Consider the following 57671-nt stretch of genomic DNA (forward strand, 5'->3'; position numbering starts at 1 on the left):
CAATTAAATGATACGATACTATAGAAAAAAGTAGTGTCATTGTAATACATAAAGTAAGAAGGAAGAAGATAGGTATCTTTGTATACAAAAGTTTAAATAGTACCATCATGATTGGAAAATGACACAAATAGATACTATATGAAATTTCCCCTACGTATACAAATACACTCTTATTTAAAAATGCTTTTACTTTTAGGTTACTCATGGCCATGATAATAAATATACTAATACCAATTACGACACCCCAATCTTTTAATAAGAAAGTAGTATCATTACGGGAAAAACCATAAATTAAAATGGAGTATAAATATAGAATTATCCCTAATGCCATAAGAAATCCTTTTTTAAATTTTTTCATATTTTGATATAAATAAATAAGTTTTTCCTGATACTTAAAAAGTAACATTCCAACCATAAACATAGATGTGAAATGCAGTGTATCGGCATAACCATTATAAAATCCCTCTGCTTTCCCAATATGCAACATATTAAGAAAAACACTAATTAAAGAAAAGCTTAAAGCAAATAGTATCGTTTTCTTCCAACTCAGTTTATAAAAAAGAAGAAATAACAATGGAAACACAATAGATATACGCATTTCTTGAGCCAATGACCAAATAACTGGATTATAATTTTCCGTAAAAAAGTTATTAAGAAGCACAAAGTGGTTTATAATATCTAATTTTGTTATAGACCCTTGCCACCTATCATAGAACCAATCCCGTAGTCCTGCCACTTCATACGACGAAAACAAAATAAATAAAGCAAAGGTAATGATTATCCAAAAATAATAAGGGATATAGATTCTTACAAATCTCTTAATTAAATATCCCCAATAATTTGTTTTTGAATGATAAAGTGCCATAGATAACACAAAACCACTTAGTACATAAAAAACGATTACAGCTTCTCCACCCGCCCATAAAAACCTAAGCGGGGAAAATTTAATAGAATTGGGCAACGATGGTAGCATTAAACAAAAATGTCCAAATACCACTGTAAGTGCGGCTAACCCTCGTATGGAATCTAACTCTTTTATTCTCTTACTCATAAAATGTTCTCCTTGTAAATTGTAGATTTTGCTGTTTATAAAGGCCACTATACTAGTTTAGTGGGAGAATTATACATATTGTTTCTTTAAACTCCTAATACAAGCAGTACAAAGTCAATTTGGCCTCCATTTCTTTATATAAATAATTTAAAACAAAATATTAAATACAAAGAAAAGATTTTATTAAATTTTTATAAAACTTAATAACAGAAATAAGTTACCAAATATTTTTTGATTGTCAGATAATGGAATAATGAATGGTTTTTCATCATGTAACTTTATTAAACGAATCCCGCACCAAAATCCTTTGAATCGAAATATTCATAATAAACGCCATCCTTTCTGTATATTTCTACAAAAAGAATAGCGTTTTTTGGTTATATAGATACAAATTTAGTTTAGCTTGGTAACAATACGAAATTTAGTTTTATCCTATAAAGTTAGCTTTTTACTATATCAATCGCACTATCCCACATACTACTAAAGAAAGATCCTATTTCGCGCATAAAACGTGTAAACAAATTAGCTTGTTCTACATCAGATTTTGTTACAAGGTCTACTTGTAATGCTTTACCTGATAAAAACCCAGGATCTGTACTATCTTTAGGCGAGATAATCATTTTACTAATTGTTACACCTTTTTTAATAGGTGCTTCTTGTTCTTCATTCGATATTTTAAATTCTTTTTTATAAACGTCTTTGTTGCTCTTTGGTATTGGAAGTAAAATAGCTTGCTTCGTTTGAACTACTACATCTTTGTCTTTTGCATTTGCTACTCGCACTGTTTCATGCCCTTTTACTACTGAACCTTTTCCATAGACCTTCTTCATTTCAAAATTCGCAAATCCATAATCATATAATTTCTTTGTTTCATCAAAACGTGCTGTATGAGAGTTTGCTTTTATCACTACAGAGATTAGACGCATACCGTTTCTTTCTACTGTACCAGTAAAACAATCTCCGGCTTCTGGAGTTGTTCCTGTTTTTAACCCATCTACACCTTCGTATTGCTTAATTAAGCCTTTTAACATCCAGTTAAAGTTCGTCATATCAATCGGATACTTGCCACCATTTTGGAATGTTTTTTTAGGGATTTTTGCTGTATCTAATATTTTCGGGAAATCTTGAATAAGACGTTGTGCTAAAATCGCACAATCTCTTGCGGACATTTTATTTTTCTCGTCTGGAGTTGTCCCTTCTGGGTGTTGTCCTTTTAAATCATAGTTTGTTAAACCTGTAGAGTTTACAAATTTATAATTTTTCATTCCAAACTCTTTTGACTTATCGTTCATCATTTTCACGAAATTGACTTCTTTTCCAGCAATCTCTTCAGCTAAAGCAATTGTTGCACCGTTTGCAGAATAAATTACCATTGCCTCATATAAATCTTTAACCGTATAAGAGCCACCATTTTCTAATGGAACGTTTGATAATGAGCGATCTTGCGAAATCTTATATGCATATTCAGAAATTTTAACTTTTTGATCCCATTTGAGTTTTCCTTTATCCACCGCTTCATGAACTAAATATTCACTCATCATTTTTGTCATACTAGCAATTGCTAATAATTCATCTGCATTTTTTTCATATAAAATTTTCCCGGAATTTGCTTCTACTAAAATTGCTGATCCTGCTTCTACGTCTATAGCAGGAACTGTTTCCGCTGATGCTCTTCCAAATGTAACGACCATGCTACAAAATAGTGTAAGCACTGTTACTATTGCAATAAATCTCTTGCAAAACATACTTTTCACTTCTGTTACCTCCAATATCTTTGTACTCAAAAAAACGTTATTCTAACATAATCCCCCAAAAAATAGACAGCGTTATCAAATTCTATATACATATAAGACATTAGGACCACTTTCATATAGACCATCTCATCCCACCCTTTTAGGCACACTGACACTTAGTATTCCCACACATATCCCTCTTTTTAATACCTTTGTATTTTTCAAAATGATTCGTACTTTCATATCTTTTAGGATTACACTTAATAGACAATCTAAGTAATACATTTGTTCCACATTTATATAAAATAAAACCAGTGTGTCCCGATGAAATATCGAAACACACTGGTTGCTAAATTTACTATCGTCTTTTCCATTGTTCATATCAATGAACTTCCCCTTTATCCGATTAATTACTTTATAATAATAAATAAATTAACTTGTCAGCATCATGTCTACTATGAATGGCCTACTTGAATTATTAACTTAAGAAGTTTCTTAAGTTTTAAAAAAGCTTATGGAACCTTTCATTCCATAAGCCATTCTATTTGATCGGATGTTCAACAATAAAGGATATCCAACCTTCTTTATATTCTGCATGTATATTACCATTATGAAGTTCAACAATTCTTTTTGAGATAGCGAGTCCCAGTCCATTTCCTTGATTATCTTTTCTGGCCTTATCCCCCCTGAAAAATCTCTCAAACAATTTATTTGGATCGCTAACAGGTGGTTTCTCAGCTTTATTTGATACCTTCAAAATTGCTTTATTATCTATTACTTCAAGACATATTGATAATTTGGATGGCTTCATGCTGTACTTTATCGCATTCATAAACAGATTTTCATAAACACGTACCATTTTTTCTACATCCATGAAAATAGGTATTGATTCTTCCGTTATTGATTTTTGAACAATTAAACTTTCCTTTTCAAATATAGGAGTGTATTCCCCAACTACTTGCTCCAATAAACCCGATAAATCAACTTCATTAAGGTTTAACTTGGCATCGTTGTCTGATAAACGGGTGTACTCAAATAGTTCATCAATTAAATATTTCAATCTCTGTGATTTTAAATAAGTGGTTTCGAGATACTCCTGTAATTGTGCTTTACTGTCGTATTTTCCTCTTTTTAATAAATCTACATAGCCGATAATAGATGTCAATGGTGTACGTAAGTCATGAGATACGTTGGTTATGAGTTCATTTTTTGTACGTTCCAATCGTCTTTCGTGTTCAAATGTATTCTCCAATTCCTTGGACATGTAATTAATATTTTGAGCAAGTTGGGTCAATTCGTCTTTTCCCTCAATCTCAATTGTCAAACCCAGTTTTCCATTGGCAATATCATTCACATTATCAGAAATGAGCTTCAAATATACTATTTTCTTTCGAACCAATATTAAAAAAATGATTATAAAAGTAAAGATCGCTAACGCGAATATAAGAAATGTAAGCATATTATTTTCAAATGTACTAAGATCATCAAGATAGTGATTTAGAGTTAATGGTATTATAATATATATAAAAGTGAGGATTGTTAAACCAAACGAAACAAAAAAACTAACTGCAACAGCACCAAGAAGTTTTATAATTATCTTATTTCTAAAACTAACCTTCTTCATATTTTGTACCCAATTCCCCAAACAGTTTTAATATAAATTGGATGTTTAGAATCCTCTTCAATTTTGTCTCTTATTTTTGTAATATGCACCATGACGGTATTATCCGATTTATAAAAAGCATCTTTCCAAACTGCTTCATATATTTTTGCAACACTCAGGACAATCCCTTTGTTACGAGCAAGTAGTTCGAGTATATCAAACTCTTTTGGAGTTAGCCTTACTTCCGTGCCTCTTATCCATACTTGACGTGTATCTGTATTTACGGTCAAATCACCAATTTCTAGGACACTTTTATCATTATCTGTATTTGTATTATATTTTTTAAACCTTCTTAATTGGGATTTTACTCTAGCGATTAACTCCAACGGATTAAACGGTTTTGATAAATAATCATCGGCACCAGAGGCCAAACCCTGAATTTTGTCTATATCCTCTGATTTTGCAGAAAGCATGATAATAGGCATATTTCGTTCTTCCCTAATCTTCATACACGCTTCAATGCCATCCATATTAGGCATCATAACATCCAAAATAATAAGATCGAATCGCTTTTCTTCTAACAATTCTAACGCTTCAATAGCATCTTCTGCCTTTTGAGTTTTCAGACCCTCATTTTCCAAATATACAGAGATAAGATTTCTAATCTCTTTATCATCATCAACAATAAGAATTTTTGATTCCATATGATTCCTCCACATTTTTCTCATATTGAACAACTAAAAGCATAAGCAGGCGGTACATTTCTATCCTCTTTTTTGTAAACCTGCAATTGAATGACCAAAAGTAACATAATCGATATAAAAGATAACATCTTAAATATTGTTCAAAATTTTCATTAGATCCATTTACAATTAATAATTTTTCTTCTTCATTAAATTTAGCTTTTAATAAAAAATAATTTTTTTGAGATTCCTTCTTTTAATTAAATTTTTTTGATTACACCGGTAGTGTATATAACTTATAAAATGAAAAAAGAATCCTCTTCAATACGCTCTTTAAAGAAAATTCTTTTTCAAATCGTATTTTCTTTACTCGTTACTTATTTTCACCAGTTTTTCTCCTTGTTCTAAAAGTGTTTCATAGTCATTGTTCTCTTTAGTTTCTTTGATTTTATTTTCAATTGTGGGCGTATTATTTATATTAAAGTACGTATTTAATACTTCATATGGTGTCTTTCCTTGTTTGATTGCACTATCTTCAATAGCTTCTTTCCATGGAATATTTACTTTGTCTATGCTTAATTCAAGGGCTGAACCAGTCTCATATCTTATATTTCTCTCTAAAAAACTTGGAGATTCTGCCTGTCCATTAGCAATAAAATTGAATGCCTCCATATAACGGGGGCCAATTATGATGATACTTAGTATACATAACATTATTACATTAACCTTCTTTCGGAAGTACAATTCTTTTATACAATTGAACTGTAATCCAGTAGTAAATCGAGTAAACCACTATGAAAATAACAATTGGTAACCAAATTCGAAAATACGGATCGATTAAAAGAGGGCCAAACATATTCATACCAACTAATATGTGAGCAATACCAATAATTGCTGGGACTAAGAATACGAAGGATAACTCCTTATAAATCGATTGTGTTAATAATTCCCGGCGAACACCAATTTTACGAAGCATTTGATAACGTATACTATCTTTAGATGCACCAGATAGAATTTTAAACATTAAGCAACTTGCCATCATTGCTAAAAACGCAATTCCAACGAAGAACCCCATAAACATTAATCCGCTGGAAAAACTTTGATTCGCCTTATATGTTTGATACTTACTATCCAGTTCTTCCACTTTCACATTTTTATATTTAACTACCTGTAATTCATCAATTTTTTTCCATTCTTTTACGTATGCTCCAAAAACATCTGTTTTCCCAATAAACACCGTATTTTCTGTATCTTTCATACTATCGTATATGTTTTGATCTACAATTTTTATTTTATGATCAGGATGTATATAATTTGGCTGAATTGTTTCGAAAGCTTCGCTCCATTGTTTTGATTTTACATCCTCTTTACCCCATTGTCCCGACAATACAAATGCATCCATGGGAATCTCTTCTGAAACTTTCATTATCTTCTCATTTTTTCTATCTTTTACTAAAGGACGATTGTTCTCTAGCTCTTCTTTTATATAATAAACATACTTATCATCTACTTTGTAACGATATTCAAGTTTCTCTTGAAATAAAATACTACTCAAAATGTTCTTTTCTTCTGCTGTTGGATTATGAACTACCGAATCGTAAATTGTTCCTTTATCAGTCTGCTTTAAAACGTCGTTTTTAAATGCCATGCCACACGCGATTCCACCTGCTCCAAGAGCAACTAAGATTGCTACCGTCGCAAGCACATTTGTTAGGCCATTAATGCGGAAGTTTAATTGAGCAAATGTAAAAGCATTAAGCCCTTTTTCACTACGCTTTTTATTACTTTTTATTTTTTTTATCATAACTGGAAGAAGTGATCCAAACAACATGTAAGTACTAACAGTTGCTGCGATTAATCCAAGAGCCATTAATGTAGGAACTGTTCCTAGATTTTTTGCCTGTGGTATATAGAGCAATGATGCATAACCAATACCTAACAAAATCAGACCAAGTAATGCAACTACAATTGTCATTTTTCCTTTTACCGCGACACGCTCTGTTTGTGCATCTGCATGTACAAGCTGTAATACAGAAATACGTGACAATTTAATACTATTCATACTTGCTGATAGTACAAATAATGCAAAGAAGAAGATGCAAGTAACAACCATAGACGGAATGTAGAAAGCTTGGTAATCTTCTCCAGTTAACTCCAATTGTTTCATTAATAACTGCCCGATACCTTCTGCAAGTGCTACACCACTTGTAATCCCAATTACAAGTGACGCCGCACCTAATATGATTGTTTCAAGGAACATTAATAATGTAACTTTATACTTTTTTGCTCCTAACATCATATACATACCAAACTCTTTTTGGCGAAGAGATAATAAGAAAGAGTTTGCATACATAATGTAAAAAAATGTTACAATCGCTAATAAAGAGGAACCTATTTGAAATATTAATACAATAGGACCAACGTTTGCATTGGATTCAAGGAACGCTTTATTTAGTGATAGCGTTTGAAACATATAAAAAGTTGAAATAGATACAATAAGACCAATAAGTAATACAATATAATCTTGCAACTTACTTTTTAACCCTGACATGGAAAGTTTAAATAACATGCCCAAACCTCCTTTCTTACGCTTTTTGTGTGCCTAAATCTGCAAGCACGTCTAAAATTTCTTTATAAAACTCTTCACGTTTACCACCACGGTAAATTTCTTTATATAACTCACCATCTTGAATGAATAAAATACGCTGACAGTAACTTGCACTATATGGATCATGCGTAACCATCATAATCGATACGCCTTGTTCTTTATTTAAATTTGTCATTGCATTAAGTAAACTAGTTGCATTTTTAGAATCAAGAGCTCCTGTTGGCTCGTCCCCTAAAATAATTGCAGGCTCATGCACTAACGCACGTGCTGCTGCTGAACGCTGTTTCTGTCCACCAGATACTTCAGATGGGTACTTTTGAAGTATTGCTACAATCCCTAACATATCAGCTACCTTTTCTACTTTCGGCCCAATTTTTCGTGATGGGACACCTTGAAGAGATAATGGAAGTGCAATGTTTTCGTAAATAGATAAATTCTCTAATAAATTAAAGTCTTGGAAAATGAATCCTAACTTTTGCGAACGGAAATCAGAAAGCTCACCTTGCTTCATTTTCGTAATATCCGTTCCTGCAATTTCAATAACGCCACCTGTCGCTTTATCAAGAGTCGAAATTACATTTAATAATGTTGTTTTGCCAGAACCAGATGGCCCCATAATCCCAACAAACTCCCCATCTTGAATCGAGAATGAAACACCTTTTAATGCGTGTGATTGATTCTCACCTTTTTTACCGTACACTTTTTGAATGTTTTTTACGTCTACGACTGGTTTTATCATATATATCCTCCTACATCTCTATGATTGATAAGCTACTGTTTGGGTTGTTTCTTTTTCGTTTCCACTTGCAATGCCTCATCTGTAAAAGTATTAAACTTGTACCCCACCAATATATATCCTTTTATTTTTCAAAATAATAAGTCCTCTCATATTTTTGCAATACATAAAAATAGATATCAAACAGGATAAATTGTATTCAATTTGAACATCCATTTTTAGGAATACATGCAATAGACAATCTAAGTAATAAATTTGTTCCTTTTTAGATAAGAAAGCACTAGGTATTTTGTTAAGAAAACAAAATGAATTGCATAAAAAATCCCTTTTCGCTATCTCAAAAAAAAGAATCATTGCTGCAGGTTTTATAAACTGTATAATGTCCAGCTTATGCATAAGTACAAATGTTGCTGTCCACCAATACTTCAGGTGAATACTTTTGGAATATCGCTGAAACTTCTAATATATGAGCTACCTTTTTTCTACTTCCTGGCGAATATTTCGTGATGGAACACCTTGCAGGGAAAATGAAAAAACAATTTTGTGCAATCATTTGAATTATAAATAAAACATATTAAGAACTACTGGTTATATTTCTTAATTTTTCTTAAGATAGTTTATAAAAACTAAACCATAACGGGGAGATTATTTCATAATTATTTCTAGTACAAATAATAAAAAACTACACCCTATTTAGGATGTAGTTTCTCTAACTGATTTATTTCTTTTTTACTTCATTTTTATAAAAAGCAAATAATGGTTCGATGGCTGGACTAGATAAAAGAGGAATTGCCTTCTCAATCAACTCTCTATCCCAATCAAACCAACGCATCTCCATTAGCATATTCATTTCTGTATCAGTGAACCGCTTCTTTATTTCCTTAGCAGGATTTCCACCAACTATTGTATACGGCGGAACATCTTTACTTACGACAGATCCTGCTGCAACGATTGCACCTTCACCGATTGTAACGCCAGGCATTATAATAGCATTCATTCCAATCCAAGCATCACTTTTAATGACTGTATCACCCTTCGGTTCATATGATTGTTCAATTTGCTCAGCGAATGGATATACTGTAATCCATTCTGAGTGATGATTATGATTACCACCCATTAATATGACTACTCCACTGGCAATACAAACATAATTCCCAATTATGAGTTTATCAAGATGCCATCCCATCTGTTCAAGTGGATTGAAAAGTGCTCGGGACTTAGCGTCTCCCCACAAATACCTTACACAGCCATCTTCAAAATTTTGATGACTATAATACCCAGAATAATAGGAGTATTCTCCTACTTCTATGAGTGGATTTGTTACTATATCTTTTAAATACTTCGTTTCTGACCAATGATTAAATAATGGATGCTTCATAACTTTATTCCTCGCTTCTAAGTATTATAGATCTTTGTAATTCACTTAGAAGCTTAATACGACCGCTACATTTTTTAGCTTTCTCAAACGACGAATCATTATATTCAAGCCTTTCTTTTATAATAAAAAAATCATAACGTGATAAATTACATAAGTCAAATTGTAAAATTATGTGCTCAAACTTAAGGTGTGCATTGAAATTTCAGTTTTAAAATAATCATGGTTTCAAATAATATATCGCAATTACATATAATAATGATTTATTAGCCATATCTCTAACTTCTTTCTTATATTAGCCTTCACTCCCTCAATATAATTTTATTATTGATTGATTTGTCTGATAAATCAATAAGTGTTAATATGATTATAGAAGATATTATCAACCATTAGATTTCACAGCTAGTTTTTCACAAAAATGATTTCTGAATCCTTTATTAATTAGGAGGTCTAGATGATGAAACTTTTAAAGCAATCAACAATTATCGGTGCATTGACTGTTGGAGGATTTTTATTTTCAAATACAATTAGTACAATCCCACCTGTGTCTGCTGAATCGCAACTTATACAAAAAGAATCTCAATTTACAGATAATTGGCGGTGGCAAAGCTATTTTTTATTACATCATAATGCAGATTTTTTAGAAGAGTTAGCAGTTGGTGACTTAAAGCATGGAGATACATTCGATGTTAATATATATACTGGTGGTAAGGATACTGGTATTGTAAAAATATATCAATTGAGTGGAAATGAAAATGATGGAATAAACTTACATAGATATAAAACCATTTACGACTCAGGTATAACACATAATTATGGTAGATTTGTAACACCTATTACTACGGTTTATAATCCAGGAACATATGTAGCTGTTATGAAACTTGGAGAAAATTATTATTATGGGGGCAGCTTTAAAATCTCAAAATAATTAACGTTAATTCGCCATTAATTAAATGTTAAATACTATAGTTATTAGACAAAGACCATTTTAAAAGCCCCCTTATATAAGGGGGACTTTTTTGATTGTTTCTCCTTTTTAAGGCTAGAAGAAATCCTTACTTTCTTTATAAATTAGCATTTTTATTCACTAACCGTTTTCACTTCTCTATGTTCTACAATTCGATATGCAATATTGCATATTCTATATGTTCACTCTTTAAACATGCGATAATTTATTTATATAAAGGTTTAAAAGTGCTATTGAAAGGAGAATATTAAATGTCTTTCTTTTCTTGGTCTCCTCTTATTTTTTTAATAGGTGTTGCAATTATCATTTCTATTCAAAGGGCTAAGAAACAATAATTTATTATTTGGAGGTGTAATAATGTCATTCGCAGCATGGAGTGCAATTTTTATGACTTTAATTGGAGCAATATCCGGAGCAATCTTTGGTACAATTCCCTCTAGAAATAAGAACAAATCTATGAACTAAAAAGCGAATAATAAAAATTAGTATCTATACTTCTAATAAAATTCAATACAAAAAAGTAGCCTATACAGTTTTATAGGCTACTTTTCATTTCATCCATATTATTTAGCTAATTCTTTCGCACCCTTCATTACATCAACGAAGAATCCCCAGTTATTCACAACGGAAGAAATACTAATATGTTCATCCGGTGTATGAACGTTAAAAATGTCTGGACCAAATGAAATCGCATCTAAGTCCGGCATCTTTTGAACGAATGCACTACATTCAATACCTGCATGTACAGCGAAGATTTCAGCATCTTTATTGTATTTTTCTTGATGCACTTTTTCAAACAAATTACGAATTTGTGAATTCGGATTGTATGGCCATTCTGGATACTCTGACTCTATTTCAAATGTTGCACCAACTAATTCGGCAATACATTTAATTTCATTTGCAACATGTTGTTTTAAACTACTGACAGAACTTCTCACTTCGTTACGTAATTTAATTTCATCTTGCAACGTTTCAATAACGCCTAAATTTGTTGAGCTTTCTACTAGACCTTTAATATCCATGCTCATACTTTGAATGCCGTTCGGAATTAAGAATAATGATGAAATAAGCTGCTTTTGTGTCTCTTTAGCAAATACTTTTTCTCCTGCTTTATCCAATTTTGTAAGTGTTACATGAACATCTGGATCAACAGCACGCATTTCTTCTTGTAATACTCTTGTCCATGATACTAGTTTTTCTTCTACTTTCTCTACATCTTCTGTACGTAATACGAGTGTAGCTACACTTTCACGCGGAATTGCATTCGTTTTTAATCCGCCGTGAACCTCACTTATATCAAATTGAATAGTTGCTGATAAATCACGTAATACTCGTCCTAATACTTTGTTCGCATTACCGCGTTGTTTATCAATTTCCATACCAGAATGTCCGCCTTTTAGACCACCAACATATAGACGGTATGCATCCATATTCGCTGGCGCTTCATCCCAAATTACTGGAATTGTTTCAACTGCTTTCGCACCACCTGCGCTACTTACAAGTAATTTATGATCTTCTTCAGAATCAATATTAATAAAAATCTTTCCTTCAAAATGATTTGAATCAACAGCGAAAGCTCCGCCCATTGTCGTTTCTTCTTCAGTAGTAATAACTACTTCAAGTGCTGGATGCGGAATGTCTTTTGAATCTAATAGAGCTAATGCATACGCAACTGCAATACCATTATCAGCACCTAAAGTCGTTTGATTTGCATATAACATGTCCCCAATGATTCGTAATTCAATTGGATCTTTTTCAAAATCATGTACGGTTGCTTGATTTTTTTCACATACCATATCCATATGACCTTGAATGATAATAGCTGGTACATTTTCATAGCCAGTAGTTGCGTCTTTTTTAATAATGACATTCATTGCTTCATCTTGAATCACTTCTAAGTTACGCTCTTTTGCAAAGCCCACTAAATAATCACTAATTTCCTTTTCATTACCCGATCCTCTAGGAATCTTTGAAATTTCTGCAAAATGATAAAATACAGGGTGCTTTGTTAATTGTTCTAAAGTAGAATACATTTTTCAAGCTCCTCTCAAAATGACAAAATAATATGTAAGTCTTTAATCATTATACCATGATTCATTATTTTACCTTTCTTTTAACTTTTTAATATATTATTCATTTTATGTACAACACTCTTACAACATTGTAAGGGTGTTGTACGCTATATCGATTTTCCTCATTTCATAATAGCCGTATACTGTGTAAAGAAACAAATTGAAGGAGATAAAGAAAATGAAAAAGTTTTTATCAATTATTACACTATGTTTATTATTTTCTAGTATTACTATTGGGTGTGAGCGAGCATCACTAAATCGAATTGGTAAAGATGTGTATTATGTGCAGATAAAAGGCGAAGGAACTATCGAAAAAGTAGAAGGTAGAAACTTACGAAACTACACGCTGCCCGCATATGACGAAGACGGAGTAAAAAAACAAATTACATTTAGAAGTAAGAAAGCATCAAACGAACATAAATTAAATGAAAAAGCATTTTTATGTCTTTATGTAGATCAAGATGATAAGAGCAAAAATGAAATATCATCAATTGAAGTGAAGTCATATGAAGAGGTTCAGGAAGCTGACTTACCTGCAAAAGTAAAAGAAAAGTTAAATGCTAAATAAAAAACAAAAGAAAATGCACTATGCATTTTCTTTTGTTTTTTTCACTCGTATATATTTTGAACCGCTATTATTCATCAGTTTCTCTAAACGATTTATATTTTCCGTTAATGCACCTTTCACAAGAGAGAAATCTGTATTTGGTTCATCTTTTTTTTCTTTAAAAAATGAAGACTTTTGTACATTTACTTTAGCCATCTCTTCTCCCCCTTTTCAAAAAGATACAACCTTCTATTTATATTATATCGCAAATGTAGACAGTATGTACAAGTATCATTTTCTTTTTAATTCTTCTTCTAACTCTTCTACTTGCTGTAATGTATCTCCTTTTATTAAAGAGAAATCTGATATACCTTTAACTCCTACCTGGCATTCTCTCTTTCTTATTTTTGTTAATTATCATAAAATTACCAATATTAATCTACTATTTAATAATAATATTTGATATTATAAAAAAGTAGATTTTATAAACGAAACAACGATTACTGCTAACATTTATATTGATAACACTTCAAACGTTACATATCAGAGTTTAGATGGGATTGCACATAAAATCGAAGAAATTTCAGACGATAGATTATTTTTAGAATCTAAAAATTTATTACAGCTAGTATTTCAGCAAGAGGAAAAAGGAAGTAACATTGTAGGGACTCTTCCAAATCATATCGTACAAAATATCGAAAAGTTATTCCCTCTGTCTATTCAAGAAGGGAAAACAATATTAATAGAGAATGGATTTAATTCCTTATATGCTGAAAATTTTATAAAGGATTTAAAATCAACGCAGTCTATTTACACTATTATGCGTCTGGATATAACAGAAAAGAATGAGGTTATTTCTGACAATGGATTCTTTGTTATTGAATCACCAAACATCCAATGGCTATTAACTCGAAATATAATAAATGATTCCTTTGATATAACCTATTTAACCAAAAATCTTTTCGAAAATGAAATAGCAAAACTAGTAAAACATTAATCCTTTAAGACGGGAGTATATCTATATTGAATAAACAACAGCATTCTAGCAAAAAAAGGAAGGTTTTTTCGAAAATAGGATATTACCTATCCTCACTGTTCTTTCAGGTGTAATACTATTAGTATACAAAGTGTTAGAATTCATTTCAAAGTATGTATTACTTTTAATCTTATTTGCCCTAATTATTGCTTCGTTATACTTATTGTTTATGAAAGAAGTAGTTGGTGCTGCTATTGGATTCCTTTTTGCAGCCCTTGGGTATTATATGTATAAAATCATTTTTAAACAAAAAAAGAAATAGCAGATAAGCAAATCATAAAGAGTGTAATACAAAAGAGAATGCTTTTACGCATTCTCTTTTGTATACTTATATGGAGTCGCCTCTATAAATTTTTCTAATCGATCTACATTTTGAGTCAATGCACCTTTCACAAGAGAGAAATCTGTATTTGGTTCTTCTTTTTTTTCTTTAAAAAATGAAGACTTTTGTACATTTACTTCAGCCATCTCTTCTCCCCCTTTTCAAAAAGATACAATCTTCTATTTATATTATATCGCAAATGTAGACAGCGTGTACAAGTATCATTTTCTTTTTAATTCTTCTTCTAACTCTTCTACTTGCTGTAATGTATCTCCTTTTATTAAAGAGAAATCCGTTGTATCTTCATTATCTTCTTTAAAAAAATCATTGTCATAATCTTTTATCACTACAATCACCTCTACGTGCTAGTGTAGGGATGATTGTCCGATTTTATACAAGTTTGTCTAAATTTACTTTGTCTTTATGTATAAGTGAAAAGGACAGAAAAAAACTCTGTCCTTATTTACTAAAATAACTATGATGTATTGTTAAATTATATACATTTTCAAAATCCCGATCTTGCAGATTATTTTTCTTCCCATCAATAACAATAAAAACATCACTCACTATTTTTGCTGGTATAATTCCGACATTTTCTACTTGCACCGCTTTCTGCTCATTCAATTGCTCAATGTGTTCAAACGGAACGATAATACTAAATTGCGAGCGGATACCGCGAAAGTTTGTATTTAATTCCTTTGCCGCTTCAAATACAACAATCTTCGCCCCAATCTTTTCCCCATATGAATCTAAAAATGCGTTTAAACTTTTTGTATATTCTTCTTCCGTATGCCATTCCATTGTACCGAACATTGCTGGATTGACATTTTGAATAATTGTTGTGTATATTTCTCCTCTTGCTTTAGAAGCAATTAATGACCGTTTTATCGATTGAACAGTCTTGCCGATATCGCTAAATTTCGCTCCCCATATTTCTGAAATATTAGGTGTTAAAATAAAGGCAATATCAACGAAAATAACCATTGCAGTGAACATTAAAAGATTTTTCCAGAGGGTTAAATCAATTCCTTTTATCATGAAATACACGGTGACTGATACTATAAACAACCCATACCAAGTCTTTCTAATTCGTTGCTTCTTCTCCTCGTACAACTCTTCATTTCTCCAGTAAAAGAAAATAAGTACTAGAAAAACGATTGCTAAAATAAATAAGCCGATTCGAATGTTAGAGATCACCAATGACATCACCCTCCATTCAAAAACTACTCACGATATCATTACATGCACAAGCAGCTCTCTTTATGACAAAAGACGTGGACAAGCTTCTAAATTTAGCAATATCGCATATACATTAGAAGGTACCACGTCTTTTATCTTGAATCTACATTGTATATGTAGACAAGCATGCGTTTCAAATTTTCATGTTAAAAAGAAATATGTTTCGGAATTTCCCCTTCTGGTACTTCTCCGTCCATACTTAAGTAATAATGACGAATTGGACGTAAATTTTCGTCTAATTCATAAACAAGCGGAATGCTCGTTGGAATATTTAATGAAACTACACCATCATTTGAAAGGTTGTCTAAGTATTTCACTAGCGATCGAATTGTATTACCATGAGATGAAATAATTACTTTCTCACCATTTTTTAATGACGGTGCAATTTCTGAATGCCAATAATTAAGCACTCGTTTCTCCGTATCCTCTAAACATTCAGTTAATGGGAATTCACCTTTTGGAAGTGTTTTATATCTTGGATCGTTCGCTTCATATCTAGGGTCATCTTCAGTAAGTGCAGGTGGTCTTACATCAACACTCCTTCTCCAAATATGAACTTGTTCTTCTCCATATTTTTTTGCAGTTTCTTCTTTATTCAACCCTTGTAGTGCGCCATAATGTCTTTCATTTAGTTTCCACGATTTATGTACAGGCACCCAAGTAAGATCCATTTCATGCAGCACAATCCATAAAGTCCGGATTGCTCGTTTTAATACAGATGCATAAGCAACATCGAAAGTATAACCATTTTCCTTTAATATTGCTCCTGCTTCTCTTGCTTCACTTAATCCATTCTCTGATAAATCTACATCAGTCCATCCAGTAAAGCGATTTTCAAGATTCCATAAACTTTGTCCGTGACGAATAAGTACAAGTTTTATCATTATAATTCCCCTCTCGGAAATGTGAATTTTATTGTTCCATCGCGTACACGTATAAAGTATCTAGTAATGTAACTTTTTATCCATTCACTCTATGATTTATCCCTAGTTACCAAATCCATGGATAAAATTCATTCTTTTTCAAACTATAAAGAAAGGCATACTTCTCATTATTTTTGATCAACCGGTATTTCTCGTTTTGATATCCATGCATCAAAGCCTGAACGGCTATTCGCCATTTCATTCATAACTTGATGCCAATTTTCTTCACATGATTCACCAAATTTTGAAAAAATAGCATCCATTTGCATCCTTTGAACATCGCTCAGTTTTTTCTCTAAATCTGTACCTTCTTCTGTTAAAGATAACTGTTTCACACGGCGGTCATGTGTAGCTTCATTACTTTCAATAAGTCCCTTTTCCACAAGTTGACGAAGTGGTCCGTGAAGAGCTTGTTTACTTATTTCTAATAGCGATAGTAACTCATTTACACTTATCCCTGGAAAACGTGCAATAAAAAATAAAATTCGGTGATGTACTCGTTGTATACCGTACTCTTTTATAATTTCATCTGGCTTTTCAGTAAATGTTTTATATGCAAAGTAAAATAATGCTAATGCCTCATTCATCTGTTCTTCTTTATGTTGTGTCATCTACTTTCCCCCTGTATGTAAATTATACCACAATCCAGTAATCAATATTTTAATCAATGCACTGGAACTTCTTTAGTTAATTGAAATATTCATTGTACAGTTAGGAGATGATTCAATTGCAAACGCAATATACTGTAAGTACATATTTATTAGATCGACTAAACGAATTAGGAATTGAACATATATTTGGTGTTCCTGGTGATTATAATTTGGCTTTTTTAGATGATGTAGTAGCACATGAAAAGTTAGAGTGGGTTGGCAATTGTAATGAAGTGAACTACTCACCACTTAACGTCCTTACAGACTGTTTGAAGTGGGAGCTTCTTGGGAAGTAGATACTTTTATTAGCTACCTATATTTACCAAGCTATAAGGGTAGTACCTACCCCTAAAGAAAATACCAATTACATGGCTAATTTTAGTAAGTTTATACTTGCGTTTATATCTCTATCATGATGACTATTGCATTCAGGGCAAATCCACTCTCTAAGGTTTAGATTCTTGACTTCCTTATTTTTAAAACCACAACAAGAACATAATTGGCTACTCGCATAATTCTTAGGTGCGATTATCAAATCACGACCTTTCCATATTGCTTTATAGTCAAGGTACTCTCTGAATTTAGCCCAAGATACTTCACTGATTGCTTTTGTTAATTTGTGATTCTTTTGCATTTTCTTCACTTTCAAGTCCTCAATCACAATTACTTGGTTTTCGTTTGTGATTTCATTGCTTATCTTGTGAAGAAAATCATTGCGTTGATTCGCAATCTTCTCATGAAGTCTTGCAACTTGTAATCTGGCCTTGTTTCTATTGTTTGAACCTTTCTTTTTACGAGACAAAGAGCGCTGCAGAAAAGCTAATCTTCTTTCGGCTTTTCTCAACCATTTAGGGTTCTCATATTTCTTGCCATTAGACAATATTGCAAAGTCTTTTAGTCCAACATCAACACCAACTTTTGTATCAACTTTAGGAAACAATTGCTCATTTTCTTCTACTAAAACCGATACAAAGTATTTCCCAGTAGGTGTTTGAGACACTGTAGTAGACTTAATTAATCCAAAGAATTGTCTGTGCTGTTTAATCTTTACCAAGGTCTTTATTTTTGGCAGCTTGATATAACCACCCTCGATGTAAACCGTGCCTTTTTGGTTATTTGTTGTATAACTACGATGGTTATCTTTCTTACTTTTGAACTTCGGGAATCCAGCAGATTTATCCCGGAAAAAGTTAGCGTATGCTTTATTCAAATTCATTTGAGCATTCGCCAACGCAAGACTATCCACTTCCTTTAGGAATGGAAATTCAGCCTTATATTGTGCAGGCGTAGGATATTTAACAGATTTATCAAGTTTATCCTGTGATTCTTGATAAAATTTGATTCTATCTGCAAGCATCTTGTTGTATACAAACCTAACACATCCAAATGTTTTTAAGAAAAATATTTGTTGTTCTTTATTTGGATAGATACGATATTTGTATGATTTTAACATTTTCTACACCTCATCTTTCCCTTGATTTTCAATATATTTCTTACTACACCTATCGGCGAACTACCCGTAGTAATCAAGCAAAACCTTCTTGACCAAAACATTTCTTTCCAAAGTTTCTTTCTCACATGGGGAAAGTCTCTCTTGATTACACAAAACTAGTAAGCCTATTCGGATCAGAAAAAAAGCAAGCATTTAAAGCAGACAATGAAATAGAGTTAACATCAGTCTTAACAAAAATGAGTTTTAATAAGAATCAACTTACCTTTGTTGAAGTTGTAATGAGCCAAGGGGATCAGCCTGAATTGTTAGCTAAACTTGGGAAAAGATTTGGCAAGCAAAATTCTTAATAAGAAAAAGCGTAGCTATAAATGGACTACGCTTTTTCTTATTAAATTTTTATTCCGCAAGCGTTAACTGCCAAGACACACCATACTTATCATTTAACCAACCAAACTTTTTGCTAAATGGATAAGAACCTAAAGGCATTAGTACAGATCCATCCTGCGATAGTTTATGAAAAACCGTTTCAATTTCTTCTTCTGTCTCACAAGTTACATAAAGAGACATAGATGGTGTAAATGTAAAACCATGCTTTACATAACTATCAATGCACATGAATTCTTGGCCATTTAACGTAAAGGTTGCATGAATGACAGAACCCTCTTTACCAGGTCCATTTTCATCGTAACGAGAGATATTTACAATTTCTGATTGATCGAATAGCGACGTGTAAAAATTCATCGCCTCCTCAGCTTTACCTTCAAACATTAAAAACGTAGTGATTTTTTGATTTGTGTTACTCATATAGAGACAGCCCCTTGTTATGTATTTATGCGAAACATACATCAGCCAACAAAAACCGAACGTATATTCTTATAAATATATTGTCTATAAAAACGATGAGTTTGTCAATTATCTACTTATTTATTTCTTCTTAAATAATGCTGTCCAAAGAAATGATTCTCCAAACATAGTATTTGGTTGTTCAATCTGTTTCATTTTTCTAATTTCAATCACTTCAAATTCTTTAAATATTTCTTTTAATTTTTCTTCAGAATATGCAAGACCACCTTGTAGACTCCATCCTCTATATACGTCCCAATCTGTTATTTCTGATCCATTTCGCTCATCTAAATCGCCTGCTGCAAAACATGTTACCCCCAAATAACCACCCGCTTTCAATGAGTTTTTAATTAAATCCACATAATGTATCCTTCTATGTGGTGGAATATGATGTAAACAGCCCGAATCGTATACAAAATCAAAATCATTTTGACCCTCTAAATTAAAAATCGAATCACAAATAAAATCAATTTCTATTCCTTTTGCTAACGCCCTTTCTTTCGCCCAATTAATGCCCTCTATAGATAAATCCACTGCTGTTACTCCAAATCCTTCAATCGCTAAATAAATAGCATTTCTTCCTGGACCGCATCCAAGTTCCAACACTTTCCCTTTGGAAACCCATCCTGTTTCTATATATGAAACTAGATTTTCATCTGGAACATTTGCAAAAAACGGAACATCTTTTTCTCTATTCGCATAAAATTCATTCCAAAATGGTTCTGCCGGTCTTAATAATGAATCGAGCATTTTAATAATGTCTTCTTGCTTGTGCAACGTTTCATTTTTCATATGTACTCCTCCAAATTTTAATAGTCAGAAAATTATTATATATCTTTCAGAACTTTCATACAAAGAAAAACTCCTACATTTAATAGGAGTTCTTATCTTTAAAATCCAAGTACAGCTAACCATTTTAACAACTTCTCTTCTCGCACTTTCAAATCATCGTTTCTATACTTACCCATCTGTATTTCGCTAACAATTTCTCCGTCCACCATAAAAAGAACTCTTTCTGTTTTAGCTGCTACCTTTACATCATGAGTCACTAACATAATAGTAGTTCCATCACGATTAACATTTAGTAATATTTGCATTACCTCTTCTGTTGATTTTAAATTTAGAGCACCAGTTGGCTCATCAGCAAAAATAACATTTGGATTATTGATTAGCGCTCTACAAATAGAAACTCTTTGTAATTGGCCTCCAGATGCTTCGGTTATATAATGAGACGCTATATCACTTATCCCCATTTTCCTCATTAGCTCCAGAGCACGTTGATTTACTATTTTCTTACTCTCACATTTCGCTAAATATGCTGACAAGATGATATTATCAAATAGATTCAAGTTTCTTAGAAGGTTGCTCTGTTGAAAAATAAATCCTATTTCAGTTAGGCGCAATTTGGCTAACGCTTCTTCTTTCATACATGATATTTCTTTATTATCAACTTTCACACTTCCTGATGACATTTGATCCATTCCACTAATATTATATAGTAACGTCGATTTCCCAGAACCAGAAGGCCCCATGACCGATACAAATTCTCCCTCATAAATCTCTAAATCTATATTTTTTAGTACATGATAATTTGCATTTCCATCTATTGCATATTTTTTGTTTAATTGCTTTACTTCTAAAATTTTTTTCACGTTACAACCCCTACTCCCCATTTCGTTTTAAATCTTTTGTTTGTTTCATAGTAAAACTACTGAAAAGTGTTGTTGCTGTCACAGATATAAATAATATAGCTGGGCATATTACATAAGAAACGATAGGATTCACGACAAACTTTATATGAGCTGCTCCCATAAATGAACCTAACCAACTTACTAGCATTTCACCAAACGTAGCAGCTATAAATGTCCCTGTTAAAATGCCTACTAATACTATAGCAATAGAACGAGTAACATATTGTATACGAATATCTTTGTAAGAAAAACCGACACTTTTCATAATTAATATTTGTGAAGAATCTTTTGCCAATAACATTTTAAAAAACATTGCAGTAATTAAAACCGATATCAATATAGCCACCAAAATTGCCACTTGAGTCACGAGTCTTAATTGTTTAATTGTCTCTCCTAAAGTTTGAGATAAATAATTATCCGTATCTGTTATTTTTGCAGAATTAAAATTTTGTTTATACTCCTTCACTTTTTCTTGTAGATTCACTTTAGGTTTCATATCTATATTTACTACATACCATAATATATTTTCTTTATTGTAAGAAAAACTCGCTTTAGCTGTTTTGCCGCCATTTGTTACATCTTGATATATACCAGTAATAGTTAGCACTTTCTCTTTTCCTTCTACAAATAAAACGATCTCATCCCTTACATTCTTTTTTAATTCATTTGCGTTCATATAAGAGAGAGCGATCTCATTTTCATTTTTTGGTGCCATACCTTTAACATATTCTATTGGAAATTGAGTGAAATCTCCCACTTCTACATTTAAGTTTTCATGTGTACCATCAGCTTTCACCACTTTAAATGTACTCGTTACAAATGCTGCATATTTTTCTACCTCTTCATCGTTTCCGATATACGATATAACGTCATTAAACCGCTTTTCTATATTTTCAGATTGCTGTAAATCTATTCGTATATCACTCTTTCCTGTTCCCATATAATTAACAAATTGCGGTGACTGAATCGTGTACAAAAAGTTAACTGGTACAACAATCATGAACACTGCAATTATTAACACGATACTTAATACTCGATATAACTTAAATCGTTTCACTACATCTTGTATACCAATAAAGATATTTACATTTTTAATTTTAGTTTGAGAGAGAGAAAAAAATCTTCTACTCTTTCTTTTTCCTAGTTTATCTCTTGATCGTAAAGCGTCTATTGCTGTAATTCTCCTGAAATTCCGCAAAATGATGCGGCAAAAAAGGATAACGGCTAGAAATAACAATGTTGTGACTATCAATGGCACAACATAATGTAAAATACTTTTATTAGCTGTCCCCATATAAAGTGCGATGTTAGAGGTAAATATTTTTGTAACAAATAACGAAAGGATATATCCACATATACATCCGATAGCAGCAATAACAACATATTTTGTTACATATAATTTTTGGATCTCTTTGCTTGTAATGCCGATAGCTTTCATAACACCAATTTCCCGATAATCTTCTTCCATAGAAGTCATAATCGTAAATCTAATACATAAAATTGCGATTAACATTAATAATGCACTTATTATGATAAGTACTGCAGCTATTATTCCATCTGTTAATGAATTGAGTGTTTTAAAGAGTGAATACGTAATAGAGGGACCTTTTTGAGGTAAGTTCGATGACTGATATAGATTTTCAAATTCATTTATATTATTTAAATCTGCTAGCTGGAATTCAATAAGATATTCACTTTCTCCAAAATTCCCCTTTATTCTTTCGAAGTCTTCATCGCTTATTACAAATCGTTTTGAACTAACAAGTGATGGGTTCATTTGAACATCACGAACAAATGCCGAAATAGTATATTCTAGCTCATTATTATTTTTCACAAACCATATTTTATCTCCAATACGCAAATTATATTTTTGCATATAATAAATTGGTACACCTATTTCCCCTTTCCTAACATCGATCACTTCATTATTTAAATCTAATAAAAAGTCAAAAATAGTATTTTGCTTAACGAAGCTAATGTCCATTACACTATTATGTTCCGCTTGATTTTTCTTCTTTATAAAAATGTTAGATCCGCCTATTTGAACCATCTCTGCTGTTTGTTGTTTTTTTACAAAAGGAGTTTGCGCTACAAATGAATCAATTGACTTTTGGTTTATTTCTCCGGCATGCATTTGTACGAAGTGCGGTGCGTTTGATACTTTAAATAATTGATCCATTGAGTTCAATAGATTTATAACGTTACTTGAAGCACTTGCCATTAAAAGACTGGATAACATGATAAACATAAATAGAATGGTAATTATCATTTTATTTTGAGAGAAATCTCTTTTTAACATTCTCCTAATCATATGGAGCTAGTTCCCTTCATTCCATAATATTTTCTTCGTCACTATCGCTATTATTATCATTATGAAACTAATAGCTAATATAGGTAAATAAATTTTCATACTGAATTCTTCAAACATAAAACCATAAATGACTTGCCCAATTGGTGCCATACATTGAGATACCGCTGTTATAATTGCCATTACTTTTCCTAAGTTTTCATTTGGTGTTTTCTTTTGGACTACAGTAATCACATAGATGGATACAATTGTCATGATCATTGCAATTAGAATAGAAGAAAGTATAAAGAGGATAAATGGTGGATAGTATCCTAAATTAAGAATAACCGGCATAACTGAAAGTGCCATTGGTATTACTAATAACGCTATTAAAAGCATCCAGTAATGCAATGTTTTCATCTGTAGCTTTTTCGCAAAAAAACCTATTAATAATGCACCTAAAATAGTAGCAAAATCGATCAATCCCATTCCAATTCCGTATAACGTGTCGCTACTTTCCAATGTTACTCGTATAATAATTGGAGCACCAACAACAAATAGCGGTGTAAGTATTAAATTTAGCAATGCAGCTAAAAGCATAGATTTCAAAATAAATGGTTGTTTTAAAACGAATACGAAGCCATCTTTCATATCCTTTACAATTGTCGGTATAATATGGTTTCCTTGTGCTCTTTTTATAAAAGGTATTGTAATAAACATTTCTAAAATCGCAGATAAAAAGAAAGCAAGGCAACTTATTATTACAAGTATTTTCAAACCAATTATACCGTACAATATTCCTCCTAATACAGGAGCTACTATGTTAGATAATGCTTGCACACCATTTACGATACCGTTCGCTTGTTCTAACTTTTTCTCTGGAACTAATTGCGGAATACTCGCCATTACAACCGGTGAGTACATTGCACTAATGACTGCAAGTAAAAACATAATAGTTCCAATCAATATAATAGATACAGATCCAGTAAATAATAAAACTATAAAGCTTAATACAATCGCAGCGTTTATAAAATCAAAAATAACCATTAAATTACGGCGATTGAAACGATCTGCTATTGCTCCGCCGAGAGGGGATAGCAAAAAAGGAATACTCGTTACTGCATATAGTCCTGCGAATATATCAGCACGTCCTGTTATATCTAATACATATAAAGACAGGGCAAAACGTAAAAGTGTTGAACCTAAAATAGTAATAATCTGCCCACTTACCATTAAGTGAAAATCTTTCATAGAAGATTTTATACTTACTGGCATCCTCATCACATCCTTCATTTAATTTCGACCGACTGTCGGTCTATAATAATTAAACAGAAATCATTATTTCTGTTTAATTAAAACCTCGACCATATAATCAAAGGATCCTTCTTTCGCACCAACAGATACTTCCATCATTTTAATGTAAGCTTTAACTCTCCTCATCATTTCTTCCGGCTTCCACTGGAATAAACCCTCATCAAATATGACTTGTGCTGAAGAGAGTAATAATTCAATTGTTTCTTGTGGGTATGGAGTAGAAAATATGCCTTCAGCGATTCCTTGTTCTAAAATCTCTGCTAAAACAGGAGATAAATGAATAATTGATTGTACTATACTTTTTTGATGCATTTCCGCATTATTTGGCTGATGAAATTGTTCAATCATTTTATCTTTAACATCTCCTGATTTTGGTGATTGCTCCATCAAAACTCGAAATAACTTTTCTAAAACTGGGATATTAGGATTAGAGACAATTGCTTTCGCTTTAGTAACATCCGCTTTAATAATCCTCATAATAATTTCATCCATTACTTCTTCTTTCGACTTAAAATAATGATAAAACGTCCCCTTTGCTATCCCTATCTCTTTTAAAATATCATTTACTGTTGTTTTCGTATAACCTTTCGTAATAAATAAACGTTCAGCAGTTTCTAAAATTTCCTTTCTACGCTCCTCATACTCCTTTACAATTCGCATTCAAGTTCTCCTTCCCACCAGACCGACTGTCGGTCTACTTAAATTATATGTTTAGTTAGTAAAAAGTTTCCTATTATCGTACATATACACCATCTTACTTTCTATTTCCTTTATAAATTTTAAATTTTTTAATACGGTGAATGAAATTTTAAAGGTTATTTCTACGTAACCACTCTTGTACTTATATCGACTTCGTTGTATAAAAACAAAAAAGAGCCGCAACGATTTGCGACTCTTTTTGTATAATAACTATTTAACGGCCACGTCTTTGCTGACCTTGTTTTGTACTACTTTTCTTATTACTTGGCTTATTAAATGATCGATTGTTATCATTTCTCGAACTATTTCTTGAATCGTTTCTTGGGCCACCTTTTGAACCACTTCTTGAACCGTCACGGCTATCTCTTTGACGATATTGACCTGATTTCTTTGGAGCCGGCTTTTGTACCGGTTTTCCATTTTCATCTACATTTTTTATCATCGGTTGTTCGATTATTTGTCTTTGTATTGGTGCACCAAGCGTTTTTTCAATTTCTTCTAAATGTTTTTCATCTTTCGCTGCAACGAATGTAATTGCAAGACCTGATCCACCTGCACGTCCTGTTCGGCCAATGCGGTGAATATAACTTTCTACATCTTCAGGGATATCAAAATTAAATACGTGCGTTACACCATCTACATCAAGTCCACGAGCTGCTACATCCGTTGCGATTAAGTACTGAATTTTAGCTTCGCGGAAACTCTTCATAACTCTTTCACGTTTCGCTTGAGGTATATCACCATGAAGTTCAGCACAATTATAACCTAGCCCTTTTAAATTATCATAAAGCTTACTTGCTCTAACCTTTGTACGACAGAAAATAACTGCTAAAAATGGCTGATCACGATCCATAACAAAACGAAGTGCATCTGGCTTTGCACGATCTGTCGTCTCAATGACACGCTGCTCAATTGTATCTACCGTTACTTCTTCACTTTGTACTTGAATCATTTGCGGCTCATCCATATAACGCTTCGCCAATTTTTTAATATCTTTTGGCATCGTTGCTGAGAATAACATCGTTTGTTTACTAGCAGGTGTCTCATCTAAAATATCTTCAATATCATATAAGAAACCGAAATAAAGCATTTGATCCGCTTCATCTAGTACAATCGTTGAAAGATTACTTAAATCAATTGTTTCACGTCGTATATGATCTAATAATCGTCCTGGTGTCGCAACAACAATATGTGTATTACCTTTTAATTTTCTTAATTGTTGTGCTACATCTTGTCCGCCATATATCGCTAGTACATTAATATCTTCTCTTTGAACAAGCATTTTTTTAATTTCAGTTGTAATTTGCAGTGCTAGTTCCCTTGTTGGTGCAACAATTAAAGCCTGAACATCACTAGACTCTGGATCGATTTTTTCTAAAATCGGTAACACGAATGCTAACGTTTTACCCGTCCCTGTTTTCGCCTGACCAATAATGTCTTTACCTGACATAATAACAGGAATTGCCTTCTCTTGAATTGGTGTTGCTTCTGTAATTCCATTTTCACGTAATGTATGATTAAAAGTTTCACTAATTCCTAATTCTAAAAAGTTTTTCAAATAGACCACTTCTTTTCCTTATTTTTCACATTAGCTTTCATTGTACCATTTGTTTCGCCAAATATGAAAAATAAAAAAATTCTTACCTTCTTTTTTTATATTCATCCTGTACTAGATGAACAAATTCTTTTTGTTTTTTCTCGGATTTTATTAATGCTTCCATGTTAATAGAAGACAAAATAAACTTTTTAATTTTTCTATTACTCCAAATTAAACTTGTATACTTCGAATCTTCATGTAGATTTCGAAACCACTCTAATTCACTTAATTTTGCGATATGATGTTTTAATTTCATGTCATTTCGAGGGTAAAATAAAATTATATCTGCTATTACATCAAATAATGAGCCCAAGTTATTCCCTCCTATAACTTCTTTAATGAAGATATTAACCTAATTTTAAAAATCATTGTTTCACCAATTCAAAATAAATTACACCAATATGTACATCACGGAACTAAGTTCTATCATTTAATATGTAATACGAAAGCATTATATAACCTTCATTTTGATTTAGCATTTGAGCTTATCTTTCAGAAAGATGGTTTGCAATATAAAATGGAAAAATCCTAATAGTGCATTAGAGATATTTATTATTTTTCATTATAGTTTTTATAGCCTTACCATATCAATTTGGGAATTTAGTGCGTTTAGAAAACCATTTAGATACATTTAGCCATATATTGTACGCCAATAATATAGTAGTAAGAAATTTACAAATGAAGGATATAGAAAGAATAAGGGGTTATGGCTAATTAATCATGAATGTATAGTGCGGTTATATGAATAAATAGGCTTCATTTGCAGTAACATAGTATGTTTTCCCTTTACTGCTGCGTACTTTGTACTGTGGCGAACCATTGACACTCACCTTTGCATCAATCATAAATCCCTGCATCTACAGAACCAGCTCCATTTTTATACTTCTAAGATGGAGCATCCTAGAAACGTAGATTGTCCACTTTGAAAACAATGCGTTTTCAAAGTGGACAAATAAACTGTGCTTTTCTTATCGAGTAGCAACAGATACTTCTGAAAGAAATAGACTACATCGTAATAGGGGTTATATTCACAGCTGTAATTTTACAAGTTGAAATTGCAAACCTAACGGTTGTAGTTGGATTTATAGGTAATGTCCCTAGTACTATACCAAGTCCTGTTTGTTCCACGTTAAAATCTGCTGCAATAGAACCATTACTTGCTAAAAGACTTACTGTAGATCCGATAAACGCATCCAGTAATTGTCTAATTGGTCGTTCACGACATTCACACTCGCATCCTACATCGGTAGGTGGAAGCAATGTTATAGGTGGTCCTGGTGGTAAAAAACCTACCCCTGTTACATCAGATATATTGACCACAAAGGTTGTAGTGCCATCTGTAACTGTAACTAAAAAATCATTCACGGAAGTGATAGTAAATAGAAAGAAAAGCGGGGGCGTGTTGGGTGTGTCTGCAATAGTGCCAAGAATAACAGTTTCTCCAATAAGTTGTTGTAAAACGCTTTGCATAGGTAAAACACAGCAATCACAAAGACAACCTTCAGTTCCTCCTGTTGGACCTGTCTCTCCTGTTGGACCCGTTACTCCCGTTGGACCCGTTACTCCTGTTGGACCTGTCTCTCCTGTTGGACCCGTTACTCCCGTTGGACCCGTTACTCCTGTTGGACCCGTTACTCCTGTTGGACCCGTTACTCCTGTTGGACCCGTTACTCCCGTTGGACCCGTTACTCCTGTTGGACCTGTGGGTAAAGTAAATGGTGGGATTGGGGGAAGTGTAGGGCCAATTAAATTTGGATTTAATGCATTAGCTTGAAGTATCCCATTTATCTTTTGTATTTCATTTTTATCAAACACATAACTACCTCCTATGAGTGTACTATACTGTAGTAATACAGTTACATATACATAAACTTCATTGATCGTAATATAATATGTTTTTCCTATACTATTGTGTACCTTAAATTGTACTGAACCTTCCATATTTGACTTCCTAAAAATTGTAAACACCTCACCTACATCTACAAAACCATCCACCTCTTTATCCTGCCAAGATCGAGCATCATAGAAACCTAGAATGTTAACTTTAGAAACGAGATTCATACTTTTGAATATTTCAGAAGTCGCTGTACTATGAGCTACTACGCCCTCATAAACACCTACGCCATAACGATATGGTTGTTTTGGTAAATTAAGAATAATAAACGTTCTATCAGCAAAAACACTTGTAGCAAAAGAACCAGCAAGTACTAGAATCATAAGGAACGAGGTAATTAGCTATATTAAAACCAGCTAAAATTGAAATGAATGTAAGTGATTGATTATTTATATCCTTAATTCTTTTCAATATTATTGTTGTATTCGGATTCATATACGCTATAAACAATCTAATAATTATTGTCAAGATAGCTAGTATTAAGAAATCAAAAGTTTTTTCTGCCTTCGTTGCAGAACGCAAATAATTCATTGAAACCTCTATCAGAAACTTATTTGCTTTCCAAAACAGATTTTCTCTTCGTCCATCTCCATAATCGTATCCGCTTAACAAGCATTGTTTTATTTTGAACAGGTATTCTCTTATACATATCGAAATATACAATAAGAAAAAACAATAAAATTGATTATTCTTTCTCTACTTTGTCCATCCTTTTAAAAAATCTATGTTTTTTGTAAAAGGAGTGTTTTTATGGAGAAACAGACACTTTGGAAAAAATTCAAAAAAAGTTCAGTAAACCTCGGTAAATCCAGCGTATATGAAAGTATTATTTTATTCTACACAATGAAAAAGAAAGCGTTACCTACTAAAGCGAAACTCATAATATTAGCCGCTTTATCCTATTACGTATTAACAATCGATTTCATTCCAGATATTGCTGCTATTATTGGGATCGGCTTATTAGATGATGTTTTAGCAATCGCTATAGCGCATAAATTTGTAATGCGTCATGCAGATGCTGAAATTCGAGAGAAGAGCAAAGTAAAAATGGAGTCATTATTCACTTCAGCACAAGCATAATTAAAAAGAGCTAAGATAATTTCCCTTAGCTCTTCTTTCATAAAACTATATTATCCCTTAATACAATTAATAATCAGTGGGACATTTTCACTTTATTATAAATATCATTTCACTTCATTAGCTACAAAAAATTGCTCACAAACACTCGAAATGCGCTGCAAGTCTACGTTCCCACCAGATATAACCGCGACTACCTTTTTCCCTTTAATATACGTATCCACTTTCCCTGCAAGTAGTGCAGCAGTCGCTAATGCACCTGCACCTTCTACAACAGCTTTTCCACGCTGTAATAAGTCTTTCATCGCTACTTCTAATTCACCTTCTGATACTGTTACGATATCATCTACTAATTCTTTTACAACTTCAAAAGTTAAATTGCCTGGTATTTTAACCGCACAGCCATCTGCTATAGTAGGTGCCTCATAATGTTCTACAATTGTACCTTTGTCATAAGATGCCTTCATCCCATGAACATTGTTTGCTTGGACACCAATTATATTAATGGATGGATTAAATGATTTCAATGCAACAGCAATACCAGAAATAATGCCACCTCCGCCAATTGGTACAATGACAGTATCAACATCCCACATATCATCAAGGATATCTAAGCCAATTGTGCCTTGACCAGCCATTACCTCTACATCGTCATATGGATGTAAGTATGTTTCACCTGTTTCGCTTATAATCTCCTCACATTTTGCCTTCGCATCATCAAAAGTTTCACCGTATAAAACAACTTCTGAACCATATCCTCTAGTAGCCTCAACTTTCGCCTTCGGTGCAGAAATCGGCATCACAATTTTACTCTTAATACCAAGTAAATGAGCAGATAAAGCAACTCCTTGCGCATGATTACCAGCGGAACAAGCAATTACGCCTCGCTCTTTTTCTTGATCTGTCAACTGTGACATTTTATTAAACGCACCACGAAATTTAAAAGAACCCGTTAATTGCATATTTTCTAATTTCAAGTGAATTTCTCCGCCTGTTTTACTAGTCAAATAAAAAGATTTTACTAATGGAGTTTTACGCGCATTTCTGTCTAGAATGTTTTGAGCTTTTTTAATGTCTGCTATATGTAATGGTAGTTTTTTAGTTATCATACTAACACCTCTTCTAATGATTTATAATTTACTATTTGTCTCATTTCTAAGTTTTCGTAAATAATAACCCCTCTATACGCAACCAACTACGTTAAAAAATCATTCCTCATATATGTACGCCATTCTTTAAAGTACATATACGCAAACAATTTAGCATCCTCTTCATATCACGTGCTTTATAGTGATTCAGACATGCTATTTGGATCCAATTATTCTTTTGTAAATATGCTGATTCATAATGAACAATATATCCTTGTAACGCTAACTCATCACCTAGCGCCTTAGAAGACTTATCTTCATTTAATTGAATGGTAACTATAATTGGCGCGGCATGTTCTTTAGGTGAAACAAGATTTAAACCCATATTAGTAATAGCTTGTTCAATATAAGCATATGTCTCTTTTATTTTTATAAATGCCTTTTCATCTTCAAACCTTTTCAACGCTTCTTGCAATGCATAAATTAAATTCCATGAATGGGAGTATGGAATACTATCATTCATTTCATACATACCAATATCCATATACACAGGTATCGCTTCGTTTTTCTCTATCATGTGATTATGAAAAACGAAACATAATCCTGTAAATGATTTAATCGCTTTTCCGCTTACACCACTTGCAAAATATACATCCTTTAAATTTATTGGTATTGCACCAATTGAGCTTATACAATCTACACATAGTTTCATTTGATACTTTTTACAAAGAATGTTTAGTTCTTCTAAATTATTTAACATTCCAGTTGATGTTTCATGGTGAACAAACCAAAGCCATTCATAATTTCCAGTTGCCATTATTTCTTCTAATTCTGTATAAAGAAACGGCTCTGCCCTTTCTTTTTTATACGTATCAAAATTTAAATGTGCACGTCTTGACTGCTCAATTAATCTATTACCGAACTCCCCGTTCGCTAAAACTAGTCCTTTACCTTTTAATGAACGTAGCTGTAAAGCAATTGCATCATTCGCTAACGTCCCTGTTCCTAACATTACTTGTACACGTTTTGCTTTTGTCATTTGCAGTAATCGTTTTTTTACATTTTCCATCGACACTTGAAATGACTTAGAACGATGTGAAATAGGCTTAGTAGAAAATGCCTTTCGAACATTTTCTTCAATATCCACTGGTCCAGGTAAAAACGTATATTCTTTCGTCATAATGCCTCCAGCACTCGACTCTTCAAACATAGAAGGTGTAACATACATTGGCTGAAAAGCGGCTTCTTCTGTACCAACTAGCGTATGGAAAGGTTTGAATCCCATTTGCTCATATAAAGGTAGTTCACGTGTTGTAGCAGAAATGAGCGCCAATTCATATCCATTTAGAAGCAAATAACGATGTAAAAATCGAATTAGACCTAACAATGCTCTTCCATTTCGATATTCACGTTCTACTGAAAGTAAACGAATTTCATATACGTTTTCTCCATGTTCTTGCAAGTGAAAATCTAAATTTGAAATTTTATGATCTAATGAGAATGGTCGTTTTCCTCGCAACGCAACCATACCTACTAACTTATCCTCATCTAAACAAATTAAATATGTATTTTCTTCATGAAAACGATCTATACGAAAACGTTCTTTCGTTTCTTCATGCTGCGGAATCTCTTCTACAAATGTTTTATAGTTCAATTTATGTATACTTTCAAATTCCCAAGCTTGATCAGCAACTTTATAAATTAACCCCATGTCCTATCCCCTTCATCTCTCTATTTATCGCTCGCTTTTTAATAAAATTATAAGTGGAGATTCCTCCACTTATAAAAGATTCCTTTATTCTCGATTTACATATAAAATAAGTAGAATTATAAGTACACTTAAAATAGTCGTACCAATAGAGAAAGAATAAAAAATCATGCACATTGGTAAACAAGCGATTGTAATTAATCCTGGCTTAGTAAATCCTTTAAATATTAAATAAAACACTATAAAAACGCCTATTAGAGTAAGCGCTATCAAATAATCAAATGCGATTAACCCTCCAATAAATGTTGAAATACCTTTTCCACCCTTGCCTTTAAACAAAATCGGGTAAATATGTCCAAGTAAAACAGCCAGTAAAGCTAACATTACAAATGTAGAATCTTCAAAAAGGTATTTTGCAATAGAAACTACGATTGCCCCTTTGATTGCATCACCTAAAAATGTAGCGACGAAATACCCTTTTCCATATACGCGCCCCATATTTCTTGCGCCAGGATTACCGCTTCCTTCCTGCCGAATATCAACATTATGTTTCCATTTCGTCACTATATAAGCGGTCAATATGTTTCCAAATAAATAAGCAGCCACCAAATACAAAAATTGCATACTATTAATCATGTAATCATTCACTTTCTACATAGGAGTACTTATACAATATTCAATGACTATGTATATTGTACTTTTCTTGCTTTACATCCCTTTGTATATTTTAACATCATATTTTTACAAATCATACAAAAATTCTCATGCATCTATTTTTCAAAATACACACCCTTCATTAGATGATATGTTCCTTTCACTGCCATTTCTGATGGTGATACAAATATAACTTCTCCCATACTTTTCTCACAGCATTTCTTAAATTCAGCATATATTTCAGGTACTGAACACAATATACTACCACTAACTGCAATTGAAGTTAGTACATCAAACTGCATCTTATTATAATTATTTACTGTAATTCTCGCTAATTCCTTGCCAGCTTGCTGCATAATTTCATATGCATCAGCATTCCCATTTCTCGCCTCCCGAATAATTAATGGCGCAATTGCTGCAACCTTATCTTTTGAGGAAGTATATATTAGACCTTTTATGTGAGATGGCGTCAAAAGTTTAAACTCATTTTGAATGTTTAAGCTTAATGGACAAAGGCTTAATCCTTTATCAAATTGCAATGCCATTTTCTTTAAGGCTTGCAAGGCAATCCAATAACCGCTTCCCTCATCCCCTAAAATATGTCCCCATCCACCGCTATACTCGTACACTTCGTCTTTCTTTCCTATACAAATTGCACCTGTACCACCTATAGTTAATATTCCATTCTTACCTTTTAAAGCAGCTGCATGTGCAATCATTGCGTCATTAAAAACTTCAATTTGCGTTTTATATTTCTTTATTAATCGTAATGTTAATTCATTTGTATTCGCTCCACTTATACCCGCTAATCCTAAACAAATACAAACGCAGTGCCCATCTATTAAAGCTTCCTTGCATTGATCAATCGCCTCCATAATATGCGAAACTGCTTTTTCATAATCTATTAATATGTTTCCAAACCCACTCATACCTCTTACAACTTCGTTTCCGTCTTGATCAAATGCAATTGCTTCTGTCTTCGTTCCCCCGCCGTCTACTCCAATCATATACTTCATATGTCCGCCTCATTTTCATCTTCTTATTGGAGGGAATGTTGTATTCCCTAAAACTACAGATTTCTTTGCACCTGTTACGCTCGGCACATTATTCGGATTACGATGATGCGTTTCGTTTGCTAAAATCGCAAAGGCGATTGCTTCTTTCGCCTCTGAAGAATAGCCTATATCTTCTTGAATAAATATTGCGCATTTTTCTTCTTTCAATCCTTTCCGAATCATTTCAACAAGTGTATCATTATAACTTCCACCACCACCTAGAATTACCTCATCGATTTCATAATATGGAAGAATAAATTTCTTATAATGATGAACAATTGAACTTGCTGTAAACATCGTGACAGTCGTCAAAAGATTTTCTTTACCATGCTTTTCAAACCGCTTCAATAATTCACTTACAAACTCTTCTCCAAACTGTTCTCTACCAGTTGATTTCGGTGGATTCATTTTCAAAAATGGATGGTTCATACAATATGTCAAAATTTCATCTACAACTACTCCTTGTTTTGCAATCCAACCATTTTGATCATATGGCAACTGAAATAATCTTTGACATACATCATCGATTACCATATTTCCTGGGCCAGTATCAAAAGCGATAACTCTCTTATTACTTACTTCACTTGGAATCACTGTAACATTACCGATCCCGCCAATATTTTGTAGTAGTCTATTTTTAGTTTGATGACGATACAAAATGACCTCTGAATATGGCACAAGTGGTGCACCTTGTCCCCCTGCTGCCATATCCATCGTTCGAAAATTAGAGATAACCGTAGTGTTCGTTTCATATGCTATAACTGCTGGCTCTCCAATTTGTAATGTTGAGGGCATCATATTACCATCTTGTTTTGGTTGATGATAAATCGTTTGTCCGTGAGAACCTATTAAATCTAATTTTTCCAATGAAATATTTGACTCTTTACAAACTTCCTTTACAGCGTTGGCAAAACATAAACCGAGCTTAAAATTCAAACTGCATATGAGTTGGACATTTGAATTTTCTAATGATAACGATTGTTGTATTTCATTTTTTATATCATTACAAAATGGAACAGTAGTAAAATGTATAAGTTCGACTTTAGAATCTACACCGCTTCCTTCTATATGAACGAGCGCTACATCTATTCCATCTAATGAAGTACCTGACATTATTCCTGCAATATACATAACATGTATGACCTCCTATTTATTAAAAAACAATCATGTAAGTTACAAACGTACACCCGATCGAAAACAATATAAATCTAAAAAATAACTGAGCTTTTGATACAAATGATCCATCAATGAAAGAAACAACAATCGTAAGCAAAACACTCGCCGCAAAGCTTGTAACGAGCCATATACTATGCATTTGTGATAGATTTAGCATTCTTAATAAAGGCACGAAAAGTAAATTCGCACATATCACTCCAAATAACAATAAAAACACACCTTTATAACTAAATTTTATATTCATTCCATTTCACCCTCTCTGGACTTAATGTGAAAGAAGTGATAGACAAAATGCCTATCACTTAAAAATAAAATATAAAACTTACGGATTAATAGATTCCCCATCACCATTTTTCTCAATTTCAAGCATGTTTTTATCGTACATTTTAAAGAATGGTAAATAAATAAGGAATGATATTGTTATGTTTATAAATACGAGTACAATCGCTCGCCAATCCCCACCTGTTGCTAAATACGCGCCAATTGGAGCTGGTAATGTCCACGGCGGCATAATATGTGTTGGCGTTACAAATCCCATCGCAGTTGCTGAATATGCAATAGTTGCTGTTACTAGTGGTGTAATGATAAATGGGATAATTAAAATTGGATTCAATACAATCGGCAAACCGAATATAACTGGTTCATTAATATTAAAAATCCCAGGTACAATACAAGTTCTCGATAATGCCTTCGAATATTTTGATCGACCAAATACGATCATTGCTAATACAAGTCCTAGCGTTGCGCCCGAACCACCAATCCATATAAACCATTGGTATAATGGTTCTGGTGAAATGAATGGCAACTGATCTGCTCCACTAGCAACCGCTTCACCATTTTTCCCTAAGTAAACTTCCCATAATGGCCGAGCAACAGTTCCAACAACCGACACACCATGGATTCCGAATGACCAAAAAAATGTAATTAAAAACACTGGAATGATTACACCGAAGTAACTATCACCAGCTTTTACTAACGGTGCCGCTAATTTATCAACTACATGATGTAAATCAATACTAAAAACGACAGTTACTAAACTCATTAAAATAATTACGAATGCAGCAGGTATAAGTGCTTCAAACGAACGTGAAACAGACGGCGGTACTTGTTCTGGCATTTTAATCATTACATTTTTCGTCTTACAAAATCTTAAAATCTCTACTGATAAAATAGAAACGATCATCGTCACGAATAATCCATGCCCCCCGAGATTTGTCATCGGAAGCATAAATCCTTTTTTATCAATTAATTCAGGGGTTAACGTTAATAGCAGTGAACATACCGCAAGCTGTGCCCCTGATAAAGCGTCTAACTTATAACTTTTCGCTAAATTGTATCCTATACCAAATGCTATATATAAAGACATAATAAACATCGTTAAACGATATGGTATTAATATACTTGTTTGATTTTTCAATGCCCAAACTGATATGAAACTATCTTTCGGTAATGGTGGAAATGCTACTATTAAAAAGAAACTCCCTACGATAATAAATGGTAACGCCGAAATAACTCCATCACGGATTGCTTGTAAATGCCTCTGTTCAGAAAGCCTTGCCATCGGTCCAGATAAGTTTTTATCAAGAAACGTGACAAACTTATTCATAACGCTTCCCCCTAACTAACTAATTAATTCATTTACAGTTTTTAATAAAGTCGGTCCACCAAGCGGCGTGTATGCTTGCGGTGGAATAATACCGCACGGAATGGATTCCTGTTCTGTAAGTTTTTTTACAGCGTCAAATCTATGTCTAACTTGAGGTGCAACCATTACAACATCCCAACCATTCTTTACTTCTTCCTCCACCTCACTTGTTCCAATAGCATGCACTTCCATGTTCATACCTTTTTTCTCTGCTTCTTTTTTTAAAGCGTTTACAACAATTGCGCTGGACATTCCTCCAGAACAAACGAATAAAACTTTCATTATTGAATCCTCCTATACTTATAAATTATTTCCTTCAAATGAAAGAAAGTTTCACTTTACTAACAAGCATATGAAGAAATGAAACGATTTAGTTATACTGAAAGTAAATTTCACTAAAAATATTTTTCCTATTAAATTAATGTTTCAATATTTATTTTTCTCAATTGCAGGGCCAACCTCACATCATATATTATTTTAAATAATCGTATAATAGGGAGGCGTATAAATGATTATGAAACGTTTATTAATGATGTGCTGTATCGTCATCTTGTTTACTCCTTTCTCTTTCATTTCCCCTCACTCTACTTATGCTGAAGTAAATACTACTTACAAAAAACATGAATTACGCGCTGTATGGATCGCATCTGTTCTTAATATTGATTGGCCCTCAAAAACTGGCTTACCCATCGAAAAGCAGAAACAAGAATTTATAAGACTATTAGACGATGTAAAAAACACTGGTATGAATGCAGTCGTTGTACAAATTAAACCGACTGCCGATGCTTTCTATCCTTCAAATTACGGTCCTTGGTCTGAATACATTACGGGTACACAAGGAAAAGACCCTGGATACGACCCACTCGCATTTATGATTGAAGAAGCACATAAAAGAAATATAGAATTCCATGCATGGATTAATCCATACCGAATAACGATGAATCACACTGATATAAACCGATTATCGGATAATCACCCTGCCAAACAGCATCCGGATTGGGTTGTGTCTTATGGCGGAAAATTATATTACAACCCTGGTATTCCAGATGTGAAAAACTTTATAACGGAAGGCGCTTTAGAAATTGTAAAAAATTATGATGTTGATGCAATTCATATGGACGATTATTTTTATCCTTATAAAGTAGTTGGTGAAGAATTCCCTGATCAAAAGACGTACGAAACTTATAATAATGGTAAATTTATAAATATAGAAGATTGGCGACGTAACAATGTTAATGAACTTGTCAAAGGTTTAAATACTGCTATAAAACAAGAAAAATCATACGTAAAGTTTGGCATTAGCCCATTTGGCGTATGGCGAAATATAGCTGACGATCCAACTGGCTCTAACACAACTGCAGGTCAAAGAAACTACGATGACCTTTACGCTGACACACGTGAGTGGATACAAAAAGGATATATAGACTACATTACACCTCAAATATATTGGAATATAGGTTTCACACCTGCCGCATATGATATATTAGTAGATTGGTGGGTAAAAGAAACAAATAACAAACCGATTCACCTATACATCGGTCAGGCGACTTATAAAATTAATAACAACTCTGTCCCTGCTTGGTCTGAGCCAGAAGAATATCCAAAGCAAATCGCTTTAAACCATCAATATCCACAAATAAAAGGTAGTATGCATTTCAGTTTAAAAGATATTAATAACAATCCACTTGGAATTAAAGATAAACTCTCAAAAGACATATATAAACACCCTGCATTAATCCCGCCTATGCCTTGGCTTGATCACAATCCACCCAAACAACCAACTTTAAAAGGTGCCATTCCAAGAAATGAAGGTATTGCTATAGGTATCATTGATGATAGAGAAAATGACTCTGCTTATTACGCCATTTACCGTGTAAATGGCAAAAATCAAGTGGATATACAAAACCCAAAAAATTTACTTACAACTGTAAGAAAAACAAAGCTTGGAGAAATTTATGTAGATAAAACGGCTATTTCTGGAGAAACGTATACGTATGCGGTAACTGCAGTTGATCGATTGCATAATGAGAGTGTTGCTTCTAGTTATACTACCGTAAAGGCAAAATAAAATCTCATAAAAAAACGCCTTAAAGCTGTAATACTTAGCTTTTAAGGCGTTTTTTTTATTTATTCTTAAACTTCTCAGTCGCTGCTCTCATCTTCACATTCAAATCATGATCAATGGAGTCGCGAATATCACGCTCGACTACTTCCATTTCTTTTTGGAAATTTTGCAAGTAGACTTTTAACTCTTCTTCTTTTTCTGGTCGTTGTGACGGAGGTAATTGCACCACTAAAGATAACATCGCAGTTAAATCTTTCATTAAGAACGTTTCAAGTTTATGTTGTTGTTCAAACATACGCTGCTCCTGATAATACGGCAAGGCATTTAATACTGAAATTGTAATATCATCAACCGTTCGTTGTAATGAAGGATTTATTGAGCGTTTATACGCTTGAATTGTATTTAATGCATCTGGATATCGATCATAGAAATACAATTTATAAAACGATAAGTCTGTCGGTTTTACAGTTTGTTGTGATTCTTGTCTCAAGAAATCTTTCACTTTCATTGTTGCGATATCAATATCTTCATTCGTAAGCTTTTTCGTTGTTTTTGCCATTACATGCACTTTTTTCTGCTTTTCTTTCGGTAACATTGAGAAAACTTGCTCTCTCGTACGTTGACCTGAAGTACAGAAAAGAGTGTTTAAAGTATTTTTTTCTTTTTTCCCTTCTGTACGAACCCAGCGATAAAAGAGTGGGTGCTGCGTAAATTCTTGTAAAAACGGTGTTGATTTGTTTGATAATTTCTCAATGGAATCTTGTGCTCTCTTATATGGTTTCGTCCATGAAAAATAAAGTTTACGTCCGAAGTATACAACTAAAACAACGACAGTAAATGCGATTAAAAGTAATGACCCTAGTAGTAATAATACTCCTTGAATGAAACTCATTTTTTCACCTCCTCTAAAAGTCTGTTATTTCCTTGGACGCTGAATGAGTTTCTGCTTCATCTCATCATTAAATGTATCTAGTTCAATTACAAATTTCTTACTAGACTCAATAATACGTTCTGACGATTTCTCAGATGCTTCAATAGCGGCGAATACATTTTGGAATGATTCACGTAATTTATCCATACTAATAGCAGGATTTTCAAGAAGTTTTGTTGTTTCTTCTGTATTTTGTTTTAATGCTTGAGAATTGCTTAATACCATTGATTCGATCGCTTCATTTGTCGCATTAACTGCATCGATTGTTTTACGTTGATTTGTTAATGCTAACTGGATTGCAGCTGAAACCGTTACAACATTTTGCGTCATCGTAATTGCATTACGAATTGCCTCTGATAGCTTTTCATTATTTTTCTTAATGATGTCTACAGATGCGATAGATTGTAATAATACACTTTTCGCTTGCTGCATATTACGTGTACGTACAAGTATCTTTTCTAATGCATCATTTATTAATGGAATATCCCTTTGACGTTCTGGGTTTTGTTTCTCGGCTTCAAGCATGCCTGCCAGTTTTCTTCCTAAGTATACTTGTTTATCAAGAGCGTGAATTTTATCGTGCGATTGTTCTTTAAGCATTTCAAGACCAACTGTATCTTCTTGTAAGTTATCACGACCAATTAGAAGGGATCTTATAATCTCCTCAATTTGCTTATCTATAGATTGATATTTATGCACGTATGTTTCAAGTGGATTTTTTTTGAATACTTTAAACATAATTTTCTTCATACCACTTGCTTTTAATGAATTCGGATCAAGCTCTGATACCACTTTTCGTAATTCTAACAATGTATTTGGAATTTCTTCATTCTTTCCATTCATCATCGCTGTCACAGGACGTTTTAAAGCTGATAGCGTTTGTCCTGCCGCTTGCTGCTCTTTATCTCCTAAGTCTCCAAGCTGCGACAATACTTTTGATAAATCTGTATTTTGCTCGCTATTTAACTTTTGTACATACAGATCAGCTTCTTTATTTAATTGTTCAAGTTCTGCATCTTTTATTACTGTATCCACTACTACTTCTACATTATTATCTTTCACAATCGATACAGGTTCTTTTTTCTCGAGTTCAGTCAACAAAATCGCTCCTTTATTTATATGTGCGAATTTATATGCACTATATTTCATCTAATATATCGTATTTCATACACATTTTGCTTGCTTGAAATCGATTTTTCAAGAAATACCTGCTTATGCAGTCATTCCCTGTTTCATAGTATAAGTATACCTGTTCTCTTCTTTATTTTCCTCAGACTTAAGACCTAGAGAGGAACATGCTGAAGGCGGATTCTTTACGGATCCCATTATTTATTACCTCTCCATTCTAATTTGAAATTCGATTGGTCAATCTCCTTCAAATCATACAGCACTCAATCTTTTGACATTTGTTATCTTTCAATGTGATAATTATGTCATGCTCGCTTCTACTTATTTTTTCGAGCAACGAATGCTCCCTTTTGAAAAGCTAATAACGCCGTTTCGTACGTATCATCTTCTTCAATCATCTTGATAAACTCCGCTAATTCTTCTGTATGTGAAGTTGCATTATCAATAACAAGCAAACCTTTTGGCTCTAAAATACGTTTTATATGTTCCCACCACCACAAGTATTGTGTACGTTCTGAATCTAGGAAAATAAAATCAAATGAATGATCTAATTGCGAATCTAAAAACGCCCCAGCTTCTTGATTATGGACATCAATTCTCTGTACAAGGTTTACCTTTTCAAAATTTACAATTGCCTCTCCAACCCGTTCTGAAGAAAGCTCTACAGTTGTTACATTTCCATTTGTTTCTTCTACCGCATTAGCTAACCACAATGTAGAATAACCATTAGAAGTTCCAATTTCTAAAATGTTTTTTGCATTACACCCTTTTACTAAAATTGATAAAAATTGCCCCATCTCACGAGAAATATTCCGTAATTTTTCTTCCCGCGTTTTTTTATTTCGATCATGCTCTACTCCATATTGTTCAAGTTGAGATAATAATGAATCTACAGTATCCATCCTTTTCATCGCCTTTCAAAAAGCAATATGATGAAAAAGCTCTTGCTGCCCGTCTACTTTTCATTATATGCGAAACGAAACCCTTTTTCTCGTTATATGACAAAGTTTTAAATTTTTTTATAGCATATTGTTTCGTTTTTTGGTAAAGTTAATTTCTACGTGCAATTATTCCATTCATACTATTTTTAATTAAATTGCAGTTATTAAATAATATAAACCCCATTTAAATGAATCGGTATTTCAAATTCAATTAAGCGCCCTTTCCGGACGCATTTTCTTTTGTTTATATATTTCTAGAAGAAAGGATGCTTACAATGAACGTGATTAGCTTAGATGCCGCTAGAAAGCGAAAACAGCATAAAAAATTAATGATTACTATACCGATTATTTCACGTATTTATGAAGAAGACGGGGAAATTAAATTTGAGGTAGCCGGCGAAAAAGATGTACCTCTTGAAATGTTAGAAAAATAAAAAAAAGACGCACTTCTAAAGAAATGCGTCTTTTTTATACTATTACATTTAAATGCATAAGTTTTTCAGGATTAACCATCATATAAATGTTTGAAATTTTCTCATCCTCAAATGCGAATGAAAGTACATACGTCACTTTATTATTTATTGTAACTATAACGCCCGGTGCACCATTTACTATTTTGAAATCAACACTATACTTTTCTGGCAACCGTTTTGTAATTCCATAGAACAAACGTATAATTTTATCTGCAGAATAAATCGGATTAATAGCAGTTGTAACTTTACCACCACCATCTGCTTTAAATATCGCATCTGTTTTTAATACTTCTAACATGCCTTCTGCATCCCCACACTGTAATGATGATACAAACTTTTCCACATAGGCAGCCATTTTCTTCGTACTTAGTGTTGATTGCTTCGGCTTATCTAAAATACTTTTTCGTGCGCGTTGAAAGATCTTCCGGCAATTCACACTACTCTTATCAACAATTGAAGCTATTTCCTCGTAGTCATAACTCAAAACCTCTCTTAATATGAAAACAACCCTTTCTACCTCAGACAGTTGTTGTAAAAGTAATAAATATGCCGTAGAAATTGATTCTTTCATTACGAATGACTCTGCTGGCTCATCAGTCTCTTCCACAAATGGCTCTGGTAACCACATCCCTACATATAAATTACGTTTATGCGCTGCCGAACGTAATTTATCAATTGAACGATTTGTCGCCATTTTACACAAATATGCTTTCATATTTTCTATAGATTGAACATCCTCTATATTATTTACCGCGATAAATACGTCATGAACGATATCTTCAGCGTCCATAACACTCCCAAGGATTCTATATGCTAATGAAAATAATAATGGTTGATACGCTTCATATAATTGCTCCGTTTCCATGATGAACTGCCTCACTTTCTAATTGCTTTAAAATGTGTAACGCTGCACGTTTCCCGCTTGCTACCGCAGCATCAGCTAATATTTCATCATGCCCAGCCCAATCTCCTGCAACGTAAACACCTGGCATTTCAGGTATATTAGGGCCCGTTTTTTCAACACGGTCAATATGAGGAAAATCATGTACTACCGTTATTTTCGGTAAATATTGCTTTGCAACAACTTCTCTTTTCCAATTCGGATGTAGCAACTCCATCGTATTTTCTAACTGTTCTTGATCATCATGAAAATGATTTATCTCTAGCATAGGATTATGGTACTTAATTAAGCTCACTACTATTGAGCCATCTTCACTTAATTTAGCTGCTCTTGATTGATTCGTGAAAAATATAGGTTGATCTAACCCTAATGCAAATTGATGTGTAGGGTTGGTTAAGCGTCTTAAACCAATATCTAATGCAGCGACGGTAACCGGTACCGATTCTTTACTCCATCTATACAAACTTGTTCTTTCTGCACCTTTTATTATTTTACAAGCCTCTTTTGGTGAAGTCGTCACGATGACTGTACCTACTTCAAATAACTCATCGTCAAAACAATGTATTCTTTGTTTACCTTCGTAATGCTCTATTTCCAAAACATGTTTATTAGCCGAAAATTGCACCCCGACATTATTCGCCATATCTCTTAATTTTGTTATTATCGTCTCCCAACCACCATCTACATAAAGTACCCCTTCTTTCATAGACAGCTGTATTTGCTTTAGTACAGATGATGCTAATTGTATCGTAGGAGCAAACGTATATGTTGTTGTTCGGCATAACGCATAAAATATATTTCGAACCATTGGATCTTTTATTTCATTTTCTGCCCATGTAGATAAACTCATTTTTTGAACTTTTCCTACATCTAATTTCCCTAAATGAATCATAAGACGAGAGAATTGTACTTTTGCAGACCATGAAAGTAACGGTGTTGATAAAATGGAGCGAAAATCTGTTGGAATGGTAAATACATCCCCTTTCCATATTCCATGTGCTTTTGTAGATGGCATTCCACCTGGGAGATTCAAACCTAACTCATTAAAAGTTAAAAATGCTGCTCCTCCTCTGTATAAAGCATGTGCACCAAGATTCATGCAAATGCCATTTTTATTTATAGTCATCCCTCGACCACCAAAGCGACTTGATTTTTCCAATACAATAACTTTCCTTCCAGCTTTCGCTAAATATATAGATGCTGTTAATCCAGCAAGCCCACCGCCAACAATTGCTACATCAAATTTTCTCATAATAAAATCCCTCCTTATCGTTCTACATACAAGACGAACGAACTAGGAGGGATGTGACATTCAGTTACACATAATTTATTTCTCCTAACCACTCCATTGCAGAATCAACTGTCAAACAGTGGCTTAATACTAATTTATATTCCAGAAAGTGTTGGTGAACATTTTTAAAATAATAACAGTTACAACTTCTACAAACAAACTTGTTTACATAATAATATTATTTTCTAAACACTTACATGCTGGTACCAAACTTCACTTTCTTCTTCACTCATTTCTCCTATTATTTTTGAAAAATCTATTTTTCTATCAAATAAGTCTTTTAACATATGAAATTGTTCAAACGAGCCTGTAAATGTTTCTAATGACTTAGAACAACAAACCATTTCAATGTTTTCAATTGTTGCTCCATCTAATTCTAATTCCTTTAGTCCTCTCATTCTACCTAATGCCGATCCATCCGTTACCTTTGTATCTTTCAACTTTATATTTTGAATTGACGCATTATGTTGAAAGCAATCTAAATTATCAATGGTACTATTTTCAAATTCAATTGTTATTAAGTCATTTAAATTTTGTAAAACAAGTAAATCCAATTCACTAACATTCTCTAAACCTAAAATATACAAATGCTTTAAAGTATCTACTTTTGAAATTGCATAGAGCTGCTCACGATTTGAAATATGTACAGAAAGCGATTCTAACTTTTCAAACTGCGGTAATAACGAAAAATCTTTAATACTAGTATTAGAAATATCCAATTTTTTTAATGACTGTATTTCTACAAGTACCGATAGATTATTTATCCCCGTATTCTTTATATTCATTTCTTGTAAGTGCTGTAAATGTATAATTGGCGTTAAATCTTGAACCGGATTATTAACTAAATATAGCTTCTTTAAAGTATTCATCCGTTCTAACCCTGTTATATCTTTAATTTCATTACCAGTTAAAATTAGTTCCCTTACTTCCGTACATATATGTAATGGACTAATATCTACTAATCCCTTTCCACCTAAATATAGTCTCTTCTCTCTAATAAATTTATCCGCACGTTCAGAAGAACCCACAATGTTTTTCCATTCTCCATCTAAACTATCGTACCAATCTTTAACATTATTTTCAGACTGAAATATAAATTGAGGATGTAAAACAGGTAATTCAATATTAAATAATGCGTCTAAAAAATGTAGATTGTCGTTAGCACCATAACTCCAATATAAATAGTCTTCCTCTTGGTGAATGGTGAAATTTTTATCTTTTAGCGTTTGTAAAATAAATAGTAAAAAATCTGAAATTCTATTTGCCATTACATATTTTACTTCTTCATCTCGTCCAAAATTAATAACTTGTCCCATTTCCCCCTTTTCATCCGGATCAACATCTATTCCTATATTGTTACCGCCATAATCCTTACTAATAGGTATCCATTTGTGATTCACATATCTTTCCTTAATACATTTTGCTGGTATTGAAAATGCATCAAAATTAAAAAACTCCTCTTCTTCAATTCTTTTCCATACTCTCCACTCATTCAAAACTTCATCTAAAGAGAGAAATGGCAAACCAAAAAACAATCCTGGCCCCGATTTAACTTCACCGTTATGTGTGAGATAAAGCATACGTAATTCATCTGGAAACGAAATTTCCATTTCGCTTTCGACATATTGAATTTCTTCTATTGTTGCAGGTGCATTCAAAAATGGTTTAAAGTGATTTTTCAATTCAACTTCTAACTCTTTTAAAATTAGACTATTCATATCCCACACTCCCTTTTTATTAACTAACAAAAAAGCTCCTTTAATTACATTAATTGTAATTAAAGGAGCTTTTTCTCGCAACCAAACTTATTTTATACTATTTCATCGAAATTCAATCCTACTGCATATGTACTTGCAATTTTATTATTTAACGACCTAAAACCATCTTCACTTTCACATTTCGATAACTAGACTCATACCCTAATTTCAGATTGTATTAAAACATAGGAAAGGCTGGTAATACAATTGACTTCTAATATCGACTACACTTCCCCCTCAACTAATTTCACTCATGATTTAAGTAAAAGTAATTTTTTTAAGAAAGATGCCCAAAATTATATAAATGTACTTGGCATAAAACAATTAAACACTTTAGAAAATACTTCTTTATTAGATATTTATTTAAGTACAGGTAACGTTGTAGAACCACATATTCATCAAAATGCAGCTGAACTTGTTTACTGTATTTCAGGATCTGCTGTTGTTTCTTTACTTAATCCATTTACGAATCAAATATTAAACTTACCGATAAAACCAGGGCAAGTTGCCAACATTCCACAAGCGTGGTGGCATTATGAAATTGCTTCCGCAGATAATACTCATTTATTAGCTATATTCGACGCCCCAACCCCAGAAGTTATTTTTGGTTCTGATATTTTAAGATTAACTCCCGCTAATATGATGGCTCATACTTATTGCCTCAATGAACAACAATGGAAACAAACAGTATCCCCAATTCAATCAACTACGGTAATTGGTCCCCCGGCGAACTGTAATCAAAACCGCGAAATGATAAATCAGTCAACTCAGCCCCCTACTCAACAACAAAATCTATATTACCAAGATTCTTATTACTTCCCTCTTTACTGGGGGTATTAATTAGCATCATTTTAATAGAATCATCATTTATCTCCTCGGAAAATATCGAGGAGATTTTTTATCGTAACAATTAATAGAGTACATACATATAATATTAATATATTTAATTGGAGGTGATAGTACTATGAGTAATTATAACTATCGAAAAAACTACTCTAATAATAAAAATAGTAGCTCGTCAGCATCCTCGCAATCTTCGAACTCTCAATCTTCCAGTTCCCAATCGGAAAGAGATTTAGCTCAACAAGGCTACGTAAAGAAAAAAGGATGTAATTGTAATAAAAATAAATAAGGTCTTTTTTAGCTATACAAAAAGGAATACTCTTAAAAAGAGTATTCCTTTTTTCAATTCTCACCATTTAAGACGCGATACTTAGACGAATGTTATCCCTGCACTTGCGAATCCTGTAATAGCAGTAGCTATATCAAAACCTGGTGTAGTTGATGAAACAACAAGTAATATCTTATCTTGTGGAGCGACCCCAATTGCTTGTGCGCTAATACCACTCGAAGCAGCACCGATAGCAATAAGACCACTAAATGCTGGTGTTAATAGTAACGGTGTACCTACTGGAGTGAAAGTATTACTTGCTGCTGGCGCACTGTACAATTGCATTTGAATTTGTATGCTTCCTAATGCCACAGCAACCGCTACAGTTACACTAAAGAATCCTGCTAACGAAGTAATTGTACCTGCGCGAGGAGCTACAAATGCGAAATCAAATACTGGAGGTACAGGACCTATAGTAATTGGGCCACCAGGTGGGACAATTACAGGGAAGAATGAACTTCCAAATCCAAGAAGTGCTCCTGTGTTTGCTAATCCACCCAAAACAGTTGCTAATGCTACTGGTGTACCTGATGCATACGGAATAACAGCTCCGCCTCCTGTTGCACCAGTTGCTCCTGTTAGGCCTGTTGGACCTGTTGCTCCTGTTGCTCCTGTTGCTCCTGTTGCTCCTGTGTCTCCCGTTGGACCTGTTGCTCCTGTTGCTCCTGTGTCTCCCGTTGGACCTGTTGCTCCTGTTGCTCCTGTGTCTCCCGTTGGACCTGTTGCTCCTGTTGCTCCTGTTGGACCTGTTGCTCCTGTTGCTCCACCTCCTGTTGCTCCTGTTGCTCCTGTTGCTCCTGTTGCTCCTGTTGGACCTGTTGCTCCTGGAGTAGCATTGATTAATTGAATTAATAAACTAAAAAGAAGTTGTAAAGTTGCAGAATCGATATTTGAGTTGCAGGATACAGGGATAAGGTCTAAAGCGAAGAAGAATTGTGCAAGAGCGCTATAAAATTGTTGCAATAATGTTGACAATTGTCCTAAATTAGGTGCTGGAGATTGTAATAAAACTATAATACTTTGAGTTAATTGTTTCAAAAAATTAACTTCTGGGGAAGGTAATAAGGAATTTAAGAAAATTAAAAATTGATTAAATAAATCGAGTAACGCTAATCTGTTTGCATTACTTGGATTTGCAAAAAATGCTGTAATAGCTGATACTAATGAATTTAGTAGAGTAATTAATTGACTTAATTGTTGACTAGTAATAGGAACTGATTGTGGATTTTTACAACAATCTGCTGAAAAAACTATCGGATTGCAATTGTTATGACCAAAACAATCATTATGTTTCATTTATTTCCTCCTTACTTTTCTTATATTTGAGTGTTTTCCTATTTTAAAAACTATTAGAGATGTAATTGAAAAAAAAGAGTTGTATTATATGTTTAACTTAAAATAGGAAACATGAATTATAATTAAACTTTAAAATATAATTTAATTATGTTCATGACTCACATATTAATTATATGTTTTTAATAATTGACTGCTTAGATTAAATACCTAAACTTAAAAGTTTATTTTATTTTTCCACGTTTATCTCTTAGGTCCAAAAGCACATTTTTATTTATAAATTAAAAAACAAATTAATCATTAGCATATACCAAAAGTAACAACATCATTCTTTCAAATAATTAACAATGATACCTTTACTACTATTGTGTTCCTTCTATAATCATGAAGCCGTTTCTATTATAAAAAACTTTCATACAATATAGTGGACAGGTTATTCTATACTTCGTTCAAAAAAAATAATTAAAGGAGTGAAATTTAATTGCCAATCATTCAACCATTTATGGCTTCTAGAAGATTTACATCTACACTTGGAGCAGGAACAGGAACAGGTGCAGCCTTTGCGGTTGCTGCCACAGCTTGTTTAAACGATGCGGGTACTACTGCAACTGCTTTTCCGACTTTCACGTATTACAACTTGTATGTAAACGGTATTCTTCAGCCAAGCGTGAACTCCAGTGTTACTACTGGTCCTACTGGCGCTATTACAATTCCTGGCGGAGATGCATTAGACGGTGGAATTCCAATCACAATCGAATTTATCGTCACTTAATTTTAACTACTTTAATGTAGAACAAAAAAGACAGATTCCTTTTCATTTAAGGATCTGTCTTTTTTAATTAATAATGACAAATTGTAAAATAATTGAAGAACCTTGCGATGGTGGTTGATTATCCAATAAAGTTAGTTTACCAGTACTAACTTCATAAAATGGTTGTGGTTGCAGAATTCCATTAATAAACAAATTAATATATGAAACCTCACTAGGTGATAATATATTCGTTGTACCATATTGAGCTATCCCATCTGCATTTGTATATATAAGTTTCTCTCCATCTGAAAAAGTGTAATATAACAAATTGGTTGTTGTTATGGGGCCAATAACCCCAGGTTCTCCGGTTGGTCCTGTTGTACCGGTTGGTCCTGTGAGACCTGTTGGTCCCGTTGTACCGGTCGGCCCTGTTAGACCGGTTGGTCCCGTTAAACCAGTTAGACCTGTTGATCCCGTTGTACCGGTTGGTCCTGTTAAACCAGTTAGACCTGTTGATCCCGTTAGACCTGTTAATCCCGTTGTACCAGCTGGTCCTGTTAGACCTGTTGGTCCCGTTGTACCGGTCGGCCCTGTTAAACCAGTTAGTCCCGTTAGACCTGTTGATCCCGTTGTACCGGTTGGTCCCGTTAGACCTGTTGATCCCGTTGTACCAGTTGGTCCTGTTAGTCCTGTTAGTCCTGTTGGTCCTGTTGGTCCTGTTGGTCCTGTTGTACCAGTTAGTCCCGTTAAACCTGTTGATCCCGTTGTACCTGTTGGTCCCGTTAGACCTGTTGGTCCCGTTGCACCGGTCGGTCCCGTTAAACCTGTTGATCCCGTTGTACCTTTTGGTCCTGTTAAACCTGTTGATCCCGTTGTACCTGTTGGTCCTGTTGTACCTGTTGGTCCTGTTGTACCTGTTGGTCCCGTTAAACCTGTTGGTCCTGTTGGTCCCGTTGGAATATAAATTGGGGGAAGAACTGGAAATGTAGGTCCAATATTTCCAGGTTCTATCATAGCTTTATTTATTGATAATTTATCATCTCGCTTCAATTTAATACCTCATTCCACATTTTTGTCTACTAATTTATATAATAACTCTATCCTTTTAAAAGAATTCCATAACTAATCTTTTTTTCATTCTCAAATGATTTTTACATATATTAAACTTTCACCTTTGCTATAACTACTACTATTAAACTCTTCCACTCCACTTCCTAGATCTATTTTTACTCCCGCAATATCAACTTCAAATTATAATAATAATTTAATTACCAATTTATTTGCTGGTAATACAATTTCGCTTCAATTATTCGGCATATTATCCATCGTTAATTTAGTTGAGGTGGTTCAACAGGTACCTCTCTAACAATTATACGAATCGATTAAAAAATGATTCATTCTTTTTTTAATAAACATTTTTAGATACTAAACTAGTAACTATCACGACAGTGATTATGCAACAAAAACACATTGCACTATATTCATAGTAGTAACTATCTTTACTAAATTTTCCGTATATATATTATCAATTTACACTGCGCCCATGCTGATGTTACATTAAATAAGAAGACAGTTTCTCCTTTACGGACCATCTCAATACGTATTTGAGAAATATTCTCCAATCCTATACGCGAGAGCAATACTGTGTTGACACTCAGATGAGTGTCTTTTTTTTGTAAATTGTAATAAATAAAACCATCTTTTATAGATGGTTTTATCAAAACGTATCTCTTTATATTCTAAATAAAATAACAAGTTTATGAAGCTGGATAATAAATGGTCATACTTAACCGAGTTAGCGTTCGTCCGGAATTATGATAAGAGTGCGGTCTATCCGCCTTAAAGCGAATTGAATCTCCGCTATTTAATGTATATTGACAATCATTTATTTCAATTGTCAATTCTCCCTCAAACACCGTTATAAATTCTTCGGTCCCTTCTTTATGGCCTTCCGAACTTAATTTTCCTTCCGTTTCAATTTCAACCGTATAGATTTCAAAGTTCCTATCATCTTGAAAAGGAAAAGAAGGATACACTTTATATCTCCCATTGTCTTCTGATAATACTTGAACATCGTTTCGTAAAACCACTTTCGTATCAGGCTGTGGATTATTAATTAAAGACGTAAAAGACACTTTTAAACCATTCGCAATTTTCCATATTGTTGTTAGTGTTGGACTTGATTCTCCCCTTTCAATTTGTCCAATCATCGTTTTACTTACACCTGTTAATTGGGCAACCTTTTCTAAACTTAATTTTTCTTTCTCACGAATTGTTTTTAAATTTTTCGCCAAAATAAGTTGAATTTCTTCCATAAAAAAACACTCCCACACTATATACAATATAACGACCGTTATGTATAATAAAAAGCACACGTTATATTGTTCTTTTCGGTCATTATAACATACGAAAAATACTTAGGGGGTTTTGAAATGCCTTTATTTTCTTTTTTATTATTTGTTTTTATAAGTAGCTTCACACCCGGTCCTAACAATTTTTTAGCGATGACATACGCAAATCAACTTGGTTTGAAAAGGAGCATGCAATTTTGCTTTGGAGTAGCTTTCGGTTTTTTCCTCCTCACTTCTTTATGTAGTTTCTTTAATATCGTACTAATTAATATTTTGCCCAAAATCGAATTACCTTTAAAAATTTTAGGAGTAGCATACATGTTATATTTAGCTTTTAAAATACTCACTAGTAAAGGCAGTACAGATCCCGATGAAAAAGATAATAAAAACTTATTTACAGTGGGGATTTTTCTTCAGTTTGTTAACCCTAAAGGGATATTATTCGGACTGACTGTAGTTTCTACTTTTATTCTCCCTTACTACAATTCATATTCCAGTTTTCTACTTTTTTCATTATTTCTAGGTGTAGTCGGTTTAATGAGTACATTTAGTTGGAGCCTGTTTGGTTCAATGTTCCAAAAACTATTATTAAAACATACTCAATTATTTAACATCATTATGGCTGTTTTATTGGTTTTCAGTGCTATATCAATCGTTATAAACTAGCTCTATACTCATTCTAATTCTTATATTTTGTTTAACTGAACCAAACGCTACAGTAAGTATATCTTAATCTTTTTCTCTTATTCTCCTAAATAAAACTTTTTTCTACCTTGTACAAACAGTTCTTATCCTCATTAAATACAATATATAGACAAATAAAAGATAGGAGATTAAAGAATGGCTGATTATTTTTATAAACATGGTAAAAAGTACTATAAAAACTATTCATATTCTCACAATAAAAAAGAGAACTGTTTCACTAACACGCATACGATTGCTGGCTCAAATATACCGTTAGATATTATTGTACCAGCTAACACTTCAAGAATAGTTTTTGAAGATGCTACTAATAATCACAATAAAACATTACTGCAGTTTCATGTTCCTGGTACTTCTGCACCAATTGTTGTAACTATTCGTACAAGAAATTCTCGTAGACCGATTACCGCTACAATAGCTTCAGGTGAAACAAGAATTCTTCAAGTAGAAAATTTTGAAAGCCTCACTCTCACAAATAATAATAATACAAGTAGCGACATTGGTGTTTATATCCAAAAAACGTTTTGCATTTGCTGCAATGAACAAAATGATTATTATAAAGAGCATTCATATTCTATTAACGAAGATAGTAACTGTTTTGTCGAAACTCATACGATTGCTGGTTCGGGAACTACCTTAGCTGGAAATGTACCGCTCGATATTATCGTACCCCCTAATACCTCAAGAACAGTATTTGAAGATTTTACTATTAATCACAACAAAACATTACTTCAACTATCTGTTCCTAACGATTCCGGTCCCATTGAAGTAACAGTTCAAACAAGAAGTTCTAACATACCAATTAATGCAACTTTAGTTCCTAATGAAACAAGGATCTTTCAAGTAGAAGATTTACAAAGCCTTACTCTCACAAATAATTCCGATACATTTGATTTTATTGATATATTTATCAATAAAACATTTTGTATTTGCTGTGATGACCAGAACAACCCTTGCGATGAATGTAACCATGAATACGACAATGATTATGATTGTTAATTTTAGACATTTAAAGTAGACAAGCATATGTTATTATATGGAGATTTCCTCCACTCATAAGATTCTTATCTTTCTAAGAGTACGTTTATAGGCGTGCTCTTTTGATTTTTTATCCAATAACGATTTTTATATCCACACGCTTCTTACTAAGCTTCATTGCTAAATAAGGTTGGATATATTTTTTCTATTTTTGAATGTATAATCCAAAACTTATTACTAGAAACCGTACAAATACTAATAGCTCTTCAAAAAAAGAAGCACATGCTTCTGTGGCAAAAGACAATTCGAGTTGCCGAATTTGATTTTTCGCATCATCAAAATCGGAAGCTACAACTTTTTATTAAATACAACTTCATCCTTATGACCTTGCAGTATATATTGACAATACTTTAGCTAGTCATAGAAAATTTTATGGATCAATCGCAGTATATAAAAATCCAAATGCTTCTCAACGGATAGGATTATGGACAGTATATGATCCATCAAGATATTTAATATATTCCTAATATGGTTGGGTAAGTAATAGACCAATTAATCCATAATAAGAAAAAGAGGCTGTGAAATAATTACAGCCTCTTTTCTTTAATCGCATTTTTCTATTTGGTCGCCTTCTTCACCTGCATTTTCTGCCGAACTATCCGTACCGCCTCCCACTGCATGTTGCTGTTTAGTATTAGAACTTTCGATGGCAGCGTTGGTTCCCGCTGCACTGTCTTCTCCACCACCACTTGCCACTTGAGTAGCACCAGACTGTTCCTTACGGGTTTTATTAATTTGATTATTGATGATAATTACAAATTCTGCCTCTTCATCCGAAGTTTCTTTTTTCTTTTTATGCGGCTCAATCTGATCCCCACTAATTCCTTTATTTATGGCTTCGCCTCCAGCGCCCACCGTTCCTTGCTGTCGGGTATTCGATGAATCGATCGCTGCATTACTTCCTGCTGCACTATTTTGTCCGGCTCCACTGGCAATTTGTGTTGTATTCGGTGCAAATGTAATCTGATTATTAATGACAATGACAATTTTTCGTTTATCAGCAAGATTTCCCAAATTAATTTCTTCTCCATCTTTTTTTACAAATCGAAACGTGATTTTTTCATTGTTTTCCATGTTCTCCCCCCTTTGTAGTATTAAATGACTAGAGAATGATAATGGATTGGACAAGCGTATTTTTTTATAAATATGTGCCCTCGCCCACAATGAAGGGTGTATTATCAGGTTCCGGTAATTTGCCCGTATTAGGTACGTCGACTTGGCGACAGTCCAGCATCCGCCGAATTTTGGGATGGATGGAGAATAACCTTATAGGAGATATAGAAAGAGAGATTAGTAGAAACCATTGGTATATAAAGGTTTCTAAGTTTCATTTTATTTTTCTATTTTCCTTTTCTTATTTAGATTTATCAGCCAAATATCTAGCATAGTGAATTAAATTTCTAGCTACATCTAGTTCAAGATTAAATATATTAGGTACCCCTGGTCTCCAATTCACCTCAAATAACCACAATTTTTGATCTTTATCAATCCCTACATCAATTCCTAACTCATCAAATAATACATCTCTAAATAAAGAATTAAAATGGTTAGAAAAAGTTACTGCAAATCGTTCTAAATATCTTTTAATATTATACCAATCGTTATCAAACTCCGCTTTTAAAAAGACATCTAAATAAGTACTATAACCACCCTTAGCCATATTTGATACAATACTTCCTAATGGACCTATTCTCGGGAATATAGAAGTAACAACCCACCTGCCTTCCCCATTTCTTTGAACATGCAATCGAAAATCATAAACATGACCAGATTTCATTTGACATGAAATAAACTGTTGAACTATGTATCCTTGCTCTTGAATCTTATCAGATATAAAGCTCTGTAATTGTTTTTTATTAATAGATGAAATTTGTTCTGACTCATTCATACTGTAATTCATCCCATTTTTTTCAATGAAAACAATACCACTACCTTGATGTCCAGAAATTGGTTTAATAATAAGTTTTTCATAACGATTAAACATGTCAAAAAACTTATTAACATCATTTAATTCATAAAAAGGAATAAGATATTGCTTAAATTTTTTTGCTCTATTTATTCTGTTATATACACTTAATTTATTTCCAATTGAATGACTTGTAAAAGGAACTTTTTCATGTAGATAATCATAGATTTGCTGATTTTTATTACTAACATGAACACTTGCATTATAAATAACATCTGGAAAAGAAAATTCTTTTTCAATCCACTTACCATTTTCATAAGTTTTACCTAAAATCTTCTTCGTTTCTAAATTTACTTTCCCTAAAGTAAAATAAAAAAAGTCCACACCTTCAGCTTTAGCTACAGCAGCGTAAGTATATGCTTTCTTTACGTCATTCGGATCTTTCCGATGATGAAGCATACCAATTATAGTCATGTTAGTTCTTCTTCCCTTCTTTCTAAAGATTTTTTTCAGAACAAATATCAAATTCATTATATATATATTCATGTTCTTCCTCATTCAACCATTTTTCGAAAAATCCAGAACAAGCTTAACCTCATTTTAATATTCTACCTATAGAAATTATAAACCTGAGATTTTATAAAATGATAAAGGTTAAGGTGACATAAAATGGATACTATCGTTTTCATTGAAACAAATAAATCTGGATCAAGTAGGGAAGCAATCAAAGCAGCTGAAAAACTTAATTTCTTTACTGTTTTATTAACTAAAAAAACAAAATTTATTAATGAACGCACTATATTCCCTGATGTACATCAGATGATTTTCACTGATATAAATGATTATGATAATATAATTACAACAATTGAAAAATTAATTAAATCAGGAAAAAACATAAAAGGGATCTTTAGTTTTATTGACCCTTTTGTTTATGTGGCTGCACGTTTATCAGAAAAATTTTGCTCAAATATTGTATCTACTAAAGCTATCCATCATATGGAAAACAAAATATTAACTCGTAATGTACTTAAAGAATTACCAATCTCACTCAACTATTTAATTTACAAACCAACAGAATCATTATCATCTTTTCTTGAAAAAACTAAAGAGATGAATTTCCCTCTTATTGTAAAATCCCCTAAATCAACAGGATCCAAAGATGTATTATTAGTAAAAAATAAAGATCAATTAATCTTATCTATACAAAGTCTTTTAAAAAAACTACCTAATGAAGAAATTCTACTTG

Annotated in this window: 55 protein-coding genes and 7 pseudogenes (2 of these 62 only partly in view); 15 read left to right on the top strand and 47 right to left on the bottom strand. The window is 33.0% G+C overall.

Features of this window, described 5'->3' with window-relative positions; genetic code table 11:
• The 8 genes and pseudogenes from Q3V31_RS18540 to Q3V31_RS18575 form a co-directional block, all read right to left on the bottom strand.
• A protein-coding gene (locus Q3V31_RS18540) for an acyltransferase family protein (RefSeq protein WP_090813411.1) crosses the window boundary here: on the bottom strand, positions 1-1099 show its 5' portion. It extends 59 nt beyond the left edge of the window; 1099 of the gene's 1158 nt are visible here — the first part of the coding sequence; the start codon lies at positions 1097-1099; the stop codon falls past the left edge of the window.
• A 392-nt stretch (positions 1100-1491) separates the two neighbouring features.
• Entirely contained in the window at positions 1492-2805 is a 1314-nt protein-coding gene (locus tag Q3V31_RS18545; RefSeq protein WP_090813410.1) for a D-alanyl-D-alanine carboxypeptidase family protein, read from the bottom strand.
• 520 nt (positions 2806-3325) lie between these two features.
• On the bottom strand, positions 3326-4408 hold the full coding sequence (locus tag Q3V31_RS18550) for a sensor histidine kinase (RefSeq protein WP_090813408.1): 1083 nt from the start codon (positions 4406-4408) through the stop codon (positions 3326-3328).
• Positions 4405-5091 (bottom strand): response regulator transcription factor, encoded by a 687-nt coding sequence (locus Q3V31_RS18555; protein ID WP_002017038.1) that lies wholly within the window; start codon positions 5089-5091, stop codon positions 4405-4407. Before Q3V31_RS18555 ends, Q3V31_RS18550 begins: the two co-directional genes overlap by 4 nt.
• Before the next feature lie 345 nt (positions 5092-5436).
• A pseudogene (locus tag Q3V31_RS18560) lies at positions 5437-5745 on the bottom strand (hypothetical protein); the annotation flags it as partial.
• Positions 5746-5791: 46 nt separating this feature from the next.
• Entirely contained in the window at positions 5792-7639 is a 1848-nt protein-coding gene (locus tag Q3V31_RS18565) for an ABC transporter permease (RefSeq protein ID WP_090813406.1), read from the bottom strand.
• A 16-nt stretch (positions 7640-7655) separates the two neighbouring features.
• Complete coding sequence (locus Q3V31_RS18570; protein WP_090813405.1) at positions 7656-8417, bottom strand: ABC transporter ATP-binding protein; 762 nt, start codon at positions 8415-8417, stop codon at positions 7656-7658.
• Positions 8418-9132: 715 nt separating this feature from the next.
• On the bottom strand, positions 9133-9792 hold the full coding sequence (locus tag Q3V31_RS18575; RefSeq protein ID WP_090813404.1) for a CatB-related O-acetyltransferase: 660 nt from the start codon (positions 9790-9792) through the stop codon (positions 9133-9135).
• A 454-nt stretch (positions 9793-10246) separates the two neighbouring features.
• Here Q3V31_RS18575 and Q3V31_RS18580 point away from each other — a divergent pair, with 454 nt between their 5' ends.
• Positions 10247-10717, top strand: coding sequence for a DUF5065 family protein (locus Q3V31_RS18580; RefSeq protein WP_000771328.1), 471 nt, complete (start codon positions 10247-10249; stop codon positions 10715-10717).
• Between the two features lie 602 nt (positions 10718-11319).
• Here Q3V31_RS18580 and pepD read toward each other — a convergent pair.
• Entirely contained in the window at positions 11320-12789 is a 1470-nt protein-coding gene (gene pepD, locus Q3V31_RS18585; protein WP_090813402.1) for a beta-Ala-His dipeptidase, read from the bottom strand.
• A 217-nt stretch (positions 12790-13006) separates the two neighbouring features.
• On the opposite strand from pepD, the gene Q3V31_RS18590 reads away from it, so the two are divergent.
• A complete protein-coding gene (locus Q3V31_RS18590; protein WP_000714165.1) occupies positions 13007-13396 on the top strand; it encodes a YxeA family protein in 390 nt (129 codons plus the stop codon).
• Between the two features lie 18 nt (positions 13397-13414).
• On the opposite strand, the gene spoIISB is transcribed toward Q3V31_RS18590, so the two are convergent.
• Entirely contained in the window at positions 13415-13591 is a 177-nt protein-coding gene (spoIISB, locus tag Q3V31_RS18595; RefSeq protein WP_090813401.1) for a stage II sporulation protein SB, read from the bottom strand.
• An 893-nt stretch (positions 13592-14484) separates the two neighbouring features.
• Between spoIISB and Q3V31_RS18600 the strand changes: the two genes are divergently transcribed.
• The gene (locus Q3V31_RS18600; protein WP_329765780.1) at positions 14485-14673 is read left to right on the top strand and encodes a hypothetical protein; all 189 of its coding nucleotides are present in this window, start codon (positions 14485-14487) and stop codon (positions 14671-14673) included.
• Between the two features lie 44 nt (positions 14674-14717).
• On the opposite strand, the gene Q3V31_RS18605 is transcribed toward Q3V31_RS18600, so the two are convergent.
• The 5 genes from Q3V31_RS18605 to Q3V31_RS18625 form a co-directional block, all read right to left on the bottom strand.
• On the bottom strand, positions 14718-14879 hold the full coding sequence (locus Q3V31_RS18605) for a hypothetical protein (RefSeq protein WP_000852624.1): 162 nt from the start codon (positions 14877-14879) through the stop codon (positions 14718-14720).
• Positions 14880-14954: 75 nt separating this feature from the next.
• A complete protein-coding gene (locus Q3V31_RS18610) occupies positions 14955-15080 on the bottom strand; it encodes a hypothetical protein (RefSeq protein WP_000588712.1) in 126 nt (41 codons plus the stop codon).
• A 112-nt stretch (positions 15081-15192) separates the two neighbouring features.
• A complete protein-coding gene (locus Q3V31_RS18615; protein ID WP_002075963.1) occupies positions 15193-15930 on the bottom strand; it encodes a type II toxin-antitoxin system SpoIISA family toxin in 738 nt (245 codons plus the stop codon).
• A gap of 188 nt (positions 15931-16118) precedes the next feature.
• The gene (gpmA, locus tag Q3V31_RS18620; protein ID WP_016129446.1) at positions 16119-16856 is read right to left on the bottom strand and encodes a 2,3-diphosphoglycerate-dependent phosphoglycerate mutase; all 738 of its coding nucleotides are present in this window, start codon (positions 16854-16856) and stop codon (positions 16119-16121) included.
• A 167-nt stretch (positions 16857-17023) separates the two neighbouring features.
• On the bottom strand, positions 17024-17506 hold the full coding sequence (locus tag Q3V31_RS18625; protein ID WP_000191895.1) for a MarR family winged helix-turn-helix transcriptional regulator: 483 nt from the start codon (positions 17504-17506) through the stop codon (positions 17024-17026).
• Between the two features lie 107 nt (positions 17507-17613).
• Between Q3V31_RS18625 and Q3V31_RS18630 the strand changes: the two are divergent.
• Positions 17614-17784: pseudogene (locus tag Q3V31_RS18630) on the top strand (thiamine pyrophosphate-binding protein); the annotation flags it as partial.
• Positions 17785-17909: 125 nt separating this feature from the next.
• Here the strand turns inward: Q3V31_RS18630 and tnpB are convergent.
• The gene (gene tnpB, locus Q3V31_RS18635; protein ID WP_071734565.1) at positions 17910-18998 is read right to left on the bottom strand and encodes an IS200/IS605 family element RNA-guided endonuclease TnpB; all 1089 of its coding nucleotides are present in this window, start codon (positions 18996-18998) and stop codon (positions 17910-17912) included.
• A gap of 3 nt (positions 18999-19001) precedes the next feature.
• Positions 19002-19147 (bottom strand): annotated as a pseudogene (locus tag Q3V31_RS18640) (transposase); the annotation flags it as partial.
• On the opposite strand from Q3V31_RS18640, the pseudogene Q3V31_RS18645 reads away from it, so the two are divergent.
• Positions 19142-19345 (top strand): annotated as a pseudogene (locus Q3V31_RS18645) (indolepyruvate decarboxylase); the annotation flags it as partial. The pseudogenes Q3V31_RS18640 and Q3V31_RS18645 sit on opposite strands and share 6 nt — an antisense overlap.
• A gap of 49 nt (positions 19346-19394) precedes the next feature.
• Here the strand turns inward: Q3V31_RS18645 and Q3V31_RS18650 are convergent.
• From Q3V31_RS18650 to Q3V31_RS18685, 8 genes are all read right to left on the bottom strand, one after another.
• Positions 19395-19802 (bottom strand): VOC family protein, encoded by a 408-nt coding sequence (locus tag Q3V31_RS18650; RefSeq protein WP_000072476.1) that lies wholly within the window; start codon positions 19800-19802, stop codon positions 19395-19397.
• A gap of 120 nt (positions 19803-19922) precedes the next feature.
• On the bottom strand, positions 19923-20633 hold the full coding sequence (locus Q3V31_RS18655; protein ID WP_329765700.1) for a class I SAM-dependent methyltransferase: 711 nt from the start codon (positions 20631-20633) through the stop codon (positions 19923-19925).
• A gap of 98 nt (positions 20634-20731) precedes the next feature.
• Positions 20732-21493: an ABC transporter ATP-binding protein gene (locus Q3V31_RS18660; RefSeq protein ID WP_000721677.1), complete on the bottom strand. Its 762-nt coding sequence runs from the start codon at positions 21491-21493 to the stop codon at positions 20732-20734.
• A gap of 10 nt (positions 21494-21503) precedes the next feature.
• Positions 21504-23843: an ABC transporter permease gene (locus Q3V31_RS18665; RefSeq protein WP_329765703.1), complete on the bottom strand. Its 2340-nt coding sequence runs from the start codon at positions 23841-23843 to the stop codon at positions 21504-21506.
• 6 nt (positions 23844-23849) lie between these two features.
• Positions 23850-25112, bottom strand: a complete 1263-nt coding sequence (locus tag Q3V31_RS18670; protein WP_083583346.1) for an MFS transporter — start codon at positions 25110-25112, stop codon at positions 23850-23852.
• Between the two features lie 45 nt (positions 25113-25157).
• A complete protein-coding gene (locus Q3V31_RS18675) occupies positions 25158-25793 on the bottom strand; it encodes a TetR/AcrR family transcriptional regulator (protein WP_016129437.1) in 636 nt (211 codons plus the stop codon).
• Positions 25794-26046: 253 nt separating this feature from the next.
• A complete protein-coding gene (locus tag Q3V31_RS18680; RefSeq protein WP_090813397.1) occupies positions 26047-27399 on the bottom strand; it encodes a DEAD/DEAH box helicase in 1353 nt (450 codons plus the stop codon).
• A 73-nt stretch (positions 27400-27472) separates the two neighbouring features.
• Complete coding sequence (locus tag Q3V31_RS18685; protein ID WP_090813396.1) at positions 27473-27742, bottom strand: hypothetical protein; 270 nt, start codon at positions 27740-27742, stop codon at positions 27473-27475.
• An 18-nt stretch (positions 27743-27760) separates the two neighbouring features.
• On the opposite strand from Q3V31_RS18685, the pseudogene Q3V31_RS18690 reads away from it, so the two are divergent.
• Positions 27761-27943, top strand: a pseudogene (locus tag Q3V31_RS18690) (hypothetical protein); the annotation flags it as partial.
• Between the two features lie 223 nt (positions 27944-28166).
• On the opposite strand, the pseudogene Q3V31_RS30990 reads toward Q3V31_RS18690, so the two are convergent.
• The 3 genes and pseudogenes from Q3V31_RS30990 to Q3V31_RS18700 form a co-directional block, all read right to left on the bottom strand.
• Positions 28167-28280: pseudogene (locus tag Q3V31_RS30990) on the bottom strand (N-acetylmuramoyl-L-alanine amidase); the annotation flags it as partial.
• 154 nt (positions 28281-28434) lie between these two features.
• A complete protein-coding gene (locus Q3V31_RS18695; protein ID WP_425332957.1) occupies positions 28435-29490 on the bottom strand; it encodes an exosporium leader peptide-containing protein in 1056 nt (351 codons plus the stop codon).
• 109 nt (positions 29491-29599) lie between these two features.
• Entirely contained in the window at positions 29600-29854 is a 255-nt protein-coding gene (locus Q3V31_RS18700; protein WP_071734241.1) for a hypothetical protein, read from the bottom strand.
• Positions 29855-30073: 219 nt separating this feature from the next.
• Here Q3V31_RS18700 and Q3V31_RS18705 point away from each other — a divergent pair, with 219 nt between their 5' ends.
• The gene (locus Q3V31_RS18705) at positions 30074-30403 is read left to right on the top strand and encodes a YkvA family protein (protein ID WP_016129433.1); all 330 of its coding nucleotides are present in this window, start codon (positions 30074-30076) and stop codon (positions 30401-30403) included.
• A gap of 104 nt (positions 30404-30507) precedes the next feature.
• On the opposite strand, the gene tdcB is transcribed toward Q3V31_RS18705, so the two are convergent.
• From tdcB to Q3V31_RS18745, 8 genes are all read right to left on the bottom strand, one after another.
• Positions 30508-31509, bottom strand: a complete 1002-nt coding sequence (gene tdcB, locus Q3V31_RS18710; protein WP_090813395.1) for a bifunctional threonine ammonia-lyase/L-serine ammonia-lyase TdcB — start codon at positions 31507-31509, stop codon at positions 30508-30510.
• 106 nt (positions 31510-31615) lie between these two features.
• Positions 31616-33199: an aminotransferase class V-fold PLP-dependent enzyme gene (locus Q3V31_RS18715; protein ID WP_090813394.1), complete on the bottom strand. Its 1584-nt coding sequence runs from the start codon at positions 33197-33199 to the stop codon at positions 31616-31618.
• Between the two features lie 84 nt (positions 33200-33283).
• Positions 33284-33832, bottom strand: a complete 549-nt coding sequence (plsY, locus tag Q3V31_RS18720; RefSeq protein WP_000610839.1) for a glycerol-3-phosphate 1-O-acyltransferase PlsY — start codon at positions 33830-33832, stop codon at positions 33284-33286.
• Between the two features lie 134 nt (positions 33833-33966).
• A complete protein-coding gene (locus tag Q3V31_RS18725; protein WP_000876612.1) occupies positions 33967-34866 on the bottom strand; it encodes a BadF/BadG/BcrA/BcrD ATPase family protein in 900 nt (299 codons plus the stop codon).
• 15 nt (positions 34867-34881) lie between these two features.
• Positions 34882-36036: an anhydro-N-acetylmuramic acid kinase AnmK gene (anmK, locus tag Q3V31_RS18730; protein WP_090813393.1), complete on the bottom strand. Its 1155-nt coding sequence runs from the start codon at positions 36034-36036 to the stop codon at positions 34882-34884.
• A 22-nt stretch (positions 36037-36058) separates the two neighbouring features.
• Entirely contained in the window at positions 36059-36325 is a 267-nt protein-coding gene (locus Q3V31_RS18735) for a hypothetical protein (RefSeq protein ID WP_001021975.1), read from the bottom strand.
• A gap of 78 nt (positions 36326-36403) precedes the next feature.
• Complete coding sequence (locus Q3V31_RS18740; RefSeq protein ID WP_001032299.1) at positions 36404-37687, bottom strand: PTS sugar transporter subunit IIC; 1284 nt, start codon at positions 37685-37687, stop codon at positions 36404-36406.
• 15 nt (positions 37688-37702) lie between these two features.
• Positions 37703-38008 carry a PTS sugar transporter subunit IIB gene (locus Q3V31_RS18745; RefSeq protein ID WP_000865888.1) on the bottom strand — a complete coding sequence of 102 codons (306 nt, stop codon included), beginning with the start codon at positions 38006-38008 and terminating at the stop codon, positions 37703-37705.
• Positions 38009-38234: 226 nt separating this feature from the next.
• On the opposite strand from Q3V31_RS18745, the gene Q3V31_RS18750 reads away from it, so the two are divergent.
• Positions 38235-39794: a glycoside hydrolase family 10-like protein gene (locus Q3V31_RS18750; protein WP_000605567.1), complete on the top strand. Its 1560-nt coding sequence runs from the start codon at positions 38235-38237 to the stop codon at positions 39792-39794.
• 55 nt (positions 39795-39849) lie between these two features.
• Here the strand turns inward: Q3V31_RS18750 and Q3V31_RS18755 are convergent, their stop codons facing one another.
• From Q3V31_RS18755 to Q3V31_RS18765, 3 genes are all read right to left on the bottom strand, one after another.
• Entirely contained in the window at positions 39850-40683 is an 834-nt protein-coding gene (locus tag Q3V31_RS18755) for a DUF3974 domain-containing protein (RefSeq protein WP_090813392.1), read from the bottom strand.
• A gap of 24 nt (positions 40684-40707) precedes the next feature.
• Complete coding sequence (locus Q3V31_RS18760) at positions 40708-41820, bottom strand: toxic anion resistance protein (protein ID WP_000137400.1); 1113 nt, start codon at positions 41818-41820, stop codon at positions 40708-40710.
• Between the two features lie 347 nt (positions 41821-42167).
• Entirely contained in the window at positions 42168-42761 is a 594-nt protein-coding gene (locus Q3V31_RS18765; protein WP_090813391.1) for an O-methyltransferase, read from the bottom strand.
• 305 nt (positions 42762-43066) lie between these two features.
• Here Q3V31_RS18765 and Q3V31_RS18770 point away from each other — a divergent pair, with 305 nt between their 5' ends.
• Positions 43067-43225: a hypothetical protein gene (locus Q3V31_RS18770; RefSeq protein ID WP_001100983.1), complete on the top strand. Its 159-nt coding sequence runs from the start codon at positions 43067-43069 to the stop codon at positions 43223-43225.
• A gap of 34 nt (positions 43226-43259) precedes the next feature.
• Here the strand turns inward: Q3V31_RS18770 and Q3V31_RS18775 are convergent, their stop codons facing one another.
• The 3 genes from Q3V31_RS18775 to Q3V31_RS18785 form a co-directional block, all read right to left on the bottom strand.
• On the bottom strand, positions 43260-44129 hold the full coding sequence (locus tag Q3V31_RS18775) for a sigma-70 family RNA polymerase sigma factor (protein ID WP_090813390.1): 870 nt from the start codon (positions 44127-44129) through the stop codon (positions 43260-43262).
• Positions 44107-45417: a phytoene desaturase family protein gene (locus Q3V31_RS18780; RefSeq protein WP_090813389.1), complete on the bottom strand. Its 1311-nt coding sequence runs from the start codon at positions 45415-45417 to the stop codon at positions 44107-44109. The genes Q3V31_RS18775 and Q3V31_RS18780 overlap by 23 nt, the downstream gene beginning before the upstream one ends.
• Positions 45418-45641: 224 nt before the next feature.
• Positions 45642-47174, bottom strand: coding sequence for an SMI1/KNR4 family protein (locus Q3V31_RS18785; RefSeq protein WP_329765731.1), 1533 nt, complete (start codon positions 47172-47174; stop codon positions 45642-45644).
• A gap of 246 nt (positions 47175-47420) precedes the next feature.
• Here Q3V31_RS18785 and Q3V31_RS18790 point away from each other — a divergent pair, with 246 nt between their 5' ends.
• On the top strand, positions 47421-48053 hold the full coding sequence (locus Q3V31_RS18790) for a cupin domain-containing protein (protein WP_090813387.1): 633 nt from the start codon (positions 47421-47423) through the stop codon (positions 48051-48053).
• A 373-nt stretch (positions 48054-48426) separates the two neighbouring features.
• Here the strand turns inward: Q3V31_RS18790 and Q3V31_RS18795 are convergent, their stop codons facing one another.
• Positions 48427-49680 (bottom strand): exosporium glycoprotein BclB-related protein, encoded by a 1254-nt coding sequence (locus Q3V31_RS18795; protein WP_329765733.1) that lies wholly within the window; start codon positions 49678-49680, stop codon positions 48427-48429.
• A gap of 478 nt (positions 49681-50158) precedes the next feature.
• Here Q3V31_RS18795 and Q3V31_RS18800 point away from each other — a divergent pair, with 478 nt between their 5' ends.
• Complete coding sequence (locus Q3V31_RS18800; protein ID WP_001121652.1) at positions 50159-50449, top strand: DUF4183 domain-containing protein; 291 nt, start codon at positions 50159-50161, stop codon at positions 50447-50449.
• 63 nt (positions 50450-50512) lie between these two features.
• On the opposite strand, the gene Q3V31_RS18805 is transcribed toward Q3V31_RS18800, so the two are convergent.
• Positions 50513-51478, bottom strand: a complete 966-nt coding sequence (locus Q3V31_RS18805; RefSeq protein ID WP_329765749.1) for a DUF4183 domain-containing protein — start codon at positions 51476-51478, stop codon at positions 50513-50515.
• Between the two features lie 136 nt (positions 51479-51614).
• Here Q3V31_RS18805 and Q3V31_RS30995 point away from each other — a divergent pair.
• Positions 51615-51814 (top strand): annotated as a pseudogene (locus tag Q3V31_RS30995) (BclA C-terminal domain-containing protein); the annotation flags it as partial.
• A gap of 371 nt (positions 51815-52185) precedes the next feature.
• Here Q3V31_RS30995 and Q3V31_RS18815 read toward each other — a convergent pair.
• A complete protein-coding gene (locus tag Q3V31_RS18815) occupies positions 52186-52743 on the bottom strand; it encodes a helix-turn-helix domain-containing protein (RefSeq protein ID WP_000391302.1) in 558 nt (185 codons plus the stop codon).
• Between the two features lie 117 nt (positions 52744-52860).
• Here Q3V31_RS18815 and Q3V31_RS18820 point away from each other — a divergent pair, with 117 nt between their 5' ends.
• Entirely contained in the window at positions 52861-53445 is a 585-nt protein-coding gene (locus tag Q3V31_RS18820; RefSeq protein ID WP_001128091.1) for a LysE family translocator, read from the top strand.
• 174 nt (positions 53446-53619) lie between these two features.
• Complete coding sequence (locus tag Q3V31_RS18825) at positions 53620-54480, top strand: exosporium protein D (RefSeq protein ID WP_088009149.1); 861 nt, start codon at positions 53620-53622, stop codon at positions 54478-54480.
• Positions 54481-55062: 582 nt separating this feature from the next.
• Here Q3V31_RS18825 and Q3V31_RS18830 read toward each other — a convergent pair.
• Together Q3V31_RS18830 and Q3V31_RS18835 are read right to left on the bottom strand one after the other, a co-directional pair.
• Positions 55063-55593, bottom strand: coding sequence for a hypothetical protein (locus tag Q3V31_RS18830; protein ID WP_000429661.1), 531 nt, complete (start codon positions 55591-55593; stop codon positions 55063-55065).
• A 280-nt stretch (positions 55594-55873) separates the two neighbouring features.
• Positions 55874-56971, bottom strand: a complete 1098-nt coding sequence (locus Q3V31_RS18835) for a YheC/YheD family endospore coat-associated protein (RefSeq protein ID WP_090813384.1) — start codon at positions 56969-56971, stop codon at positions 55874-55876.
• A gap of 123 nt (positions 56972-57094) precedes the next feature.
• On the opposite strand from Q3V31_RS18835, the gene Q3V31_RS18840 reads away from it, so the two are divergent.
• A protein-coding gene (locus tag Q3V31_RS18840; protein WP_000379775.1) for an ATP-grasp domain-containing protein crosses the window boundary here: on the top strand, positions 57095-57671 show its beginning. The gene runs 644 nt beyond the window's last position; the window shows 577 of its 1221 coding nt (coding positions 1-577); the start codon lies at positions 57095-57097; the stop codon falls past the right edge of the window.

Origin of the sequence: Bacillus nitratireducens, from assembly GCF_036320425.1 — a bacterium.
In the GTDB taxonomy this organism is placed as follows: Bacteria; Bacillota; Bacilli; order Bacillales; family Bacillaceae_G; genus Bacillus_A; species Bacillus_A nitratireducens.

Bases quoted from the DNA above. Each gene is read 5' to 3' on its own strand.
- Q3V31_RS18550 (WP_090813408.1), bottom strand. From the start codon at position 4,408: ATGAAGAAGGTTAGTTTTAGAAATAAGATAATTATAAAACTTCTTGGT.
- Q3V31_RS18555 (WP_002017038.1), bottom strand. From the start codon at position 5,091: ATGGAATCAAAAATTCTTATTGTTGATGATGATAAAGAGATTAGAAAT.
- Q3V31_RS18565 (WP_090813406.1), bottom strand. From the start codon at position 7,639: ATGTTATTTAAACTTTCCATGTCAGGGTTAAAAAGTAAGTTGCAAGAT.
- Q3V31_RS18570 (WP_090813405.1), bottom strand. From the start codon at position 8,417: ATGATAAAACCAGTCGTAGACGTAAAAAACATTCAAAAAGTGTACGGT.
- Q3V31_RS18575 (WP_090813404.1), bottom strand. From the start codon at position 9,792: ATGAAGCATCCATTATTTAATCATTGGTCAGAAACGAAGTATTTAAAA.
- Q3V31_RS18580 (WP_000771328.1), top strand. From the start codon at position 10,247: ATGAAACTTTTAAAGCAATCAACAATTATCGGTGCATTGACTGTTGGA.
- pepD (WP_090813402.1), bottom strand. From the start codon at position 12,789: ATGTATTCTACTTTAGAACAATTAACAAAGCACCCTGTATTTTATCAT.
- Q3V31_RS18590 (WP_000714165.1), top strand. From the start codon at position 13,007: ATGAAAAAGTTTTTATCAATTATTACACTATGTTTATTATTTTCTAGT.
- spoIISB (WP_090813401.1), bottom strand. From the start codon at position 13,591: ATGGCTAAAGTAAATGTACAAAAGTCTTCATTTTTTAAAGAAAAAAAA.
- Q3V31_RS18605 (WP_000852624.1), bottom strand. From the start codon at position 14,879: ATGGCTGAAGTAAATGTACAAAAGTCTTCATTTTTTAAAGAAAAAAAA.
- gpmA (WP_016129446.1), bottom strand. From the start codon at position 16,856: ATGATAAAACTTGTACTTATTCGTCACGGACAAAGTTTATGGAATCTT.
- Q3V31_RS18625 (WP_000191895.1), bottom strand. From the start codon at position 17,506: ATGACACAACATAAAGAAGAACAGATGAATGAGGCATTAGCATTATTT.
- tnpB (WP_071734565.1), bottom strand. From the start codon at position 18,998: ATGTTAAAATCATACAAATATCGTATCTATCCAAATAAAGAACAACAA.
- Q3V31_RS18650 (WP_000072476.1), bottom strand. From the start codon at position 19,802: ATGAGTAACACAAATCAAAAAATCACTACGTTTTTAATGTTTGAAGGT.
- Q3V31_RS18655 (WP_329765700.1), bottom strand. From the start codon at position 20,633: ATGAAAAATGAAACGTTGCACAAGCAAGAAGACATTATTAAAATGCTC.
- Q3V31_RS18665 (WP_329765703.1), bottom strand. From the start codon at position 23,843: ATGATTAGGAGAATGTTAAAAAGAGATTTCTCTCAAAATAAAATGATA.
- Q3V31_RS18670 (WP_083583346.1), bottom strand. From the start codon at position 25,112: ATGAAGGATGTGATGAGGATGCCAGTAAGTATAAAATCTTCTATGAAA.
- Q3V31_RS18675 (WP_016129437.1), bottom strand. From the start codon at position 25,793: ATGCGAATTGTAAAGGAGTATGAGGAGCGTAGAAAGGAAATTTTAGAA.
- Q3V31_RS18695 (WP_425332957.1), bottom strand. From the start codon at position 29,490: ATGAATCTCGTTTCTAAAGTTAACATTCTAGGTTTCTATGATGCTCGA.
- Q3V31_RS18700 (WP_071734241.1), bottom strand. From the start codon at position 29,854: ATGAATTATTTGCGTTCTGCAACGAAGGCAGAAAAAACTTTTGATTTC.
- Q3V31_RS18705 (WP_016129433.1), top strand. From the start codon at position 30,074: ATGGAGAAACAGACACTTTGGAAAAAATTCAAAAAAAGTTCAGTAAAC.
- tdcB (WP_090813395.1), bottom strand. From the start codon at position 31,509: ATGATAACTAAAAAACTACCATTACATATAGCAGACATTAAAAAAGCT.
- Q3V31_RS18715 (WP_090813394.1), bottom strand. From the start codon at position 33,199: ATGGGGTTAATTTATAAAGTTGCTGATCAAGCTTGGGAATTTGAAAGT.
- plsY (WP_000610839.1), bottom strand. From the start codon at position 33,832: ATGATTAATAGTATGCAATTTTTGTATTTGGTGGCTGCTTATTTATTT.
- Q3V31_RS18725 (WP_000876612.1), bottom strand. From the start codon at position 34,866: ATGAAGTATATGATTGGAGTAGACGGCGGGGGAACGAAGACAGAAGCA.
- anmK (WP_090813393.1), bottom strand. From the start codon at position 36,036: ATGTATATTGCAGGAATAATGTCAGGTACTTCATTAGATGGAATAGAT.
- Q3V31_RS18735 (WP_001021975.1), bottom strand. From the start codon at position 36,325: ATGAATATAAAATTTAGTTATAAAGGTGTGTTTTTATTGTTATTTGGA.
- Q3V31_RS18740 (WP_001032299.1), bottom strand. From the start codon at position 37,687: ATGAATAAGTTTGTCACGTTTCTTGATAAAAACTTATCTGGACCGATG.
- Q3V31_RS18745 (WP_000865888.1), bottom strand. From the start codon at position 38,008: ATGAAAGTTTTATTCGTTTGTTCTGGAGGAATGTCCAGCGCAATTGTT.
- Q3V31_RS18750 (WP_000605567.1), top strand. From the start codon at position 38,235: ATGATTATGAAACGTTTATTAATGATGTGCTGTATCGTCATCTTGTTT.
- Q3V31_RS18755 (WP_090813392.1), bottom strand. From the start codon at position 40,683: ATGAGTTTCATTCAAGGAGTATTATTACTACTAGGGTCATTACTTTTA.
- Q3V31_RS18765 (WP_090813391.1), bottom strand. From the start codon at position 42,761: ATGAAAAGGATGGATACTGTAGATTCATTATTATCTCAACTTGAACAA.
- Q3V31_RS18770 (WP_001100983.1), top strand. From the start codon at position 43,067: ATGAACGTGATTAGCTTAGATGCCGCTAGAAAGCGAAAACAGCATAAA.
- Q3V31_RS18775 (WP_090813390.1), bottom strand. From the start codon at position 44,129: ATGGAAACGGAGCAATTATATGAAGCGTATCAACCATTATTATTTTCA.
- Q3V31_RS18780 (WP_090813389.1), bottom strand. From the start codon at position 45,417: ATGAGAAAATTTGATGTAGCAATTGTTGGCGGTGGGCTTGCTGGATTA.
- Q3V31_RS18785 (WP_329765731.1), bottom strand. From the start codon at position 47,174: ATGAATAGTCTAATTTTAAAAGAGTTAGAAGTTGAATTGAAAAATCAC.
- Q3V31_RS18795 (WP_329765733.1), bottom strand. From the start codon at position 49,680: ATGAAACATAATGATTGTTTTGGTCATAACAATTGCAATCCGATAGTT.
- Q3V31_RS18815 (WP_000391302.1), bottom strand. From the start codon at position 52,743: ATGGAAGAAATTCAACTTATTTTGGCGAAAAATTTAAAAACAATTCGT.
- Q3V31_RS18820 (WP_001128091.1), top strand. From the start codon at position 52,861: ATGCCTTTATTTTCTTTTTTATTATTTGTTTTTATAAGTAGCTTCACA.
- Q3V31_RS18825 (WP_088009149.1), top strand. From the start codon at position 53,620: ATGGCTGATTATTTTTATAAACATGGTAAAAAGTACTATAAAAACTAT.
- Q3V31_RS18830 (WP_000429661.1), bottom strand. From the start codon at position 55,593: ATGGAAAACAATGAAAAAATCACGTTTCGATTTGTAAAAAAAGATGGA.
- Q3V31_RS18835 (WP_090813384.1), bottom strand. From the start codon at position 56,971: ATGAATATATATATAATGAATTTGATATTTGTTCTGAAAAAAATCTTT.